57 protein-coding genes (1 of these 57 running past the window's edge) are annotated in these 52,531 nt (G+C 70.1%); 24 read left to right on the top strand and 33 right to left on the bottom strand.

What is annotated here, in order from left to right; genetic code table 11:
* The 8 genes from ACWDNU_RS07705 to ACWDNU_RS07670 form a co-directional block, all read left to right on the top strand.
* Positions 1–231, top strand: a 231-nt coding sequence (locus tag ACWDNU_RS07705) for a hypothetical protein (RefSeq protein ID WP_449668196.1), incomplete at its 5' end; no start/stop codon positions are given.
* Positions 232–251: 20 nt separating this feature from the next.
* Positions 252–1,298 (top strand): amidohydrolase family protein, encoded by a 1,047-nt coding sequence (locus ACWDNU_RS07700; RefSeq protein ID WP_449668195.1) that lies wholly within the window; start codon positions 252–254, stop codon positions 1,296–1,298.
* Complete coding sequence (locus ACWDNU_RS07695; protein WP_449668194.1) at positions 1,295–2,944, top strand: thiamine pyrophosphate-binding protein; 1,650 nt, start codon at positions 1,295–1,297, stop codon at positions 2,942–2,944. The genes ACWDNU_RS07700 and ACWDNU_RS07695 overlap by 4 nt, the downstream gene beginning before the upstream one ends.
* Positions 2,945–2,973: 29 nt before the next feature.
* Positions 2,974–3,828: a hypothetical protein gene (locus tag ACWDNU_RS07690; RefSeq protein ID WP_449668193.1), complete on the top strand. Its 855-nt coding sequence runs from the start codon at positions 2,974–2,976 to the stop codon at positions 3,826–3,828.
* A gap of 22 nt (positions 3,829–3,850) precedes the next feature.
* Positions 3,851–4,825, top strand: a complete 975-nt coding sequence (locus ACWDNU_RS07685) for a hypothetical protein (RefSeq protein ID WP_449668192.1) — start codon at positions 3,851–3,853, stop codon at positions 4,823–4,825.
* A 12-nt stretch (positions 4,826–4,837) separates the two neighbouring features.
* Entirely contained in the window at positions 4,838–5,686 is an 849-nt protein-coding gene (locus ACWDNU_RS07680) for an amidohydrolase family protein (RefSeq protein ID WP_449668191.1), read from the top strand.
* A gap of 7 nt (positions 5,687–5,693) precedes the next feature.
* On the top strand, positions 5,694–6,356 hold the full coding sequence (locus tag ACWDNU_RS07675) for a GntR family transcriptional regulator (protein WP_449668190.1): 663 nt from the start codon (positions 5,694–5,696) through the stop codon (positions 6,354–6,356).
* On the top strand, positions 6,353–7,021 hold the full coding sequence (locus ACWDNU_RS07670) for a universal stress protein (RefSeq protein WP_449668189.1): 669 nt from the start codon (positions 6,353–6,355) through the stop codon (positions 7,019–7,021). Before ACWDNU_RS07675 ends, ACWDNU_RS07670 begins: the two co-directional genes overlap by 4 nt.
* Before the next feature lie 172 nt (positions 7,022–7,193).
* On the opposite strand, the gene ACWDNU_RS07665 is transcribed toward ACWDNU_RS07670, so the two are convergent.
* The 8 genes from ACWDNU_RS07665 to ACWDNU_RS07630 all read right to left on the bottom strand — a co-directional run bounded on the left by ACWDNU_RS07665 (position 7,194) and on the right by ACWDNU_RS07630 (position 15,142).
* A complete protein-coding gene (locus ACWDNU_RS07665) occupies positions 7,194–9,200 on the bottom strand; it encodes a glycosyltransferase (RefSeq protein ID WP_449668188.1) in 2,007 nt (668 codons plus the stop codon).
* Positions 9,197–9,826 (bottom strand): DUF998 domain-containing protein, encoded by a 630-nt coding sequence (locus ACWDNU_RS07660; RefSeq protein ID WP_449668187.1) that lies wholly within the window; start codon positions 9,824–9,826, stop codon positions 9,197–9,199. The genes ACWDNU_RS07665 and ACWDNU_RS07660 overlap by 4 nt, the downstream gene beginning before the upstream one ends.
* A gap of 252 nt (positions 9,827–10,078) precedes the next feature.
* Positions 10,079–11,470 (bottom strand): ATP-binding protein, encoded by a 1,392-nt coding sequence (locus ACWDNU_RS07655; protein WP_449668186.1) that lies wholly within the window; start codon positions 11,468–11,470, stop codon positions 10,079–10,081.
* Positions 11,467–12,159 (bottom strand): response regulator transcription factor, encoded by a 693-nt coding sequence (locus tag ACWDNU_RS07650; protein WP_449668185.1) that lies wholly within the window; start codon positions 12,157–12,159, stop codon positions 11,467–11,469. Before ACWDNU_RS07650 ends, ACWDNU_RS07655 begins: the two co-directional genes overlap by 4 nt.
* A gap of 144 nt (positions 12,160–12,303) precedes the next feature.
* Complete coding sequence (locus tag ACWDNU_RS07645) at positions 12,304–12,894, bottom strand: hypothetical protein (RefSeq protein ID WP_449668184.1); 591 nt, start codon at positions 12,892–12,894, stop codon at positions 12,304–12,306.
* The gene (locus ACWDNU_RS07640) at positions 12,887–13,654 is read right to left on the bottom strand and encodes a hypothetical protein (RefSeq protein ID WP_344284209.1); all 768 of its coding nucleotides are present in this window, start codon (positions 13,652–13,654) and stop codon (positions 12,887–12,889) included. The genes ACWDNU_RS07645 and ACWDNU_RS07640 overlap by 8 nt, the downstream gene beginning before the upstream one ends.
* Positions 13,655–13,774: 120 nt before the next feature.
* Positions 13,775–14,389 carry a Crp/Fnr family transcriptional regulator gene (locus ACWDNU_RS07635; RefSeq protein ID WP_344284206.1) on the bottom strand — a complete coding sequence of 205 codons (615 nt, stop codon included), beginning with the start codon at positions 14,387–14,389 and terminating at the stop codon, positions 13,775–13,777.
* A 126-nt stretch (positions 14,390–14,515) separates the two neighbouring features.
* Entirely contained in the window at positions 14,516–15,142 is a 627-nt protein-coding gene (locus ACWDNU_RS07630; RefSeq protein ID WP_344284203.1) for a hypothetical protein, read from the bottom strand.
* A gap of 207 nt (positions 15,143–15,349) precedes the next feature.
* Here ACWDNU_RS07630 and ACWDNU_RS07625 point away from each other — a divergent pair, with 207 nt between their 5' ends.
* On the top strand, positions 15,350–15,769 hold the full coding sequence (locus tag ACWDNU_RS07625; protein ID WP_449668183.1) for a PadR family transcriptional regulator: 420 nt from the start codon (positions 15,350–15,352) through the stop codon (positions 15,767–15,769).
* Between the two features lie 27 nt (positions 15,770–15,796).
* Here the strand turns inward: ACWDNU_RS07625 and ACWDNU_RS07620 are convergent, their stop codons facing one another.
* A complete protein-coding gene (locus ACWDNU_RS07620) occupies positions 15,797–16,912 on the bottom strand; it encodes a hypothetical protein (protein WP_449668182.1) in 1,116 nt (371 codons plus the stop codon).
* 604 nt (positions 16,913–17,516) lie between these two features.
* Here ACWDNU_RS07620 and ACWDNU_RS07615 point away from each other — a divergent pair.
* The 3 genes from ACWDNU_RS07615 to ACWDNU_RS07605 all read left to right on the top strand — a co-directional run bounded on the left by ACWDNU_RS07615 (position 17,517) and on the right by ACWDNU_RS07605 (position 20,367).
* A complete protein-coding gene (locus ACWDNU_RS07615) occupies positions 17,517–18,539 on the top strand; it encodes an isopenicillin N synthase family dioxygenase (RefSeq protein ID WP_449668181.1) in 1,023 nt (340 codons plus the stop codon).
* Positions 18,536–19,057 (top strand): AAA family ATPase, encoded by a 522-nt coding sequence (locus tag ACWDNU_RS07610; protein WP_449668180.1) that lies wholly within the window; start codon positions 18,536–18,538, stop codon positions 19,055–19,057. The genes ACWDNU_RS07615 and ACWDNU_RS07610 overlap by 4 nt, the downstream gene beginning before the upstream one ends.
* A 140-nt stretch (positions 19,058–19,197) precedes the next feature.
* On the top strand, positions 19,198–20,367 hold the full coding sequence (locus ACWDNU_RS07605) for a S8 family peptidase (RefSeq protein WP_449668179.1): 1,170 nt from the start codon (positions 19,198–19,200) through the stop codon (positions 20,365–20,367).
* Between the two features lie 33 nt (positions 20,368–20,400).
* Here ACWDNU_RS07605 and ACWDNU_RS07600 read toward each other — a convergent pair whose 3' ends face one another.
* Positions 20,401–21,243 (bottom strand): hypothetical protein, encoded by an 843-nt coding sequence (locus ACWDNU_RS07600; RefSeq protein ID WP_449668178.1) that lies wholly within the window; start codon positions 21,241–21,243, stop codon positions 20,401–20,403.
* Between the two features lie 288 nt (positions 21,244–21,531).
* Here ACWDNU_RS07600 and ACWDNU_RS07595 point away from each other — a divergent pair, with 288 nt between their 5' ends.
* Both ACWDNU_RS07595 and ACWDNU_RS07590 read left to right on the top strand, forming a co-directional pair.
* Positions 21,532–22,032 carry a winged helix-turn-helix domain-containing protein gene (locus tag ACWDNU_RS07595; RefSeq protein WP_449668177.1) on the top strand — a complete coding sequence of 167 codons (501 nt, stop codon included), beginning with the start codon at positions 21,532–21,534 and terminating at the stop codon, positions 22,030–22,032.
* Positions 22,033–22,229: 197 nt separating this feature from the next.
* Positions 22,230–22,697, top strand: coding sequence for a hypothetical protein (locus ACWDNU_RS07590; RefSeq protein ID WP_449668176.1), 468 nt, complete (start codon positions 22,230–22,232; stop codon positions 22,695–22,697).
* Positions 22,698–22,939: 242 nt separating this feature from the next.
* Here ACWDNU_RS07590 and ACWDNU_RS07585 read toward each other — a convergent pair whose 3' ends face one another.
* On the bottom strand, positions 22,940–23,629 hold the full coding sequence (locus ACWDNU_RS07585) for a response regulator transcription factor (RefSeq protein ID WP_449668175.1): 690 nt from the start codon (positions 23,627–23,629) through the stop codon (positions 22,940–22,942).
* Positions 23,626–24,774 (bottom strand): sensor histidine kinase, encoded by a 1,149-nt coding sequence (locus ACWDNU_RS07580; RefSeq protein ID WP_449668174.1) that lies wholly within the window; start codon positions 24,772–24,774, stop codon positions 23,626–23,628. Before ACWDNU_RS07580 ends, ACWDNU_RS07585 begins: the two co-directional genes overlap by 4 nt.
* 86 nt (positions 24,775–24,860) lie before the next feature.
* Between ACWDNU_RS07580 and ACWDNU_RS07575 the strand changes: the two genes are divergently transcribed.
* Positions 24,861–26,348, top strand: coding sequence for a hypothetical protein (locus tag ACWDNU_RS07575; protein WP_449668173.1), 1,488 nt, complete (start codon positions 24,861–24,863; stop codon positions 26,346–26,348).
* A gap of 496 nt (positions 26,349–26,844) precedes the next feature.
* Here the strand turns inward: ACWDNU_RS07575 and ACWDNU_RS07570 are convergent, their stop codons facing one another.
* On the bottom strand, positions 26,845–27,048 hold the full coding sequence (locus ACWDNU_RS07570) for a hypothetical protein (RefSeq protein WP_449668201.1): 204 nt from the start codon (positions 27,046–27,048) through the stop codon (positions 26,845–26,847).
* On the opposite strand from ACWDNU_RS07570, the gene ACWDNU_RS07565 reads away from it, so the two are divergent.
* Complete coding sequence (locus tag ACWDNU_RS07565) at positions 27,017–27,142, top strand: hypothetical protein (RefSeq protein WP_449668202.1); 126 nt, start codon at positions 27,017–27,019, stop codon at positions 27,140–27,142. The genes ACWDNU_RS07570 and ACWDNU_RS07565 overlap by 32 nt on opposite strands.
* 207 nt (positions 27,143–27,349) lie before the next feature.
* Here the strand turns inward: ACWDNU_RS07565 and ACWDNU_RS07560 are convergent, their stop codons facing one another.
* The gene (locus tag ACWDNU_RS07560) at positions 27,350–28,789 is read right to left on the bottom strand and encodes an aldehyde dehydrogenase (RefSeq protein WP_449668172.1); all 1,440 of its coding nucleotides are present in this window, start codon (positions 28,787–28,789) and stop codon (positions 27,350–27,352) included.
* 115 nt (positions 28,790–28,904) lie between these two features.
* Here ACWDNU_RS07560 and ACWDNU_RS07555 point away from each other — a divergent pair, with 115 nt between their 5' ends.
* On the top strand, positions 28,905–29,555 hold the full coding sequence (locus tag ACWDNU_RS07555) for a TetR family transcriptional regulator (protein ID WP_449668171.1): 651 nt from the start codon (positions 28,905–28,907) through the stop codon (positions 29,553–29,555).
* Here the strand turns inward: ACWDNU_RS07555 and ACWDNU_RS07550 are convergent.
* Positions 29,533–30,375: an SDR family NAD(P)-dependent oxidoreductase gene (locus tag ACWDNU_RS07550; protein WP_449668170.1), complete on the bottom strand. Its 843-nt coding sequence runs from the start codon at positions 30,373–30,375 to the stop codon at positions 29,533–29,535. The genes ACWDNU_RS07555 and ACWDNU_RS07550 overlap by 23 nt on opposite strands.
* Positions 30,372–31,301 (bottom strand): SDR family NAD(P)-dependent oxidoreductase, encoded by a 930-nt coding sequence (locus tag ACWDNU_RS07545; RefSeq protein WP_449668169.1) that lies wholly within the window; start codon positions 31,299–31,301, stop codon positions 30,372–30,374. The genes ACWDNU_RS07550 and ACWDNU_RS07545 overlap by 4 nt, the downstream gene beginning before the upstream one ends.
* 71 nt (positions 31,302–31,372) lie before the next feature.
* Between ACWDNU_RS07545 and ACWDNU_RS07540 the strand changes: the two genes are divergently transcribed.
* On the top strand, positions 31,373–32,287 hold the full coding sequence (locus tag ACWDNU_RS07540; protein WP_449668200.1) for a LysR family transcriptional regulator: 915 nt from the start codon (positions 31,373–31,375) through the stop codon (positions 32,285–32,287).
* A gap of 26 nt (positions 32,288–32,313) precedes the next feature.
* On the opposite strand, the gene ACWDNU_RS07535 is transcribed toward ACWDNU_RS07540, so the two are convergent.
* The 3 genes from ACWDNU_RS07535 to ACWDNU_RS07525 all read right to left on the bottom strand — a co-directional run bounded on the left by ACWDNU_RS07535 (position 32,314) and on the right by ACWDNU_RS07525 (position 34,809).
* Complete coding sequence (locus ACWDNU_RS07535; protein WP_449668168.1) at positions 32,314–32,868, bottom strand: isochorismatase family protein; 555 nt, start codon at positions 32,866–32,868, stop codon at positions 32,314–32,316.
* A 26-nt stretch (positions 32,869–32,894) separates the two neighbouring features.
* The gene (locus ACWDNU_RS07530) at positions 32,895–34,292 is read right to left on the bottom strand and encodes an MFS transporter (RefSeq protein ID WP_449668167.1); all 1,398 of its coding nucleotides are present in this window, start codon (positions 34,290–34,292) and stop codon (positions 32,895–32,897) included.
* 76 nt (positions 34,293–34,368) lie between these two features.
* Entirely contained in the window at positions 34,369–34,809 is a 441-nt protein-coding gene (locus ACWDNU_RS07525; protein ID WP_449668166.1) for a MarR family winged helix-turn-helix transcriptional regulator, read from the bottom strand.
* Positions 34,810–34,974: 165 nt separating this feature from the next.
* Here ACWDNU_RS07525 and ACWDNU_RS07520 point away from each other — a divergent pair, with 165 nt between their 5' ends.
* Together ACWDNU_RS07520 and ACWDNU_RS07515 are read left to right on the top strand one after the other, a co-directional pair.
* Positions 34,975–36,396 carry a sugar porter family MFS transporter gene (locus ACWDNU_RS07520; RefSeq protein WP_449668165.1) on the top strand — a complete coding sequence of 474 codons (1,422 nt, stop codon included), beginning with the start codon at positions 34,975–34,977 and terminating at the stop codon, positions 36,394–36,396.
* Positions 36,397–36,436: 40 nt separating this feature from the next.
* Positions 36,437–37,003, top strand: a complete 567-nt coding sequence (locus ACWDNU_RS07515; RefSeq protein ID WP_449668164.1) for an SIS domain-containing protein — start codon at positions 36,437–36,439, stop codon at positions 37,001–37,003.
* A 62-nt stretch (positions 37,004–37,065) separates the two neighbouring features.
* On the opposite strand, the gene ACWDNU_RS07510 is transcribed toward ACWDNU_RS07515, so the two are convergent.
* The 7 genes from ACWDNU_RS07510 to ACWDNU_RS07480 all read right to left on the bottom strand — a co-directional run bounded on the left by ACWDNU_RS07510 (position 37,066) and on the right by ACWDNU_RS07480 (position 43,745).
* Positions 37,066–37,614, bottom strand: a complete 549-nt coding sequence (locus tag ACWDNU_RS07510; RefSeq protein WP_449668163.1) for an SIS domain-containing protein — start codon at positions 37,612–37,614, stop codon at positions 37,066–37,068.
* Positions 37,615–37,683: 69 nt separating this feature from the next.
* Positions 37,684–38,700 carry an NAD(P)-dependent alcohol dehydrogenase gene (locus ACWDNU_RS07505; RefSeq protein ID WP_449668162.1) on the bottom strand — a complete coding sequence of 339 codons (1,017 nt, stop codon included), beginning with the start codon at positions 38,698–38,700 and terminating at the stop codon, positions 37,684–37,686.
* Positions 38,697–39,362, bottom strand: a complete 666-nt coding sequence (locus ACWDNU_RS07500; RefSeq protein WP_449668161.1) for a hypothetical protein — start codon at positions 39,360–39,362, stop codon at positions 38,697–38,699. The genes ACWDNU_RS07505 and ACWDNU_RS07500 overlap by 4 nt, the downstream gene beginning before the upstream one ends.
* Complete coding sequence (gene xylB, locus ACWDNU_RS07495; protein ID WP_449668160.1) at positions 39,359–40,846, bottom strand: xylulokinase; 1,488 nt, start codon at positions 40,844–40,846, stop codon at positions 39,359–39,361. The genes ACWDNU_RS07500 and xylB overlap by 4 nt, the downstream gene beginning before the upstream one ends.
* A 32-nt stretch (positions 40,847–40,878) precedes the next feature.
* A complete protein-coding gene (locus ACWDNU_RS07490) occupies positions 40,879–41,868 on the bottom strand; it encodes an ABC transporter substrate-binding protein (protein ID WP_449668159.1) in 990 nt (329 codons plus the stop codon).
* A gap of 51 nt (positions 41,869–41,919) precedes the next feature.
* The gene (locus ACWDNU_RS07485; RefSeq protein ID WP_449668158.1) at positions 41,920–42,972 is read right to left on the bottom strand and encodes an ABC transporter permease; all 1,053 of its coding nucleotides are present in this window, start codon (positions 42,970–42,972) and stop codon (positions 41,920–41,922) included.
* Entirely contained in the window at positions 42,969–43,745 is a 777-nt protein-coding gene (locus ACWDNU_RS07480) for an ATP-binding cassette domain-containing protein (RefSeq protein ID WP_449668157.1), read from the bottom strand. Before ACWDNU_RS07480 ends, ACWDNU_RS07485 begins: the two co-directional genes overlap by 4 nt.
* Positions 43,746–43,944: 199 nt before the next feature.
* Between ACWDNU_RS07480 and ACWDNU_RS07475 the strand changes: the two genes are divergently transcribed.
* Complete coding sequence (locus tag ACWDNU_RS07475) at positions 43,945–44,898, top strand: sugar-binding transcriptional regulator (RefSeq protein WP_449668156.1); 954 nt, start codon at positions 43,945–43,947, stop codon at positions 44,896–44,898.
* A gap of 159 nt (positions 44,899–45,057) precedes the next feature.
* Here ACWDNU_RS07475 and ACWDNU_RS07470 read toward each other — a convergent pair whose 3' ends face one another.
* Positions 45,058–45,966: a helix-turn-helix transcriptional regulator gene (locus tag ACWDNU_RS07470; RefSeq protein ID WP_449668155.1), complete on the bottom strand. Its 909-nt coding sequence runs from the start codon at positions 45,964–45,966 to the stop codon at positions 45,058–45,060.
* 162 nt (positions 45,967–46,128) lie between these two features.
* On the opposite strand from ACWDNU_RS07470, the gene ACWDNU_RS07465 reads away from it, so the two are divergent.
* Positions 46,129–47,358: an MFS transporter gene (locus tag ACWDNU_RS07465; protein WP_449668154.1), complete on the top strand. Its 1,230-nt coding sequence runs from the start codon at positions 46,129–46,131 to the stop codon at positions 47,356–47,358.
* A 289-nt stretch (positions 47,359–47,647) separates the two neighbouring features.
* Here the strand turns inward: ACWDNU_RS07465 and ACWDNU_RS07460 are convergent, their stop codons facing one another.
* The 5 genes from ACWDNU_RS07460 to ACWDNU_RS07440 are packed head-to-tail and all read right to left on the bottom strand — an operon-like array spanning position 47,648 to position 50,967.
* Positions 47,648–48,505 carry an aldo/keto reductase gene (locus tag ACWDNU_RS07460; RefSeq protein ID WP_449668153.1) on the bottom strand — a complete coding sequence of 286 codons (858 nt, stop codon included), beginning with the start codon at positions 48,503–48,505 and terminating at the stop codon, positions 47,648–47,650.
* Complete coding sequence (locus ACWDNU_RS07455) at positions 48,502–48,936, bottom strand: cupin domain-containing protein (RefSeq protein WP_449668152.1); 435 nt, start codon at positions 48,934–48,936, stop codon at positions 48,502–48,504. The genes ACWDNU_RS07460 and ACWDNU_RS07455 overlap by 4 nt, the downstream gene beginning before the upstream one ends.
* 9 nt (positions 48,937–48,945) lie before the next feature.
* Positions 48,946–49,281, bottom strand: coding sequence for a carboxymuconolactone decarboxylase family protein (locus ACWDNU_RS07450; RefSeq protein WP_449668151.1), 336 nt, complete (start codon positions 49,279–49,281; stop codon positions 48,946–48,948).
* Between the two features lie 25 nt (positions 49,282–49,306).
* Positions 49,307–49,573: a DUF2255 family protein gene (locus ACWDNU_RS07445; RefSeq protein ID WP_449668150.1), complete on the bottom strand. Its 267-nt coding sequence runs from the start codon at positions 49,571–49,573 to the stop codon at positions 49,307–49,309.
* Positions 49,570–50,967 (bottom strand): MFS transporter, encoded by a 1,398-nt coding sequence (locus ACWDNU_RS07440; RefSeq protein ID WP_449668149.1) that lies wholly within the window; start codon positions 50,965–50,967, stop codon positions 49,570–49,572. Before ACWDNU_RS07440 ends, ACWDNU_RS07445 begins: the two co-directional genes overlap by 4 nt.
* A gap of 102 nt (positions 50,968–51,069) precedes the next feature.
* Between ACWDNU_RS07440 and ACWDNU_RS07435 the strand changes: the two genes are divergently transcribed.
* Together ACWDNU_RS07435 and ACWDNU_RS07430 are read left to right on the top strand one after the other, a co-directional pair.
* A complete protein-coding gene (locus ACWDNU_RS07435; protein WP_449668148.1) occupies positions 51,070–51,996 on the top strand; it encodes a helix-turn-helix transcriptional regulator in 927 nt (308 codons plus the stop codon).
* A 90-nt stretch (positions 51,997–52,086) separates the two neighbouring features.
* Positions 52,087–52,266 (top strand): hypothetical protein, encoded by a 180-nt coding sequence (locus ACWDNU_RS07430; RefSeq protein ID WP_449668147.1) that lies wholly within the window; start codon positions 52,087–52,089, stop codon positions 52,264–52,266.
* 94 nt (positions 52,267–52,360) lie between these two features.
* On the opposite strand, the gene ACWDNU_RS07425 is transcribed toward ACWDNU_RS07430, so the two are convergent.
* Positions 52,361–52,531 carry the end of a hypothetical protein gene (locus tag ACWDNU_RS07425; RefSeq protein ID WP_449668146.1) on the bottom strand. 1,011 nt of this gene lie beyond the right edge of the window, so 171 of the gene's 1,182 nt are visible here — the last part of the coding sequence; the start codon falls outside the window, past its right edge; the stop codon is at positions 52,361–52,363.

Genomic DNA, 52,531 nt, shown 5'->3' with positions numbered 1-52,531 from the left:
GACCTCAGCCAGGAACTCGGCGTGCCGCGGCAGCTGGAGCACCCGCTGATGGTCGAGGCCCGGCAGCGGATCGTCGCGATCTGCCGGGAGCACGACGTCGTCGTCGGGCATCCGCACGTCACCGCCCGCAACGCCGAACAGGTCCTCGACGAGGGCTACCGCTTCCTCATGACCGCACCGGTCCGCAGCTATCCCGGCCTCGACCGGGCCCGCGAGCTGGCCGGTCGCTGACCCTACCCAGGAGGAATCCCGTGATCATCGACTGCCACGGTCATTTCACGACCGCTCCGGCCGCGCTCGGCCAGTGGCGCGAACGGCAGATCGCAAAGTTCGAAGCCACCGGTGCGCGCCACTCCCCCGACGAGTTGCGCATCGAAGACGACGAGATCCGCGCCGCGATCGAGAACGGCCAGCTCAAGCTGCAGCGCGAGCGCGGCACCGACGTCACGCTGTTCTCGCCCGGTGCCGGGAAAATGGCGCACCATTACGGCGACGCCGAGACCAGCCGGGTGTGGTCGCGGGTGAGCAACGACCTCATCGCCCGTGTCTGCGGCCTGTTCCCGGACCACTTCGTCGGCGTGTGCCAGCTGCCGCAGTCGCCCGGGGACGCGCTCGCCGAGTTCGTCCGCGCGTCGGCCGCCGAGCTGGAGCGCTGCGTGACGGAACTCGGATTCGTCGGCTGCCTGCTCAACCCCGATCCGTCCGACGGGTACTGGCAGGCGCCGCCGCTGACCGACCGCGTTTACTACCCGCTGTACGAGAAGATGGCGGAGTTGGACGTGCCCGCGATGGTGCACGTCGCGATGTCGCGCAACCCAGCTGTGCAAGGCACCTGCGCGCACTACCTCAACGGCGACACCGCGGCGTTCATGCAGCTGTGCGAATCCGATCTGTTCACCGATTTCCCGACGCTGCGGCTGATCCTGCCGCACGGCGGCGGCGCGGTCCCGTACCACTGGGGCCGCTACCGGGGCATGATGCTCGACCGCGGCCGCCCTCCGCTCGAAGATGCCTTGCTGGGCAACGTTTTCTTCGACACCTGCGTGTATCACCGGCGCGGGCTGGAACTGCTCACCGACATCGTGCCTTCCGCGAACATCCTGTTCGCCTCGGAGATGATCGGCGCCGTCCGTTCGGTCGATCCCGAAACCGGGCACCGGTTCGACGACACCCTCGCGCTGCTGAATTCCCTCGATTCCCTCGGCCCCGCCGAACGGGAAGCCATCTACGGCGGCAACGCGCTGCGGGTGTTCCCGCGCCTCGCCCGCCGCTTCGCGAAGCAGGAGGCCGCGCGGTGAAGGTCTACGAAGCACTGGCCGCGGCGTTCGCCGCCGAAGGCGTCACGGACGTGTTCGGCATGATGGGCGACGCCAACATGCATTGGATGAACGCGTTGGCCGGGCACGGAACCCGGCTCTACGAGGTGCGTCACGAGGGCGCGGGGCTCGGCATGGCGCACGGGTTCGCCCGCGCGTCGGGCCGTCCCGGCGTCGTCACCACGACGAGCGGGCCGGGGACCGCGCAGCTGGCCACCTCGATGCTGGTGGCCAGCCGCGCCCGTATCCCTCTCGTCGCGTTCTGCGGCGAAACCCCGCTGGGCGACGAAAGCGCCGTCCAGTACCTGGACCAGCGCCGGTTCGCCGCCGCGATCGAGTGCGAGTTCCTGCAGGTCGCGAAGGCGGACTCGGCCGAAGAGATCGTGCGGCGCGCGTTCTATCTCGCGCGCACCGAGCCCCGGCCGGTCATGATCAGCGCGCCGATCGACGTGCAACTGCAGGAATTCGAGGACGTCCTGCCGTATTCGCCGTCCACCGACCTGCTGCGGACCCCGGCGCTGCTGCCGAATCCGGCCAGCATCGAGCAGGCCGCGGACCTGCTCGCGGCGAGCAAACGGCCGGTGCTCATCGCCGGCCGCGGCGCCCGGAGCGCAGACGCAGCGGCGCAGGTCCTCGCGCTGCAACGGCAAACCGGTGCGCTCTTGGCGACTACGTTGCAGGCGAAGAACTGGCTGTACGGGCAGACCGAGTACCACGTCGGAATCGCCGGGCTGTTCGGCAGCAAGGTCGCGATGGAACTGCTGCAGGAAGCCGATTGCGTTGTCGCGGTCGGCGCGAGCCTGAACCACTACACGATCGAAAGCGGCTATCTCTTCCCGGACGCGAAATTCGTGCAGATCGACACCGCGCCGCACGTCGTGATGGGCAACGGCCGCGTCGCGGACAGCTACGTCCAGGCCGACGCGGTGACCGGGCTGGACGCACTGACCACCGCGCTGGAACGACGCGGCGTCGAACTCGAAGGCTTCCACACCGCCGAGGTGCACGCCCGGCTCACCGCCCCGCTCGTGGACCCGGCCGAATACCGCCGCGAACCCGGCCTCCTCGACCCGCGCGAAGCGATCGCGGTCATCGACGCCGAACTGCCCGGCGAGATCGGCCTCGTGCTCGGCAGCGGGCACCAGACGGACTTCGGAACCATGCTGTTCCAGCGTTCGCGCGAGGTCACGTCCAACTACGGGATGTTCGGCGCGATCGGACAGGCCCCGCTGCTGACCATCGGCGCCGCGGTCGCCAAGCGCGAACCGGTGTTCGTCGTCGAGGGCGACGCGAGTTTCCTCATGCACCTGCCCGAATTCGAGACCGCCTGCCGCTACGACCTGCCGGTGCTCGTCGTCGTGATGAACGACGAGGGCCTCGGCGCCGAGTACCACAAGGCGAGCGCCAAGGGACTCGATCCCGCACTCGCCGTCATCCCGACGCCCGAACTGGGCGCGGTAGCCCGGGCACTGGGCGGTGGCGGCGCGACCGTCCGCAGCGTCGAGGAACTTCGCGCCGCGCTGGGCGAATACGTCCGCAAACCGCGGCCGACCGTGATCGACGTCCGGATCACCCGTGACGTGCTGAGCGTGCCCTACCGCCGGATCCAGTACGGCGAGGACGTGTGAGCGTGCCCGACCAGGAGAGGAACCCCGACATGAAGATCGTGCTCGGCCGCGACGACCTCGCGGCCGCCGCACTGGAAGCCGCCGAGACCGCCGGGGCGTCCCCCGAACGCCTCGGCATCCGTCCCGTGCACAAAGCCTCGCGCGGATTCGTCAACGACGGAACCGTCGACGTGTGCGAACTGGCCATCGTGACGCTTCTGCAGGCGGTCGCGTACGGCAAGCCGGTAGCGCTGCTGCCGATCACCGCGCTCGGCCGCCACCAGCACCAGACCCTGGTGACGCTCGGCGAGCCCGGATTGGCCGACGTGCGCGGAAAAACCGTCGGCGTGCGGTCGTGGAGCCAGACCACCGGCGTGTGGCTGCGCGGGTTCCTCGCCGACGACTACGGCCTCGATCTGTCCGAAGTGGACTGGATCACCTACGAGGACGGCCATGTGCCCGAGTACACCGATCCGTCGTGGACGAAGCGGGCTCCCGAAGGCTCGAAGCTGCCCGCCGACTTCCTCGACGGCAAGCTCGACTACGGGATCATGGGCAACGAACTGCCCTCGGACGGCCGCATCCGCACCGCGATCCCGGATGCGCTGGCGGTGGCCGAGAAGTGGGCCGAGTGCAAGGGGTTCGCCCCGATCAACCACGTCGTCGCGTTCGATCCGGCGGCCGACGCCAAGGCGGTCCTCGCGGTCTACGACGCACTGGCGGCGCAAGTGCGCACCGGCCCGGCCGAGCTCAATCCCGTCGGGTTCGAGGGACTGCGCGGACCGGTCACCGAGGTCGCCCGCTACGCCTTCGAACAACAGGTGCTCCCCCGCGCCGTCTCGTTCGACGAACTCGTGGACCGGACGTGCGAAGCGCTGGGCGTGTCCGCATCGCGGCTCGGCTGAACCCAGAAAAGAAAGGCACGACATGGAAAAGCTTTCGATGGTCCTCGGGGACTACGCACACGGACGCGCGCTGCTGAACGGCGACGTCGAGATTCCCGGCCGCGCGGTGGAACCGGTCGAGGTGACGCCGGTGATCGGCGCGTACCGCCGGATGATCCGCGACCTCGAGTTCGACGTATGCGAACTCGCGCCCACCTCCTACCTGATGGCCCGGCAGGCAGGCGTCGCGCTGACCGCGATCCCGGTCTTCCTAAACCGCCGCTTCCACCACGCCGACGTGCAGTGCGGCGCGGCGTCCGGAATCCGTTTCCCCGCCGATCTGGCGGGGACCCGGATCGGCGTGCGCGCCTACACCGTCACCACCGGCGTCTGGGTGCGCGGGATCCTCCACGACGAATACGGCGTCGACCTCGGCTCGGTGACCTGGGTCGTCGACGACGAGGACCACATCGAGGGCCGCGCACCGTCGAACGTCGAGCACGTCACCGACGGCCGGTCGCTCAGCGAACTGCTGCGCGCCGGGGAGATCGACGCCGCGCTGAGCGGCAACGCGGGCACGGGCCGGGCCGGTGCGCCGCGAGCCGGGTGGTCGGCACCGGCAGAGTCCACAGAGGACGGTCCTTATCCGCTGTTCCCCAACCACGAGGTTCTCGCCCTCGATTGGCATCTGCGCACCGGGATCTACCCCCTGCACTCGGTGATCGCGGTACGCAGCGAACTGGTCGAACGCGACCCGGACCTGCCGACCGCGCTGTACGCCGCCTTCGCCGAGAGCAAGCGCCGCCAGGTCGAAGCGGATCCGGAATGGTCGGCACTGCCCCGGCTGGGCAAACAAACCCGGCAGCTCGGCGCCGATCCGATCCCGTACGGCTTGGGTGCCAACGACGCGAGCCTGCGGGCGCTCGTGGAGTTCTCGCGGGCACAGGGCCTGCTCGACGCCGATTTCCCCGCCGAACCGCGGCATCTGTTCGCCGACGGTGACTACCCGGACGCCTGAAAGGTGCTGTTCATGGACATCATCGACACCCACTGCCACGTCGTCTCCGCCGACCTCGCCCGCTATCCGCGCGCTCCGCTGGGCGGCAAGCAGTCGGGCTGGGCCACCACCCGGCCGGTCACCGCCGACGGGATGGCGCAGCGAATGGACGAGGCAGGCATCGCGCACGCGGTGCTGGTCCAAGCCACGACCGCGTACGGCTACGACAACTCCTACGTCCTCGACAGCCGCGCCCAGCGCCCGGACCGGTTCCTCGCAGTCGGCACCGTGGACCCGCTGCGACCGGACGCGGCCGAACATCTTGAGAAGGTCACCAACGGCGGTCTGTCCGGCGTCCGGCTGTTCACCAGCGGCAGCACCGTTCCCACTCAGGGCGAGTGGTTCGCCGTCCCGGAAAGCTTCCCGTTCTGGGAAAAAGCCGCCGAACTCGGTGTGACCGTGTGCCTGCAGATGCGGCTCGGCCCGGCGACCGCGCAACTGGACGCACTGCTGGACCGATTCCCTTCGGTCCAGATCTTGATGGACCACCTCGGCTACCCCGATATCGCGGCCTCGCCGGGAGACGCCGGTTCGGCGGTCGCGAAGCTGGCCGTGCACCCGGGCCTGCACCTCAAGCTGACCCACCGCAACCTCGAACCCCTGCACGCGGCAGGAAAGGAAGCGGCGGCGTTCCTCGACCCCGTCCTGACGTCGTTCGGCGCGCAACGGATCGCGTGGGGCTCGAATCTCCCCGCCGCGGAACAATCCCTGCCCGAACTCGTCGCGCTCGCCCGCGAGGTTCTCGGGGAAGTCCCGGAGGCCGAACAGCGGGAGATCTTCGGCGGCACGGCGCGGCGGCTGTATCCAGGACTGCCGGGCTAGGCGCCGCATGGTCGACAGCGACAGCCGCGCCACGCGCTACAGCCAGGTCTACGAGGAGCTGCGGACCGTGCTGCTCTCCGGTGCCTACGAGCCGAACACCCGGCTGACGGAAGCGGATCTGACCACCAGGTTCGAGGTCTCCCGCGGCACGATCCGTTCGGTGCTGGTGCGGCTGGCGCAGGAAGGGTACGTCACCAGCGAGGCCAACCGCGGGGTCCGCACGCGCAGCTTCACCCTGTCGGAGGCCGCGGACATCCTCGAAGCCCGCGAAACCCTGGAGGCGGCGCTGGCGGGCAAAGCCGCGGAACGGGCGACCGACCGGGAAATCGCCGAACTGCGCGCGACTCTGGAGGGAATGGAAGCGGCGCAGGGAAAGGGCGACCAGTCCGCCTATTCGAGGGGCAACCGGGCGTTCCACCAGCAGGTCAAAGCGGCCGCGCACCAGGCGACGCTGGCACGGACGTACGACACGCTGCTCTATCCCTTGGTGATGCGCCAGTATCGCAACATCTCGGCGCAGCACCCGCGAGCAGGTTCCCTCGCCGAGCACCGCGCGATCCTGCTGGCCATCATCACCCGCAACCCGGAAGCGGCGGCCGCGGCGATGCGCCACCACGTCGGTTCCGCCCGGCGCGCGCTGCTGCTCGACCGGGGCCCGGCCCGGGAATGAACGGACCGGTCCTCGTCGCGTTCGACGGCACCCCGGCAGCGGAGCACGCGCTGTCGTGGGCAGCCGCGGCGGCCGTACGCCGTGGCTGCGAACTCGTCGTCGCCAGAACGACCTGGTGGCCCATCACTCTCGATCCTGCTCTCCCAGCAGTGTGTTTGGTGCCGGAAGCCCGCGTCGACCACGCGGTCGAGCAGGCGGTCGCAGCCTGGCCCGCGCTGCGGGTGTCCGGCGTCGAGTCCGGCGGGACCGCAGAACTGCTCGCCATTGGTGCCAGGCTGGACTCCTCGCTGATCGTGGCACCCGCGTGCGCCCAGGTTCCGTGGCGAGCGCTCCTCCGCGGCGTGGGCAGACCGCTCGCATTCGCGGGCTCCCGCTGCGGGCCAGTGGTGTCCGAGATGCGCTCCCGGCACGCGCACCTCGGCACGCTGGCGCTCGCTTTCGACCTCGCCCGCTCCGGCGGAGCAGACCTGCATGTCCTGCACACCGCCGCTATCCGGCATCGCGCCTGTTCAGCGGACTTAGCCGGCTTCGCGGTGAGCGCGCTGGCGGACTGGCTGGTGTCGAGCCCGGACGTCGCCATCACCTACCGGCTCGCCACCTCTTCGCGGATACAAGCCCTCAAGCACAGCGTGCGCTCGGGAGGAGTGCTGCTGCCGGCTCCGTAGACCGCCGAGGAGACCGTTGGTGTGCCGCTGCTCAAGGCGGTCTCGGGCATCTGGCTGTGATGGCGACCAGATGCTCGGTGCGCGACTGAACGACCGGACAGCGGTTGCCGAGACTTCGATCGGATGCGCGGTGGTTCGGCCGACTTCCGCGGCCCTACACAGGCTTGCCGGGTTACGCTGCCTGGCCGGTCACCGGGGTGTGCGGAAGCGCCCCAGTCGCGGCTCGGTAGAGATCCTCGTAGGCATCCAGGGTCCGGGCTATTCCGTGCCTGGCCACGGCTTCTTGGCCTGCTCGACCCATTCTCGTGCGGAGGGCGGGGTCGGAGGTCAGTTCCAGCAGGCGCTCCCCCAGCACCTCCGTCTCGCCGGGTGGGTAGAGCCATCCGGTCCGGCCCGGGGTCACCAGGTGGGGCAGGGCCATCGCGTCGGCGGCGAGCACCGGGAGGCCGGCGGCCATCGCTTCCATCGTTGCCAGGCTTTGCAGTTCGGCGGTGCCCGGCATGCAGAAGAGGTGGCTGGTCCGGTACGCGCGCACCAGTTCGGCGTCCGGCACGAACCCGCGGAACGTCACCCGGTCCGCGACGTCCAGGCGGGCGGCGAGGTGTTCCAGTTCCGTCCGGCACGAACCGTCGCCGATGAGGGTGGCGTGCAGGGTCGGGACTTTCGGCAGGGCCCGGAGGAGGTCGTCCACGTTCTTCTCCGCGTCCAGGCGGCCGACGAACAGGACGCGGACGGGATCGGCGGGCGCGGGGTCGACCGGGGCGTAGTGGCCCAGGTCGATTCCGCACGAGACCACTGCGACCGGGCCGGGGAAACCTTTTTCCTCCAGCAGTTGCGCGGCGCGCGGGGTCGGCGTGGTGACGACGCCGGCGCGGCGGAAGACCCGGACGAAGTCGCGCCAGGCCCAGCGGGTCAGCGCCGACGTCACCGGTTCGGGCAGCGATACGAAGCCGAGCAGGTTTTCCGGCATGAAGTGGTTTGTCGCGACGGCGGGGACGCCACGTTCTTCGGCGGCGGCCAGCAGACCGCGGCCGACCGAGAAGTGCGACTGGACGTGGACGACGTCGGGGCGGAGGTCGTCCAGCAGTTCGGCGGCGGTGCGACGGGCGCGGCGCGGTGTGCTGAAGCGGAACGTCGGGTGGAAGGGCGTGCGGTGGGACGGCACGTAATGGAGCGTGTAGCCGGCGTCCGGATCGGGGACCTCGGCGCGCTGTGGGGTGAGGATGTGGACCTCGCGGCCGCGGGCGCTCAATCCGCGGGCCAGGCGTTCGGCGAAGTGGGCGGCGCCGTTCACATCGGGAGGGAAGGTGTCGGCGCCGATGACGATACGCAACCGGGAATGCGGCATGGGACGCTCCTGAACAGGTCGAGGTGACGGTTTCGCGTAGGCCAGCACGACGACGCCGGCAATGGCGACGGCGGCCAGTCCGATTTGGACAGTGGCGGCGACGGGCGAGGCGACTGGTCGCTCGCCGAACAGCAGTGCGCTGGCGAGGATTGCGGTGAACGGGTCCACGACAGTTGTCGCCGCGACAGCGACCGCGGCGGGACCGCTGGCGTAAGCGCGGTGCATCAGCCAGCCGCCGGTCAGCAGGAGCAGTCCGGCTTCGGCGGCCACTACCGCGCCTGTCCCGGGAGTCCCGTGGACAAGATGCAGGGCAGCGACGCGCATCGTGGCGGAGCCGAGTCCGAAAAGGACTGCCGCGGCGGCGGCTTGGGTCAGGCATTTCGCACGGCCGCGGACAAACCATGCTCCGGCGGCCGCGCACGCTCCGGCCAGCAGCGCCGGCTGGACGCTGGCGAGGCTGGGGATAGCGGTGACTCCGACGGACGCGGCGGAGAGCAGGACGAATCCGCCGACTCCCGCACATACCGCGACAGTCGCGCCGACTGCCCGGCTGGAACGGTCCGGGTTTCGGAACCCGACAGTCAACACCAGGCTGAGCACGCCGATCGGCTGGACAACCGCCAGCGGCGCCAGCGAAAGCGCGATCAGGTGCAGCGCGCTGCCCAGAACGGCGAGGCTGGTGCCGCCGAGCCAGATCGGATTGCGCAGGACTGCGCTGACGGCGCGCAAACCGGTCCCGTCGGCGGTTTCGACCGATCGGTGCTGAAAGCGGACGGCGGCGGCGAAGAAACACGCGGCAAGCACCGCCAGTGCGATCGCGACGAGAGTCATCGGCCCGCCCTTCCGATCGCGCGGGCACCGGTGATCAGGATGACCAGTTCCGCGGTGAGCGCGACGCGTTCGAGCAATCCGGCCGGCAATGCCGTGACGAACTGGGCGGCGCCGAAACCAGCGGCGGTGACCAGGCCCGCGATCGCGCAACCGGTGAGGCGGCGCGCGGTCTTCGCCCAGTGCGGCTGGGCGCTCAGTCGTCGCCCCAGCGACGCGCAGGCCAGCGGCAACGCTCCGAAAAGGACAGCGCCGCCGATCCGGTGAACAGTGCCGTGAAAGGTCGATTCGCCCACTGCCGCGTTTCCCTGGAACACCAGCTCGATCACCAGCGCGACGCCCCACAGTCCGAAAAGGACGATGGTGGTGCGCCCGGCGGGCAACGCCGTGGCCCGGGCGGCCGCGACGAGCAGGACTCCGGCGGCCAGCACGAGGAGCACGGCCAGGGCGAACCAGATCCGGGCGACCCGGTGCAGGGCGTAGTCGCTGACCGGGTCGCGGAACGGGTCGACGGTCGGGTCGAAGGCGAACGACAACGTGCCGATCAGCGAAAGCGCGGCCGTGGTGAGGCCGATCGCCCACCAGGCGAGCCGCTTCGCGGGAGTGGCGCTGACAAGGCTTCCGGTCACCTGCCCCACGGTGGGCGGGCCGGATGAGAAGCTGATGAGAATTTCCCGGGGTTCGGTTAAGAAGCGCTCGGCGGGGTTCGGACTCGGGGCGGAATCGGCCGATTCCGGTGTCGGACAGGAGAATTCGCGGCGGATTCGCCCGGCGCGGCGAGCCTTCGGCGACGTCTGGCCGAGCGGATCCGGCCGGTTCGGACAGGATGCCGCATTCCGCTCAACCGTCGCCCTGCGACCGGATCCGCCCGACTGACCCGGTCACGCGCCCGTGGCCGGGAACGCCAGCTCGAACCGCGCGCCCCCGCCGTCGGCGGATCCGGCGCGGACCGTCCCGCCGTGCTGGCCGACCACCTGCTCCACGATCGCCAACCCCAGCCCGGAGCCCGGCTTCGACCGCGCCGCTTCGGCCCGGTAGAACCGCTCGAACACGTGCGGCAGGTCGACCTCGGCGATGCCCGGTCCCTGGTCCGAGACGACGATCGCCGGGATCTCCGGCAGCACCGCCGCCCGGACCGTCCCGCCCGGCGGGCTCCACTTCGCGGCGTTGTCGAGCACGTTCAGCACCGCCCGCTCCAGCGCCCCGGCCCGGCCCTTCACCTCGGCGCTCGCCAGCGTCACGGCGAACTCCACCTGCGGTGACCGGGCCCGGACCCGGTCCGCGGCGGCGGCGAGCACGTCCGCGAGGTCGACCCGGTCCACCGGTTCCGGCTCCCGCTCGCCAGTGGACAGGTCCACCAGCTCGCCGACCAAAGTGGTGAGTTCGACCGACTGGACATCGAGGTCCGCGAGCAGCCGGGTCCGGTCCTCCGGCGGCAACGCCCGGTCCTGGCCCTCGGCGTGGATCAGCAGCTCGATGTTGTTGCGCAGGCTGGTCAACGGAGTCCGCAGCTCGTGCCCGGCGTCCTGCACGAGCCGCCGCTGCTCGTCGCGCGAAAGGCGGAGCGCGCCGAGCATTTCGTTGAACGCGTCGGCCAGCCGCGCCAGTTCGTCCTTGCCCGCGACGGTGATGCCGGCGGCGAGTTCCTGAGTCCTGGCGACGTCTTCGGCGGCGACCGTCAGCGCGGCGACCGGACGCAGCGCGGTCTTGGCGATCGCGCGCCCGGCCAGCGCCGCACCGGCGACGCCGACCAGCCCGGCCAGCGTCAGCCACCCGCCCAATTCGGCGAGAGTTCCCTCCAGGCCTTCGGAATTGCGCGCGACCAGCACCGCTCCCCCACCGGGCCGCGGCACGCTGCGCACCCGGTAGCGATCCCCGCCGATGCGTTCGACGTCGAAGCCGAGCGCCGCGTCCCCCGCCGCGACGAACCGGGCCTGCGGGCCAGTCGGAAACGGCGGCGCGCCCGCCACGCCGACGCTCGCCCCGTCCGCGTCCACGAACTCCACCGCCATCGCCTCGGCCCGCCCGGAACCTGGACCCGACTTGTCCTGCTGCACCGCACGCAGCGTGGCCAGCGCCTCCGCCGGGTCCGCGGCCTTCGCGGCGACCTGCGCGTAAGTCTGCAACTGGGCGTCGAACTGCTGATACAGATTGGCCCGGGTCAGGAACCACGCGGCCGAGAACGTCGCGACCACCGCGACGGCCATGGCGAGCGCGACCATCGCGGTGAGCCGGGTGCGCAGCGAGCGCTCCCGCCACCGCAGCCGTTTCACAGCGGGTCGTCCCGCAGCACGTAGCCGACCCCGCGCACGGTGTGCAGCAGCCGGGATTCGCCGCCCTCTTCGAGTTTCCGGCGCAGATAGCTGACGTAGACGTCCAAGCCGTTGGACGAACTGCCGAAGTCGTAGCCCCACACCTGGTCGAACATCGCCGTCCGGGTCAGCACGATCCGCGGATGCCGCAGGAACGCCTCCAGCATCGCGAACTCGGTGCGGGTCAGCCGGATCGGCCGGTCGCCCCGGCGAACCTCCCGGGTCTCCGGGTCCAGGACCAGGTCGGCGAAGGAGAGCGCGGCCCCGGCCGGACGCGCCGGGGCGTCGTACTCGACCCGGCGCAGCAGCGCCCGCACCCGGGCCAGCAGTTCCCGCAGCGCGAACGGTTTCACCAGGTAGTCGTCGGCACCCGCGTCGAGACCCGCGACCCGGTCCGTGACGCCCGTGCGCGCGGTCAGCATCAGGATCGGCACGAAGTTGCCCTCGGCACGCAGCACTCGACAGCTGTCCAGACCGTCGAGCACCGGCATCATCACGTCGAGCACGACGCCGTCCGGCTTCTCCGCCCGGATCACGTCGAGTCCTTCCGCCCCGTCCCGCGCGAGCGAAACGGTATAGCCCTCGAAGCGCAGCGTCCGCGACAGCGAATCCCGGACCGCTTCCTCGTCGTCGACCACGACCAGATGCACCGCAGCCTCCTTCCGCCTGGCCCCACTCTCCCGCACGAAAATGAGAACTCAGTGAGAAGTCGCCCGTTCCGGGAGTTCAGTACCAGCCGCGCGCCAGCCGCCAAACCTGTTCCCTCAGATCGGGCCGAAGACAGTGCGCCGCGTTCAGAACGGGTTGGTTGTTTCCGTTTGACCTCCGTCTGGCGGATCGTCGACAGGCGGGTCGCGGAGACAGCGGTGCAGCCAGGCGTCGAGGCCGGCTCGCCAAGGCTTTCCGACATGCCGGGCGTCGGCGCGGATCGCGGTGAGTTCCCAGGTGCATCCGGCCGTGGTGCGAGTGGTTGTGCCGCGAAGGCGTTCTTCGACGTGCCGACGGACAGCGAGCAGTTCCGGACTTGGACTGATCCGCGCGAACGCGCTGACCGTCCGCGTGATGTCGTGGTGCAACTGCTTGCGCGCGTCGCTGGGCGCGGTGGACAGGAGCAGGTAGGGGTCATGGATCCACCAGTCGGCTTCCACCGTCAGCCAGCGGCGTTCTGTTTCCCCGGCGGGCAAAGCAACCCGGAAGCTGTCGGTCTGCAGTCTCCGGTCGATGAGGTAGAAGCGTTCGCCGGAGTTGACGCTCAGCCCGGCAGTGGCCGCGCGGTGGGCGACGACGGCGACGTGCTGGCCCCGCAGCCTGGCGAGAGTGCGCGCGATCGCACTGCTGATGCTGTAGCCGAGGACAGGGCGAGCGTCAGGGCGGAACCTAGGCACCGTGGGCCAGTCCGTTGTCGGCGTGGCCGTTGCTGCTCGGACTGCCGAAGTCGGCGTCGTCGACGGAGTTCAAATGAGTGAGCCGGAGTCCCTGCGGCGGCAGCGGCGGAAGCGCCGCGACGGGAGGATCCTGCAAGCTGATGACGGTGCCGGCGGTGTCGAGGCCAGGCAGGTGGATCCACGCGTCGCCGGTGAAGTCGCCGGTGCTCACGTGGATCGGCGCGCAGCGGGCCGGCGGGACCAGGCCGACGGTGAACGGTTCGACCACCGCCCGCCAGATCGCCTCGGACATCACCAGCGCTGCCCCGAACCGCTCGCCGGTCGGGTCGGCGTGGCACCAGTGCCGCACGACCTCGCCGAACGCGGCGGAATTGAGCAGCCGGGTCAGGGTGATGTACGTGCGGTGATACCGCCGGTCGTCCGCCATCGGCCCCAGGTGCACCGCGACCCGCGCCCGCATCGGGAACCGGTGGTACCGGTTGCGCGACCGCAGCAGGTGGTCGAGGTGGAACACGACCTCCACCAGCCGTCCGGCCTCGTGATCGGGAAAGGCGAGCATCGAGCCGTCGCCGGTCTCGCGCGGGTGCCCGGCCTCGTCCCAGGACAGGCCAGTCGTGGCCAGCGCCTGTGCGAGCAGGGATTCCATCTCGGTTTTCATCGGGTCGAGCAGGTCGTCGCTGGCCCGCGACGAACCCACGATGTCGACCACGATGACCGCCCGCGTGCGCGCGGCGTAGTGACTCGACGTGAACGCGCTCATCGGTGTTCTCCCCCTGCACTGTCATCATTTGGTAACAGGCAGGAGTGTCACGACTACCCGGCATCGAGTTCTGTTCACCGGTGCACAGAACCGCCCATCAGTTGTCGCCGGATGGGTGATCTAGGTCATCTCGGCGAGGGACTGCAACCGGGGGACGTCGATCACGGTCAGCGACCGCCGTCCGGTCGCGATCACGTTCTGGCTCCGCAACTGCTTCAGCGCTTTCGCGAGGGTGCCGCGGGAGACGGGGATGAATGCCGCCTGCTCCTCCTGGGTCAGCGGCGCGTCCACCGACCATCCCCCGTCCCGCTCGCTCGCGCAGACGTCGACCAGGTACAGCAACCGCCGCGCGATCTGGACAGTCATGTCCGGCGTACGGGTGTTGGTGCGTTCCCGCTGCGCGTTCCACAACCGCTCGCTCTGCAGGACACTGATCTGATAGGTGGTTTCCGGATTCTCGTGGAGGAACCGGCGGAACGTCTCCGCGTCGATCCGCCGCAGCGCCACGTCGTCCAGCGCGACCACGTCGGCCATCCGCGGCAGCCGGGTCATCACCGCGGCCTCGCCGTAGATGTCGCCTGGGCCGCCGACGTCCAGAATGACCTGCCGGGCCTCGTGATCGGTCGAGGTCACCTTCACGTGCCCCTGCTCCAGCACGACCACGTCGACGCCTGCCTTGCCCACCGCCAGCACCGGTTCCCGCGGCCGCAGCCGCTGCCGGCTGCCCAAGGACATCAGCCGCGTCTTGTCCCGTTCCGGCAACCGGTTCAGAAAAGACGGCTTCCGCCCGCCCCCTGCTCCCCGCCCCACGCACCCTCCGCTCCACGCGCTCGTCCGAGCACGGAGCCTAAGCGCGGACGATCACCCACGCTCGGCAGCCGGACCGGTGAACACCCGCAGCCGCACGAGTTCGCCGCGCACCCAGCCGGCCAGCCGGTTCAACGGCCCGTCCGCCGGCTCGGCGCGCCACTGCTCCATCAGCACGCCATCGGGACCGTGCCCGGCAGACCACCACAACGCGCTGCGGACCTCCCCCGCGGTCAACGGCACGATCCGCCGTCCCGGCACCGGCCGCACCATGGACTTCACCCCCATCACCGCCGCCACCGCCTCGGCGAACGTGAACTGATGCTCCACCACGACCTCCTGGGCCGCGCCCTCGCCCCGACCGCCCGCAGCCGCGGCAGGGAACATCCCCAGCCGAACCAATTGACCCCGCACCCGCGCCGTCTGGAAACGCCGAACGACGGACTCCGCATCGACCGGCAGCGCCCGCATTCCGCCGGACTGCCGCCCGCGCCCGGCGCGCCTCAGATCCGCGCGCACGCCCCGCACCGACAACTCCCCCACGGCCACGCTGAGCGAGCCGCCATAGGCGGCCGCGTGCGAAGCCAGCACCGCCTCGACCGCCTCGTTCACCGTGAACTGATGACGCACCCACACCGCCACCCGCTCCTGCCCGCCGACCGCCCGTTTCGCAAAACCCACCCGGCCACCACAGCAGATCCGGCATGAGAGTTCCGTCCACCGCCGGACAAAGCCGGGCCTCGGTCCGGTGAATTCGGCAGAAGCGAACTCCGCACCGCCGATTCGCGGGGCGACGGGCTCAGGAGCGCTCACGGGAATACCTGCGCAGTCATGTTGCCGAGGTGGACGTGCGCCCGTCCGGACGGCCACGACGGGGAGGAGAGCGTCATGCGGCTCGAGGAAGCCGGGCTGCTGGAACTCGACGAGGAAGACTCGGGGCGCCGGCGCAAGACGTTCTCGATCACCGAGGCCGGCCGGAAGGCGCTGCGCGGCCGGATGGCCGAGCCGGTCGACGAGCACTTCGAGCTGCGCGACGTGGCGGAGATCAAGCTCTTCTTCAGCGAACTGGCCGGACCGGACGACGTGGCACAGCTCGCGAAGGGGCAGGTCGAGCAGCACGAGCGCCGGATCGCCGAATACGAGGAGATGCGCCGCCGCTTCGGCCGCATCGAGGAGGTCGCCGACCGGATGATCACCCTGGAACTCGGGCTGGGCATGGAATACGCCGCCCTCGAATTCTGGCGCGGCGTGTGCGAGCGCGCCGACCGCGGCGAGTTCGAGACCGGAAAGCAGCCGCTTCGGGACTAGCGTGGCCTGCGTGGGGGACATTCCCCGTCACCGGACGTCCGGTCCTTCCCGCCGAAGCCGGTTTCGCTCCTGGCGTTCCCGTTCGCGACGGCCGTACGTCGCGTTCCGGACGGTCTCTTCGTCTTCCAGGCTCGATCCGAGCGCGCCGGCGACGATGCCGACCGAACTGCACAGCCACACCAGGCTCAAGTACGACCCCGCGCCGACCGGGCGCCCCAGTGCCTGCGCGAAATAGCCGCTGTCGATCAGGACCGCCGCGGCGAGCAGCGCGAGCACGTACAGGATCGCGTACATGCACACCACCCCGATCGCCAGCGTGGTTGCCGTGGAAACGTTGTACAGCAGCGCTTTGCGTTGCTGGGCGGCTTCGGAAGGCCGGTCCCAGAGATGGTTGTGCACCGTCAGCCACACCGTCATGACCAGGACGGCGACCACCGTGATCGCCGCCAGCCGCAGCGGGGACAACGCATCCGCGAGCTTCCAGAACGAGCTGGTGATGATGCCGTAGGCGGCGGTCCCGGCCGCCGCCGCGGTGGCGCCCGCGAGGTGCGGAACGAGCCGCCAGGGGCGGTTGTCCCGCACCATCCCGGCCAGCAGCCGCAGCCGGCCGCGCAGGCCGACCAGCGCCAGGTGCGTCGCGGAGGGGTGGCGTTCACCGGGCAGCCGCCGCGTCGGGGCGAGCGTTTCCCGCAGCCGTGCCAGAGTCGCGCGCCGGCCTCGATCGCCGTCGGTCCCGAGCTGTGGTGACACCAGTTGCCGAACCACGCGGACCAGCAGCGCCCGTGCCCGGCGTCGCACGAGGAGGGCTCCCAGCGCGGGCAGCGAGATCATCGCGACGCCGTGCTCGACGTCGACACCGGCGACGACGGGGTCGGTTCCCGCGCGCCGGGGCAGGTCGGTGACCAGGACCAGCAGATCCCAGCCCCGATCCTGCCGGTGCCGCCGCGACAGCGTGCGCATCGGGATGTCGCCGTCTTCGTCCAGCGGGAGCCGGTCGGCCTCGTGCTCCACCCGCCACCGCGTCCGCCCGTCCACCCGGGCGGCGAAGACTTCGGGGAGCTCGTCGGCGATCGTGGCGATCACCTGCTCCGGCAGCCCTCCGTCGGCCAGCACCCCGACGGCCACCTGGCGCGGCGCGTTCATGTGGTCCCCTCCTTCGTCCGCTCCCCGCCGGTTTCCCCTGCCGGTCCCGGCCAAACCAGGCCGGACCGGACAGCGGATCAGAGCCCGGGGACCGGACGCCGGGACGTCACCACCCCGCGCCGGTGGCGTGCTGTGGTGTTCCCGGCGCGCCCGCGCGAACCCACCCGATCTCCGCGATCACGCCCTGCCCCGTCCAGGTCGGCGTTTCGTCCTCGGCGCAGCGCGGCGACCACCGGGCAAGTCGACGACGATCTCTTGGCAACCCGGAGCTCCGATTCGGCCGGTCCTGAACGATGTCGAGACGCGGCGGGAACCGTGCCCCGGATACGACGCGGAGACAAGAAGAGTATTTGCCCAGCCGTGACGAGGGCTCGCGCTAGGCGAACGAGATCGAACGCAAGGGGCTGGCGCTCTACGGATCCCTCCCGCTGTTCAGCGGTCCCTCGATCTACGGCGTCTCCCAAGGCCTGGCCAACATCGGCGCGACTATTTTCGGCACTCCGCTGCCGGAGACGGTGGGGTGGCAGAAATAGCGCCCGCAGGCGGCGCTGCCCGCGATGTGAGACTCCGGTACGAACCAGAGAGCGGTCCTTAGGCTGCTGACGTGACGACGTTTGACAAGCAAGCTTTGCCGCTGATCGACATCTCGCGCTTCCGCGGCCCCGCCGCCGACCGGGCCGCGTTCTTGGCGGAACTGCGCACCGCCGCGCACGACGTAGGGTTCTTCTACGTGGTGGGGCACGGGGTTTCCGGCGAGCTGACCCGCGGAATCTTCGCGGCGGCCAAGGAGTTCTTCGCATTGCCAGTCGAAGAGCGGCTGGCAATCGAGAACGTCCGGTCACCGCAATTCCGCGGGTACACGCGGACCGGTCACGAGCGCACCGGCGGCGCTCCCGACTGGCGCGAGCAGATCGACATCGGCCCGGAACGCGAGCCGGTAGCCGGTGTGGGTCCCGCCTGGCAGCGGCTGATCGGTCCGAACCAGTGGCCGGAAACCCTTCCCGTGCTGCGGAAAACGGCCCTCGCGTGGCAGGCGGAGGCATTGCGCGTCAGCCGGGAAGTGCTCCGCGCGCTCGCCGCCGCGCTGGGCCAGGACGAAGAGTACTTCGACGCCTGGTTCGACGAAGAAGCGAACACGCACCTGAAGATCGTGCGGTACCCGGGGCGGCAGGCGGCGGAACAGGACCAAGGCGTCGGCGCGCACAAGGACTACGGCTATCTCGCGCTGCTGCACCAGGACGAGATCGGCGGCCTGCAGGTTCAGGCGTCCGACGGCAGCTGGATCGACGCCACCCCGGTCCCGGGCAGCTTCGTCGTCAACATCGGCGAGATGCTGGAGATCGCGACCCAGGGCTACCTGACCGCGACACGGCACCGCGTGGTCAGCCCGCCCGCCGGGACCGAGCGGCTCTCCGTGCCGTTCTTTCTCGGGCCGCGGCTCGACGCAGTCGTGGAACCGCTCGCGCTGCCGCCGGACCTGGCGGCGGAAGCCAAGGGGGTCAGCCAGGATCCGGACAACCCGCTGCACGCGGCGTTCGGCGAGAACGCGCTGATCGGCTGGCTGCGCTCGCACCCGAAGGTCGCGCAACGCTGGTGGAGCGACGTGCTCGCGGATCGCGAAGGATGAGCAAGCCCGGCCTGATCCTGCTCGGCGGGCTTCCCGGCACCGGCAAGTCGACCGTCGCCGCCCCGGTGGCCCGCGCGCTTCGCGCGGCGTATCTGCGCATCGACCGGATCGAACAGGCCCTGGCGGACTCGGGGGAACTTCCGGAACGCCCCCGCGCGGCCGGATATCTGATCGGATACGCGTTGGCCCGCGACCAGCTCGACCTCGGCGTCACCGTGGTCGCCGAATGCGTGAATCCCCTGAAAATCACCCGCGACGCCTGGAAAAACGCGGGCGACCGGCACGGAGCGTGGACCCTCGAAGTCGAACTCGTCTGCTCCCGGCCCGCCGAACACCGCGACCGCGTGGAAAACCGGACTGTCGACATCCCCGGGCTCGAGCTTCCCACCTGGCAGCAGGTCGTCGACCGCGAGTACGAGACCTGGGATCGCGATCGCTTGGTCATCGACACTGCCGTGACGAGCGCGACGGAAGCTGCCGAACTCGTTCTGCGGCACGCACGCGCGCTGTCCAGCTGACGGGAACATGCTTTCGCCGGAGTGAAAACCACCCTGGGCGGCAACGCAAACTCGGCGCAAACGCGCAAAAAGCCGCCCCTTCTGACGAAACACGACAAGCCATAGCTTCGGAGTGTCCCCCTCACCCCGAAGGAGCAGAAATGCGCGCAGCCAGATCCGCCGGAGTCGCCGTCGCCGCGGTGGCCGCCGTCGTCGTCACCGGTGTCACTTCCGCTCAGGCCGCGGAAGGCGTGGTACTCGGCACGACCTACGCCAACCGGATCGACGACAGCTACATCGTCGTCTTCAAAGACGGTGCGGCCACCACGAACAGCGCCGAACTCGCCAGTCGCTACCGCGGCACGGTAAGCCGGATTTATCACCAGAACCTCGCCGGTTTCTCGGTTCGCCTGGACGAAAAACACGCCAAACGACTCGCCGCCGACAAGGCGGTCGCGTTCGTCGAGCAGGACAAGCGGGTGCACACCGAAGAAGTGCAGCAAAACCCGCCTTCCTGGGGACTCGACCGGATCGACCAGAAAAACCTTCCGCTGGACCACAAGTACACCTACTCCACGACCGCGTCGAACGTGAACGTCTACGTGCTCGACACCGGAATTCGCGCCACCCACGAGGATTTCGGCGATCGGGTGCACCAAGGCTACGACTTCGTCGACGACGACACCGACGCCGACGACGAATACGGGCACGGCACGCACGTGGCCGCGACCATCGCCGGCTCGCAGTACGGCGTCGCGAAGGGCGCGCAGCTGTACCCGGTGCGCGTCCTCGGATCCGACGGCGGCGGAACGACGTCCGGGGTGATCGCCGGGGTCGACTGGATCACCGCCAACGCCAGGAAACCCGCTGTCGCCAACGCCAGTCTCGGCGGCGGAGTCTCGACCGCGCTCGACACCGCGGTCCGCAAATCGATCAGCTCCGGCGTCACCTGGACCGTCGCCGCGGGCAACTCCCACGCCGACGTCTCGACCACGTCGCCGGCCCGGGTGGCCGAAGCGATCACCGTCGCGGCCGCGGACAAGACCGACACCCGCGCGTCCTTCTCCAACTACGGAGCCGGAGTCGACCTGTTCGCGCCCGGAGTCGGCATCACCTCGGCGTGGAACACCGACGACACCGCCGCCTACACCGGCAACGGCACGTCGTTCGCCGCTCCGCACGCCGCCGGCGCCGCCGCGCTCTATCTCGCCGGGCACCCCGCGGCGACCGCGGCCCAGGTCTCCCAGGCGCTGATCGCCGACTCGACCCCGGGCCTGGTCGCGAACCCGGGCAAGGACACCCCGAACCGGACTCTGCGCGTCAAGCCCTGACGCCGCCCCCGGAAAACGGCGGGGTCCCGGCATTCACGCCGGGACCCCGCCATTACTGTGCTGCCAGCGGATCCCGACTCGGCCCGCCGCGTCCGCCTCGGCCACGTGCACGATCCCGGCCGAATCGGGCACGAGGTCCCGGCTCGTCCCGCTTTCGCGGAGTCGGACGCACCGGGCGGGCAGCACCGAAAATCTGGCTTCCAGAAGGTAATCCCGGACTTTGCGATCGAAGATCCGGACGAAACTCCGCACCGGCGGCCGAGCCGGGAACACCGCGCGGTACTCGACGACCACCGACTCCCCCGCCGCCGGCACGGAGTCCAAAACGAGTTCCGCGGTCAACTGGCTCCGCTCAAGATCGTGTTCGACAGTGCCCACCCGGCAATTCCGGTCCGCGACGACCTTCGGAAGCACACCCGGCACGAGTTCCCAGCACACCGGAAACCGTTCCGCCCCAGCAGTCCTGGCACGCAGCACGAGCCGCGCACGCACCTCCGACAGCCCGCCGTGCTCGTCGATGTCGGCCTGATCGTGCAGGCTCACCGCTGCCAGCCGCACCGGGCGCCCGTGGACCGGCTGACGACTCCGGGGCCGTGCCGGGCCGAGCAGCGTCCGGAGCGAACCGGGCGGCAGTTCGAGCACCTGCTCCAGCCCGGACAGCACGCGCAGCGATTCGACTCGCACCGGCCTCCTCCGTCCCGACTGCCACAGGCTCAGCGTCGGCACGCTCACCGCCAAGCCTTGCCGCGCAAGGCGGTGCCGGACCCGGTCCAAGGACAGCCCGCTGTCTTCGATTGCAGCGCGCAGAGCCAGCGGGAACGGCCCGTGCGCGAGCAAGCGCTCGAGATCGGCCGAACGTTCGGCGGCGCCGCGCATGAGCCCCCCTCGGGTCGGATGGTCACGGAAAACGTCTCAGTGACAGCACATCCGGCCGTCCGCCGCCGTCCCTCGCGTGAGCTTCCAACTCGGTGCCATACGCCGAAATTACGAAGAGAACTCGTGAAGTGTCAACGGTGCCCGGATCGTGAGCCGGCCCCGGGCACCGGCGAAATTCCGGCCGCGGTCCGATCCACGCGGCCCGGCTCGCGGCGGGCGTTCGGGGCACACCGTTCCATCTGCCGGACGTGTTTCGCCGAGTCGCCGCCCTGTCCGAAAATGCACGGTATGACGACGCACGCGCAACGGCGCCCGGATCCGGAGTTTCTCGACGTGCACATCCGGATCGCTCTGCCCGGCGGGTCCGGTCAAGCCCACTTCGTCGCGAAAAAGCTGGAAGCCACGCTAGGAGAGGTCGTGCGCACCGAAGCCGCCGCTGCCTCCCGGCGATTCACCGCCCCGAGCGCGAAATCCCGCCTCGTCTTGGTCCCGGACCCGGTCCTGCACATCGAAACCGGCGCCCGCCGCGCGACCCTGCTCGGCACCGCCCTCCCGCTGACGCGGCTCGAATTCGACCTGCTGCACTTTCTGTGCACCCATCCCGACCACGTCTACACCCGGAACGCGCTGAAAGAAGCCCTGTGGCCGAGCCAAGCGGGAAACGACCGCACCGTGGACGTCCACGTCCGCAGACTGCGAGCCAGGCTGAACCCGCATCTGCAGCCGATCACCACGGTCCGGGGAATCGGTTACCGGTTCGAAGGGTCGGCTCCCGTCGCCGTGGCTTGAGCCGGACGCCGCCCGGTCTCTCGCGGTCCGGCAATCGTCCGTCCACAAGAGACTCGGGCGGCGCTGGGCGCACAGCCAAGCTTCCGGCTCCGCGGTTCCGGTCAGGAACCGTTGCCGGGCGAGAGATTTCCTGTTTCGAGAACGCCGCGCACACCGACCGCCTGCCGTCACGTCCGCGTTGACGGTGCCACCGCATCGTGCAAGATCGTGCGGCGGCGGAGCGCTTCCGCGATCTCTGTGCGGCCGGTACGCACGGCCTGCGCGTTTTGCGCGAACCCGCCAACCCGTATTCCCCCTACTGCACCGCGCTCGTTCCCGTCTGCCGCGCGATCGACGGCAGTCCCCGCCTGCGACGGCTGACCACGGACCCCGCCACCACCTTCCCCTCAGCGGCAACCCGCTCCAGGACGGTGGCGGCCGAACGTCTCGAGAGAGGTCGCCGAGCCGCCCCACACCGCCGGGACGACCGATCATCCTCCGACGACGAACTCCGTCGCCTCACCCACAAGCCGATGACGCACCCGCGCCGCGGCATCCTCGACGGCCATGCCCACGACCTCGCGAGCGCCAGCGACGGTTACCACTGCCACATCGCGATGAACCTCGACGCAACGAGACCGGCCGGCCGCACAACAAACCCGGTGACAACTAGCGCGCACAAGTGACAGATAGAGCGTTGTCACCGCAGTGCGCGCGACCTGGGAGCTGTGGCGTGGTTGTGCGGCATAGTTGTCGCCTTTTGTGCGCCGTATCTGTCACCACGTTGACGTAGTGCGGCGAACGGGGAAGTCAGCGTCATGGCAAGACGGCTAGTCGTCGCCGGCGCTGACGAGGCCGTGTGCGGCCGCCGGGAAGGTCGGGCGAGAGTCGACGTCTGGCAACGCCGCGGTGCGGTGTCCGGGTCGCGTCATTCGGCCGCGTGCGGTCGCGGGGTGGCGGGTGAGTCGATGCGGTAGCCGATTCCTGGGGTCGTCGTGATGATGGGCGGGTTGCCGAGTTTGCGCCGAAGCCTGCCGATCGTGACCGTGACGGTGTTGGTGAAGGGGTCGGCGTTCTCGTCCCAAACCTGTTCGAGCAGGGTCTCGGCGCTCAGGAAGCCGGGGCTCGCGCGCAGCAGCGTTTCGAGGACTGCGAACTCCTTCACCGAGAGGCTGAGTTGTCGTCCGTCGCGTATAGCGGTGCGGCGTACCGGGTCCAGCTCGATCCCGGCTGTGCGCAGGGTTCTGGGGCGTGCGTGCGGCTTGCGCCGGGCGAGTGCCTGGATGCGCAGGATCAACTCGGGGAAGTGGAAGGGCTTGGCGAGGTAGTCGTCGGCGCCCAGGGTCAGCCCGCTGACCCGGTCGCCGGGGGCGCTCGCCGCGGTCAGCATCAGCACCATCGGCCGGTCCGCCCGTTCGGTGATCATCTGGCACAGCGTGTCGCCGTGGAGGCCGGGCAGGTCTCGGTCCAGGACGACGACGTCGTGCGCGGCGAGGTCGAGTTTGGCGGCGGCGGTCAGTCCGTCGTGGGCGAGGTCGACGGCCATTCCTTGGTCGCGGAGTCCCTCGGCGACGACCTCGGCGAGGGCGTGGTCGTCTTCGACGACGAGGATCCTCATGCCGGGACCGGCGTCTTCGCGACGGGCAGGGTGATCGTCACGCGCAGGCCGCCTTCGGGGCGGGCGAGCAGATCGAGGCTGCCGCCGTGGGCGGCGGCGACGGCGGCCACAATGGACAGTCCGAGTCCGGAGGAGCCGGTGCGTTCCTCGCCCAGCCGTTCAAAGGGCTGTGCCAGCCTGCTGACCTCTTGCTGGTCGAGGACCCGCCCGCCGGTCTCGACGGCCAGCACGGTCCCCTCCTCGGTCGCGGAGCCGGTGATCTCGATCCAGCCACCGTGCTCGTTGTGCGTGACGGCGTTGTCGACCACGTTGTCCACCAGCCGCGCGAGCAGGGCCGGGCTGCCCTGGGCCGTCGCTGCCGCGGGCAGGTCCACCGCCACGGTCAAGCCTTTCTCGTGAGCGTCGGCGGACCGTTCGCACAGCGCGGCGCCGACGAGTTCGCCGAGATCGACCTGGGCGGCGTCGGCCAGCGCGCCGTGTTGCGCTCTGGCCAGCACGAGGAACCCGTCGAGCAGGTGATCGACCCGATCCAGCTGGGGACGCAGCCGGTCCGTGAGCGCGATCGTCGAGCCGGCCGTGCGGGGCTTGGCGACCGCGACGTCCAGCGACGCCCTCATCGTCGCCAGGGGCGTGCGCAGTTCGTGGGAGGCGTTGGCGACGAAGCGGCGTTGCGCGGCGAACGATGCTTCAAGACGTTCAAGCAGCCCGTCGATGGTGTCGGCGAGGTCCTTCACCTCGTCGGCCGGACCGGTGACGGCCAGTCGCCGGTCCAGGCTGTCGGCGGAGATGCGTCGCGTGGCGCTGGTGATCAGCCGCAACGGCCGCAGCACGCGCCGCGCCAGGAGACTGCCGAGCAGCAGCGAGACGACCGCCATCACGATCAGCGCCACCAGCGAACCGGCCGCGAGTTGACGAGCCTGGTGGGAGTGCACCGCGTCCAGCTGGCCGGTCAGCTCCCGGATGAGCTCTCGCGACTCGGCGAGGCTGCCCTGCACGGGAAGAGCCCCGCCGGGGGCGACGCTGCTCACGCTGCCGCCGGACAGGAAAAAGGTCAGGACCAGCAGCACGACGCCGGAGAGGAGGAAACCGGTGGCGTACAAGACGGTGAACCGCGCGCCGACGGTTCCGCTGCGTATCCTGATCACGCCTCCAGCATGCCCTGGCCGGCCTAACAACGGCATGACAACGCCGGTTCCAGCCGTGTTACGCCCCCGTCCGTAGAACCGACGGCATGTCGACCACCGAACTCCTCCGGCGGGAATGGACCGCCTTCCGCCGCCCGGCCCGCCTGATCGCCCTGATCGCCGCGGCCCTCGCCGTCATCGCGCTCGGCCTGCTGGGCGCGGCCCGCAACAGCTCGTCCTGCGACGGCCCGTGCCCAGCCGTTCCCGTCGCCGAGGACGGCTCTGTCGTCAGCGACAGCTTCTGGTTTCTCCACCGGAACCTGGGCCGCGAGGGAAGGATCACGGTCCGGCTGACCGCGATGACCGGGACCATCACCTATCCTCCGCCGAACCACGACCGGATCGTGTCCGGGCTGGTGCCGTGGGCGAAGACCGGGATCATCGTCAAAGACGGCCTGCGGCAAGGCTCGCAGTACGCCGCGCTCATGATGACCGGCAGCCACGGCATGCGCTTCCAGCACGACTACAAGCACGATGTCGCCGGTCGCGCGGGCGGTGTCCCGGAACTGTTTCCGCGCTGGCTGCGCCTGACCCGCTCAGGCGACACCATCACCGGCTCCGAGTCCGCCGACGGCGCAGAGTGGGACACCGTCGCGACGGCAACCCTCGACGGACTGCCGGACACCGTGCAGGTCGGCCTCTTCGCCACCTCGCCCGGTGACCTCACCCTCCGCAAGACCGCGCTCGGCGGAGCGACCGAGGAAGTCCGGTTCACCCAAGCTGCCGGTACTTTCGACCACGTTTCTGTCGAAGGCGGCGGCACCAGCGGCTGGGCCAGCGAGCCGGTGGGCGAGATGAACCGCACCGACTGGGAGAAGAAGCACAACGCGTCGGGCGCGGTCGAGAAGGACGGTGTCATCACCGTCAGCGGCACCGGCGACATCGGACCGCTCGGCGAGGCGGGCGCACTGAGCGCCGAGAAGACCCTGACCGGTCTGCTGGTCGCGCTGATCATCGTGCTTGTCGCCGCAGCCCGCTACGGCGCCCGCACGGCTCGCGAGGAAGCTTCCCGACGGGTTGTCGCCGCCCGCGCGGCCGTTGTCGGGACGGCCGCCGCCACCACCGGGCTGGTCGCCGTCGGCGTGGTCGTCCCGGTGGGCATGGCGATCCTGAAAAGCAACGGCATCCCGGTGCAGCCGGCGTCGGCCCTGGCCGTCGTCGGATTGACTACCGGCCTCGCGGCAGTGCTCGCGCTGAGCGCGGTCCTTTCCTACGGCCTCGGCGTGTGGTTGCGCCGCGGCTGGGCCGCGATCCTCATCGGACTGTCGTTGGTCGCCCTGCCCTACGCCATCGCAACACTCCCCCTGCTGCCGGACACGGTCTCCGAATGGCTGCTGCGGCTCACCCCCGCCGCCGCCTTCGCCGTCCAGCAGACGCTCGTGGAGTACCCGCAGGCGACCGCGCACTACGCACCCTCGGCCGGATACTTCCCGCTCGCCGGATGGGCAGGTCTCGCCTTGCTCTGCGGGTACACGATCGCCGCGATGCGCATGGCCGCAGGCCGCAAACCAGCCCCGGGCACCGGCTGGCGGTAACGGAGGGAGCCACGGCGAAACGCCCCGCGCTGTCTGGACCACAGAAGAATCGTGCCGTCCGGGGCATCGCGGGCGACCCGCCGCAGAAGAACGAGACACCAGCACCGAGACGCTCCGCCGTCGCCGCAGCACCGCCTCGCGGATCGACCGGCCCCCGCAAACGACACTGCGCATTCCCGACCTTCGCCACAACACTCACCCGCAACGACCGCCTGCCCCTTCCGACTCACGACCCGCCTCGACAGAGCGAAACCGGCGAGCCCTGCACGCTCGCGGTGACAACTACCTCCTCACAAGCGACAGATAAAGCTCACAGTCACACTGGCTGTGACCGTGCGCTTTAGTTGTCACTGGCGCGGCGCGCAGCGTGGGAACCACTGCTCGGTTGTGCGGGGTGGTTGTCACCTGTTGTGCGCCGTGTCTGTCACCACCATGAAGGACTGCTGCGCAAGGAAATCCGATGCCGTTGTCAAGCCCGTCGGCTCCAGGGCGACAGTCAGGCGGCCCCGTCGGCCGTACGGGATGCAGTGGCGGGGAAAAGTCGCTCGACGGCGGCGACGATGGCCGCTCGCCGGGCGGCCAGGAAGGCGTCGCGGTCGGTTCCGGCTCCGGCGGGGATGTCGGGCTGATCGGCCCAGGCCATGGCGATCTGGCTGACGATGACCAGAATGTCCATCGGGTCCCAGCTGGGGTCGAGCACGCCGGTCTCCTGCGCGGTGCGCAGCTGCTCGATCTTGCGGGCGGACTTCGTCCTCGACGTGATCCGCGACGCCGCGAATTCCCTGCAGCAGTAACAGCTCAGCGACGGCCGGGAAGAATTACCCGGCAGAATCGGCTTTTCGGCCGCCAACTGCCGTCTGCGGCTGGCCGGGGGCGAGGGCTCGGCGTGAGCAGCACCGACAAAAACGCCCTCGTCGCCCCGGCGATCGAAAAGCCGACCCCGTTCTGCCGCGCACACCTCAACACCTGACGTGCGGGAACGCCCCCGAGCAGGCCGGTTGTCACACTCCGATGGACTGGTATTCGGCGTACGCGCCCAGCCCGGCCGCACCGTATTCCCGGCCGATCCCGCTCGCCTTGAACCCGCCGAACGGCGCCGCCATGTCCCGCGGCGCCCCGTTCACCGTGAAATTGCCGGTCCGGACACGGCGCGCCACCGCGAGCCCGTGTTCCGGGTCGGTCGTCCACACGCCGCCGTCCAGGCCGTACACCGAGTCGTTCGCCAGGGCGACCGCGTCGTCCTCGGTGTCGAACGGGATGACGGCCAGCACCGGTCCGAAGATCTCCTCCCGGGCGATCTTCATCGAGTTGGCGACGTCGGCGAACAGCGTCGGCCGCACGTAGAAACCCTTCTCCAGCCCCGGCGAATCCGGCGCGCCCGGGCCGCCCAGCACCACTCGCGCGCCTTCGGCGATCCCGGCTTCGATGTAGGACTGGACGCGCTGCTGCTGCAGCTCCTTGACCATCGGGCCGATCCACGTCCCGGCATCGGCGGGATCGCCCACCGGCAGCTCCGCCATCATCGCGGCAATCGCGTCGACCACCTCGCCGTAGCGGCTGCGCGGCGCGAGAATCCTGCTGTGCGCGACGCACGCCTCGCCATTGTTCCCCAAGGACAGCAGCTTCAGCCCCGCCGCCACTTCCGCCGGATCGGCGTCCGGCAGCACGATCGAGGCGGATTTGCCGCCCAGTTCCAAGCTGACCCGTTTCAGCTGCTCCCCCGCGATCGCCGCGATCCGGCGACCGGCGGCGGTCGAGCCGGTGAACGCGATCTTGTCCACCCCGGGATGCGAGACCAGGTATTCGCTGACCTCCCGGTCCGCGGGCAGCACGCTCACCACTCCCTCGGGAAAGCCCGCCGCGGCAAGGATTTCCGCCAGCACCAGGCTGTCGACCGCGGTCTCCGGAGACGGCTTCAGCACGACCGTGCAGCCGGCCAGCAGCGCCGGGACGATCTTGACCAGCGCCGACTGCTGCGGCGCGTTCCAGGGCACGACCGCCGCAACCACGCCCACCGGCGCGCGGCGCACCACGGTGCGGTGCCCGCCCTGCCCCGGCAGCGAGGTCTCCCAGTCGTACTCGGCGGCGATATCGGCGAACTCGTCGATCCTGTCCTTCAAAGTGCGCTGCAGCCAGGTGGTGAACCAGCTCGCCGAGCCGTTCTCCGAGGTGATCAGCGCGGCCAGGTCGTCCGCGCGGGCGGCGTGCAGTTCGTTGAACCGGCGCACCACGCGAATGCGGTCCTCGACCGCCATCCGCGGCCAGGGCCCGCGGTCGAACGCCTCGCGCGCGGCGGCCACCGCGCGGTCGACGTCCGTGACGCCCGCCTCGGGAACAACACCCACCGGCGACTGATCGTGCGGCGAACGGACCGGCAAAACCCGATCGGTCGCCGGGTTCGTCCAGACGCCGCCGACCAGCAGCTTGTCGTAGGTGATCACAACACCCTCCAAGTTAACAGAACTGAGTTCTCTTAACTTCCAAGATAACAGAATCAGATTCTCTTATCTAGGCCGGCGCTATCCTGGCCGCTGCACGCCGAGGCGAGAGGACGGCATGAGCGAAACGCACGGGTTCATCCGAGCCCGCAGCCCGGAAAACCGGGAGCTGCGGAAACAGTCCATCCTGGACGCCGCCGGAGAACTGCTCGGCCGCGTCCAGGTCGCCGATCTCACCCTGCGCGACATCGGCAAGCAGGCCGGCATCGCGACCTCGAACGTGTTGCGGTACTTCGAGAACCGCGAGGCCGTCCTGCTCGAGCTGTTCAACCGCGAGTACACGTCCTGGCTCGACGCGCTGCCCGGCGAGCTGGGCTCCGGCTCGGACATACGCGCGTTCGCCGACGCCTACGCCGCCTCGCTCGCGTCTCGGCCGGTGCTCTGCGAACTCGCCAGCGTGCTGGCGAGCGTGCTCGAACGGACAGTCAGCGTCGAAACTGTGCGCGCCTACAAACGCGGTGCCCTGGCGAACAACGATCGGCTCGCCGGGACGATCCGCGACCGCCTGCCCGCGCTCACGCCCGCCGCCGCGCACGAATTGGCGTCCGCCACCATCGTGTCCATCGCCGGGATCTGGCCGCTGGCCCATCCCGGCCCGGCCGTCATCGCCGCGACCGAGGATCCTGATCTGCTCGCCGCGCACGTCGATTTCCCCGCCCGGTTCAGCCGGATGTTCGAACTGCTCGCTACCGCGCTGACCTGTCCGTAGTCCACGGCAGCACCTTGCCGAACCGGACCAGCTCCCCGTAGTGCGCCGGATCGACCGGACCCAGTGCCAGGTCCGCCAGCGGAACCGCCGCCTGCGCTGGGCTCGGCGCGGTGCTCACGTCCCACCACAGTCCCGACGTCGGCGTGTTGATCATCCCCGGGCAGACCGCGGCCAGGAGGATGCCGCGCCGGCGGTCCTCGGCCCGGCGCGCGGACGCCAGCGCGCGGACCGCGGCGACCTGGGCGATCTTCGACGGGATGTTGACGAACCCGGGCCACGCACCGGCGCGGGCGCTGCCGTCCCGGACCGCGTCTCGCCACGCTGCCACCTGCTCGTCCACAGCGTCCAAAGAGGACAGCTCAGCGAACCGGTCGTGCAGGACCGGGGCCAGGTGATGCAAGGTGCCGAGACTGCTGGCCACCACGATGAGCCGTCCGTCGTCGCGCAGCAGCGGGGCGAACGCGCGCAGGACCCTGGTCGTGCCGAAGTTGTTCACCTGAGTGTAGGCGTCGACGATCGCGCGCGGGTCGTCGTCAGGGCCGACTCGCATCACGGCGTTGTTGAATACGATGTCGACGCCGCCGTGCCGCTCCCGGAGCAGTTCGGCGAACCGTGCCGCCGCGTCGGGGACCGCGACGTCGAAGACTTCGCCGCGCACTCGCGCGCCGCCGGCGGGCAGTGTTTCGACGGCCTGCTGGACGCGGGTGGAGTCGCGGCCGGTGAGGTAGACGGTGTCTTCGGGGTTCATCCGCTGCGCGAGGCTTTCGACCAGCGCCAGGCCGAGTCCTTGGGTCGCACCGGTAATCACTGCGATCTTCATGCTCCCGCCACCAGTTTCTCGGAGTACGTCCACAGCCGTTCCGCACTGTCGGGGTCCAGGGCGTAGCGCGCCACGCCGTGCAGCTGCGGGGCCTCGCCGCGCCGGTCGATCGTCGGGGTTTCGTTGCAGTCCACGAAATACCGGCCGCCGACGCCGTCGAGCAACGGCGACGTCGCGAGCAGCACCGACGTGGCAGCGCCCTGCTGAGGCGTCTTCATCAGCTCCGGCCCGACCGTCCCGCTGCCGCGTCCGCCGGTGTGTCGCTGGAGATTCGTGAGGATCGCCCCGGGCATCAGCGCGTTCGCGGTGATGCCGTCGCCCGCCCATCGCCGGGTCGCCTCGACGGCGAACAGCACATTCGCGGTCTTCGACTGCCCATAGGCCAGCCACGGATCGTAGGCGCGGAACGCGAAGTGCACATCGTCGATGACGACCGGCGAGAGCTGATGCCCGCTGGAGCTGACCACCACGACGCGCGCGCCCTCGGCCGCGAGCGAGCGATGCAGACCGGTGGCCAACGCGAAGTGGCCCAAGTGGTTCGTGGCGAATTGCCACTCCCAGCCCTCCGCAGTGCGCCGCTCGGGGCAAGCCATCACGCCCGCGTTCGCGACGAGCAAGTGCAGCGGTCCTTCCCAAGCCGCGACGAACGCCGCCACCGAGGCCTGGTCCGTCAGATCCAGCGGCGCGACACGCACCGCGGCGCGGCCCGTCGTCTCGATGACGTCCTTCGCGGCCCGCTCGCCCGCAGCGGTGTCACGGACGGCCAGAACAACCTCCGCACCGGCCGAAACCAAGGCGCGCGCCGTCTCGACGCCCAGCCCGGAAGAACCGCCGGTCACGATCGCGCGGCGGCCGGAAAGATCAATGCCCGCAACGACTTCGGCAGCAGTGCTGGCGAAGCCGAACGGTGTGTGAATCAACGTCATGCCCACCACGCTAAGCCGCTTTTGGTTATGCAGGCAGCGAAATATCCTCAACCATGGTATGCGTGACTGTCATGGCCTTCACCGATGCTTCGCTGGTCGCTCTCCGAGTATTCCGCGAGGTCGCCGAACGGGGCACGCTCACCGCGGCGGCGTCCGCTCTCGGCTACACCCAGTCCGCGGTCTCCCGGCAGATCGCCGCGCTCGAACGGGCCGCGGGCGCGCCGCTGCTCGAACGGCGGCACGACGGCGTCCGGCTGACCCCGGCGGGCCGGATCGTGCTGCGCCGCGCCGCCGACGTCGTCGACCAGATCGACGCCACCGCGCGGGAACTCGCCGGCCTGCCCGAGGAATCCGGCCACGTCCGGCTGGGCTGGTTCGCCACCGCCGGAGCCGTCATCGTCCCCCGCGCGCTGGCGCTGCTGCGCGAAACGCACCCGGCGATCACCGTGACCTCCCGCGAAGGCAGCAGCCCGGCGCTGGTGCGCGCCTTGCGAGCGGGCACGATCGACCTCGCCGTGCTCGCGTCCGCTCCCCCGTACCGTTCGCTGGACACCGAAACCCCGCCGCTGCGAGTGCAAGTGCTCACCGAACGCAGTCTGTGCGTCGCGGTGCCGGAGAACCATCCGCTCGCGCACGGCGACTACATCGACGTCGCGGAACTGCACGGCCAGCGCTGGATCGCCGGCGCCGCGCAAGAACTCCAGATGGGAGCCTGGCCGGGACTCGCCGAACGACCGGTGATCGCGCACACTGCCCGCGACTGGCTGGCGAAACTCCACCTCGTCGCGGCCGGCTGCGGCATCACCACAGTGCCGCGCATGCTCGCCCCGACCGTCCCGCCCGGCGTCCGCGTCCTCCCCGTCCGAGGCGGACCGTCGGAGAACCGGCGGGTCGTGCTCGCCCGGCTCCCCCAGCCGATGCCAGAACCCGTCGCCCGCGTGGCCGAAGCGATCCGCGAAGCGACTCTGGCAACCGACGCTCGCTGAACCGCCGCGTGCGCACGGCGGAGCCCTCAGGCAGCGAGGAGGGAGAGAATCTCCGCAGTGGTCCCGGTTTCGCCGAGCCGGGGGAAGATCTTCGCGACCGAGTTGTCGTGCATCGAGACGTCCAGGTCGGTCATGGCGTCGACCGGCAGGGTCACGTGGAATCCGTGCTCGTGGGCCTGCCGCGCGGTCGACTCGACGCCGATCGCGGTGGAGATCCCGCACACGACGACCTGGGTGACGCCGAGTTCGCGGAGGTGCTCGGCCAGGCCGGTGCCGTGGAACGCGCCCCAGGTGTGTTTGGTGACGGTCTTGTCGCCGGGCTGCTGGCCGAGGTCCGGCAGCAGTTCCTGCCAGCCGTCGGGAAGGTCTGCGACCCCGAAACCGTGTTCGGTGCGGCCCGGGGCGCCTCCGGCGACGTTGACGAGCACGACGGGGAGCTGTTTGGCGCGGAACGCGTCGGCCAGCTTGACGGCATTGGCCAGGACGCCGTCGAACGGGTGCACGGTCGGCATGGCGGTGGCCGCGGACTGGAGATCGACGACCACGAGCGCGGTGACGGGGTCGATAGTGGTGACGGGCATGGTTTTCTCCTTGGTTGACAGGAAAGTCAGCGCCGCAGGGTGCGGTCGCCGAGAGTGAGGGCGGCGAGGACGAGGCTGGCGGCCGTCATGATCCAGGCGATCAAATGGACGCCGCCGTCGGTGACGTCGTGCTGGAAGACCAGGCCGGTGACTGCGCTGGCGCCGATGGAACCGACGTAGCCGAAGGTGCGCAGCAAGCCGGACGCGGTGCCGAGCTGCTCCGCGGGCGCGTGCTCGGCGAGCGCGATCTGGTTGCCCGCGGTGGAAAAGCCGATGGCGAGCCCGAAGACCAGGGTCAGGGCGACCACCAGGCCGATCCACGCGGTGGCGGTGAGCAGCAGGACGCCGGCCGAGCCGAGCAGGCAGGCGGCCGCGGCGGCGAGCACCGGTCCGCGGACGAGGCCGCGCCGGGAAAGCGGCGCGATGAGCAGACCCGAGACCAGGGTCATCGGCAGCAGGAGCAGCCCGGCCGCGGATTCGCTGAAGCCGCGGACGCTTTCGACCCACTCGGTGATGCCGTACAGCACGACGTACACGCACAACTGGGTCAAGCCGAAGCGCAGATAAGTGTTGGCGAGCCCGGGCTTGGCGGCAAGGAGCCGCACGTCCACGAACGGGGCCCGCGCCCGCAGTTCCCACCACACCAGCACCGCCCACAGCACGGCCGACAACACGAGCAGCCACCAGCGCGCGGAAGGCAGGCCGAACAGGAACACCAGCAGGGACAGCATCGCCCCGACGAACAGGACGATGCCGCACAGGTCCAGCTTCGAGGCGATTTCCCGCGCGGTCAGCCGATGCTCGCGCCGGGGATCAGGTGCGATCCACCCGGCCGCGGCGACGAGCGCGAGGACGGCGACCGGCACGTTGACGAAGAAGACGGCCCGCCAGGTCAGCGCGTTCACCAGGACGCCTCCGAGCGGAAGCCCCAGCGACGCGGTCGCGATCCCCGCGATCATCAGCCCGCCGAGGACGCCCCCCGGAGGCTTGTCCATCCCGGCGTCCCGCGCGCGGCGCTGGATCAGCAGCATCGCGGTCGGGTAGGCGCAGGAGGTGCCCAGTCCCAGCACCACCCGGCTCAGGACCAGCATCCACAGGTTCTGCGCGAACCCGCCGAACAAGCCGCCGGCGAGCACCAGCACGATGCCGGACACGAACACCCGCCGGGGCCCGAACACCTCGGCGGCCTTGCCCGCGGCGGGCTGGCCGATCGCGCTCGCCAGGTAGAGGGCCGCGACCAGCGCCGCGGTCTGCCCGATCGGGATCCCCACGTCGCGGGCGATCGGCAGAAGCGCAGTCGCGATCAGGGAACTGTTGACCGGATTGAGAGCCGAACCGAGGAACAGCGGCGCGGTGAACCGCCAGGAGAACGGATTGCCGCCCCTGCCCGGCCGGGCAGGGGAACACACTTCGGTCGAGGACACGGCAACCTTCTTCACGTGCGACTGGGCGCGACGAGCAGCCCCGCGTGCCGGGCACGGGAGCGACTGCGGGGTCAGGTCAGAAGCGCTGGGAAAGTCTTTCCAGCAACGGAGCAGCGGCCGCCAGGACAGCGACCTCGGCATCGGTGAACGACTCGCCGAGCGCGGCCGCCATGCGATCGGATATCGCATCGCGACTGGAATGCAGGACGTCGCTGCCCTTCGCGGTGACGGTCAGCAGCGACCGTCGCCGGTCTTCGGGATCCGGGGCCCGTGCCACCAGCCCGTGGTTCTCCAGCGACGCGACGGTCGCCCCCATCGACTGCGGGGTGATCTGCTGCGCCCGGGCGAGATCGGCGATCGCGATCGGAGCGGCCCGATCGATCTGTGCCAGCACGGACAGCTCCGGTGTCGTCAACTCCCCCTGCGCGGCGGCCTCGCGCGTGCGCCGCTTGAACGACCCCAGGGCCAGCCGCAGCGCGACAGCGGTCGAGCGGTTCACGGCGTCACGAGCTTCCATAATAAGAAGCCTAACCTTCGCAGTTTAAGTTGACAAGCTTAGCCTTCCTATTTCTCAGCCGCCCATATGGGCGTTCTCGTTGACAGATGAGCGACGTCGTTCTTTCATGCTCCGCACGAGGCGCATCGCCTCGCACCCTTGGACCGACGCCCTCAAGGAGGAGGAGTGGACATCTCAGTCCGTTCGGCGGCACTGCCCGCAGGGAATCCCGGCCCCTCTCGGCAGCACGGGAGCGGCGGCCGGTTCGTGTGGTTCGTCGTCGGCATCGCGGCGCTGGGCGGGCTGCTTTTCGGGTACGACACCGGGATCATCTCGGCCGCGCTGCTCTACATCGGCGACGAGTTCCGGCTCGGTTCCTTCGGCAAGGAGATCGTCACCAGCGCGATCCTGATCGGCGGCATCGCCGGGGCGCTCGGCAGCGGGCCGGTGTCCGACCGGATCGGGCGCAGGCCCACCGTGCTCGGGGTGGCGGTCGTGTTCGTCGCGGGCGCGGTGGGTTCCGCCCTGGCCCCGGATCCGGCGGCGCTCGTCGCCACGCGGTTCGTGCTCGGGCTCGCGGTCGGCGCGGTCACCCAGATCCTTCCGGTGTACATCGCCGAGGTCGCGCCCGCGGCCCGGCGCGGGTCGCTGGTGGTGCTGTTCCAGCTGATGATCGCGGGCGGCGAACTGGTGTCCTATCTGATCGGCTACACCCTGCAAGGGCAGTGGCGATGGATGTTCGCCCTCGCCGTCGTCCCGGCGGCCGTGCTGTTCGCCGGAATGCTCCGGCTGCCGGAAAGCCCGCGCTGGCTCGTGCTGCGGGGCCGTGCGGAACAAGCGCGCGGCGTGCTGGCCCGCATCCGCGGCGACCGCGGTCTCGCGGCGGCGGAGGTCGCCGCGATCGCCGGGGTGAACAACGAAGAACGGGGCAGCTGGGCCGATCTGCGGCAGCGCTGGGTCCGGCCCGCGCTCGTCGCCGCGATCGGTGTTTCCGTGCTCTGCCAGCTGACCGGGATCAACGCGGTGATCTACTACGCGCCGACCATTCTGTCCCAGTCCGGCTTCGGCACGTCCGCGTCGATCCTCGCGACCATCGGCGTCGGCGTGGTGCTGACCGGGATGACAGTCGCCGGCACGTTCATGGTCGACCGGGTCGGCAGGCGCAAACTGCTGCTGTTGTTCATCCCCGCCTCGATCGTCGCGCTGGCGGTGCTGGGCGCGGCGTTCCTCGGCGGCACTCCGACCGGCGCGGCTCGCTGGGTGGTGGTGATCTCCATGCTGGCTTACATCGCCTTCAACGGCGGCAGCCTTTCCGTGGTGATCTGGCTGCTGAATTCCGAAGTCATCCCGCTTTCGGTGCGCGGCAAGGGAACCGGGATCGCGTCGGTGTCCATGTGGGTCTCCGACCTGCTGGTCAGCCTGACCACGCTGACGCTCATCGGAGCCATCGGGGCGTCCGGCACATTCTGGCTCTACGGCGGAATTTCGGTGTTCGCCTTCGTTTTCGTCCTGCGCCGCGTACCGGAAACCAAGGGGCGCACGCTGGAGGAGATCGAAACGTCCCTCCACAAGGGAACGTTCCTCCCGACGGCCAGCCGCACCGCATGAGCGACGACACCGCCGGAAACCTCGCCTGACTGGAGAACCTGTGCCCCTTCAGCCCGACGCTCCTCCCGACGCCGACCTGGCTTTGCGGGAAATCGGCGACGCGGTGCGCAGCGTCGCCCCCGCCGATCTCGAGGCCGTTGTCGCCGAACTCCTGCACGCACGCCGCGTCGTCTGCTACGGCGTCGGACGTGAAGGCCTGGTCACCCGCGGCCTGGCGATGCGGTTGTTCCACGCCGGGCTCGACGCGCACCACGTCGGGGAAATGACCTGCCCCGCGGTCGGTCCCGGAGATCTGGCCGTGCTTTCCTGCGGGCCGGGGCGGTTGTCCACGGTCGCAGCCCTCGCCGCCGTGGCCCGCGACGCAGGGGCGCGTGTCCTCTGCGTCACCGCGCAGCCCGAGCTGCCTCCGGCCGACCAGGCCGACCGCGTGTTGTGCGTCAAGGCTCAGACGATGGCCGACGACCACGCGTCGGCCGCAGTGCTGCCGATGGGCAGTGCTTACGAGATCGCGCTGTTCGTGCTAGTCGACCTGATCACCAATGACGTCCGCCGCCGTCGTGCGGAATCGCTCGGGCAGCTCCGCTCCCGCCACACGAACCTGGAGTGACATCCGCCGTTGCGGACCGGCAGGAGGCCCCCGGTCCGCAACGGCGCGCGATCACCGCTTCGTTATTGGAGATTGGCGTGCCGGGCGCTCATCACGGCGTACGCCTGCGGATCGTCGGCGGTCAGCCCGAGAATCACCGCGTCCAGCAGCAACAACGCGCTCTGCTCGAAGAGGGAACCGCCGAATTGCCCGGTGCCCGCGGCCGGGACCTCGATCACCGCGTCGGCCAGGCCGGACAACGTGCTGCCGCCGTTGGCGGTGACGACCAGCAGCCGGGCTCCGAGTCCGGCGGCGAGCCTGGCGAAATGCAGGGTCACCGGAGTTTCGCCGGAACCGGAGAGCACCACCATGCCGTCGCCGGGGGCGATCGAAGGCGCGGTGGCCTCCCCGACCGCGTGCGCGTCGAAACCGACGTGCATCAACCGCATCGCGGCCATCTGCGCCACCAGACCCGATCGGCCCTGCCCGGCGCAGAACCACCGGCGTTCCCGGTCGGCGAACATCGTTGCCGCAACGGTCATCTGCTCGGCGGAAACCGCCGAGAGCACCGAAGCGACCTCGTCCCGGACGGCGATCCAGGCACCTGTCTCGCCGGTCGCCGATTCAGCCACTGCTGTTCCCTCCTTGCTCGCAAACTGTGTCTTCACCGCCGCACCAGCACTGTGCGCTGGCAAAACCGGTCACAGCCGCACCACCGCTTTGAGCGAGCCGGGAGTCAGGTCGGCGTTCAGGGCGTCCTCCGCGCGGTCGAGGTCGAACACGCCGGTCACCAGCGAAGCCAGGTCCGCCTGCCCGCTCGCGACGAGCTGCGCGGCGACCGGCCAGGTGCCGGTGTAGCGGAACACGCCGGTGACGTTCAGCTCGCGGTTCTGGATGACCGGGATCGGCAGCGGGATTTCGTCCGCGCCCATGCCGACGAGCACCACGCTGCCCGCCCCGCGGACCGCGGTGATCCCCGATTTCACCGCCGGGGTCGCTCCCGAACAGTCGATGAACGCGTCCACGCCCAGGTCCGCGACGGAATCCGCCAGCGGGTCGAGGGTCGTCGTGGCGCCGAACCGCTCCGCCATCGCGCGCCGCTCCGCGACCGGGTCGGTCACGATCACCTCGGCCGCGCCGTACGCTTTCGCCGCCTGCGCGGCGATCACGCCGATCGGGCCGGCACCGGCGATCAGCACCCGCGAACCGGGTACCACACCCGCTTTGCGGCTCGCCCAGATGCCGACCGACAGCGGTTCCAGCAGAGCTGCCACGTCGTCGGACACCGCGTCCGGCACCCGATGCGCGAACGGATCCTGGATCGTCACGTACTCCTGAAAGGCTCCGTCGACCGGCGGGGTCGCGTAGAACTCCATGTGCGGGCACAGGTTGTAGCGCCCGGCGGTGCACTGGGCGCACACCCGGCAGGGCCGCTGCGGCTCGATCGCGACCCGCTGCCCGATCCGCGCCTCCGGCACGTCCGCCCCGACGGCGACGACCCGGCCGGACACCTCGTGCCCGAGCACCAGCGGTTCGTCGACGACGAAATCGCCGATCCTGCCTTCCCGGTAGTAGTGCACGTCCGAACCGCACACGCCCACCGACGCGACCTGGACCAGCACCTCGTCCGCGGCCGGGACCGGCACCGGGCGCTCGTCGATCCGCAGTTGTTCCTTCCCGACCAGTACGGCCGCCCGCATGGTGCGCGGAATGCTCATCGTTCCTCCTCGGTGAATGGCGCCGGCGCGGCGAACAGCCGCCTGCCGACCACGACGTAAGCGACGCCCGCGGCCAGCACGGCGTCGAGGTTGTGCTCGCCCACTCCGCCGTCCACCCCGACCGGCAGCGCGGTCGCGGCACGGCGGGCCTTGCCGAGCAGGGCCGGGTCCGATTCGCCCCGGGTGCCCGGCGCGATCAGCATCACCAGCAGTCCGTCCACTTCGGACAGGGCGTCGGCGCACGCGGACAACGACGTCTCCGGAGCGACCGCGAGCCACGGCACGGCACCGGCGGCGCGGACGCGCGCGGCCACGGCCGCCGGGTCGGACACGCCTTCGAACGGGAAGGTCACCCGTGCCACCCCTGGGCGGCAGACCGCGTCGAGCCGGTCCATGGCGCCGCCGTTGAGCAGGTGGACATCGAGCGGGCCGGCGCCGTGCTCGGCGAGATCGCGGACGAGGTCCGCCCCGGCCGGATCGTCGTCGAAAACGTCGACGTGGACCCAGATCCCGCGCGCTGAAAGGAAACGCGCCGCCGCCCGGCGCTCCCCGGGCGGCACCGCGTACAGGCTGCCGCTCAACGCGGAACCAGCGGTGCGGGACACCCGATCGGCCAGTGCCGTGTTGAACGGCACCCGGACCAAGCGAGGTTCGGCCGTCATCGGCGGGCCTGCCCGTCGAAGCCGTCCCACTCCGCCACGATCCGGTACCGCGCCAGCAGTTCTTCGCGCAGTTCGGCGGTACCAGCGCGCGGGGCGGCGACGATTTCGGTCTCCGGAGCCCACTTTTGCCTGACCTCGCGCACGCTGCCGCCCGTGAGCACAGCAGCGGCCTGGACCGCCGCGCCCCGGGCAGTGGCTTCGTCCGCGTCCTCGGGATCCGCAACCGCGACCTCGCGCCCGGTCAGGTCCGCGAGCAGCTGCCGGTACGCCGCCGACCGCGCCCCGCCGCCGGTCAGCAGCACCCGGCCGGAAGTCCCGACACCGGCGTCGTTCATCCGCGTCTCGCCCCGGACGAGGCCCAGCAGGACCCCGTCGTACGCGGCGCGGGCCAGTTCCTCGCGCGTCGTACCCGAAGTGAGCCCGGCCAGCATCCCGCTCGCTCCCGGCCGGTCCGGTTTTCGCTCCCCGTCGAGGAACGCCGCCAGCACCGGCGAGCGCAGCGGATCCGCGGACTGCGCGAGCCGGGCCAGCTCCGCGTGGTCCACGCCGAGGATCCCGGCGGCCCAATCGGTCACCCGGGCGGCGTTCAACGTGGACACCAGCGGCAGGTATCCGCCCGCGCAGTCGGCGACCCCGTCGACCGTCCCCGAGGGGTCGAACACCGGATCCGGCGCCGTCGTGAACACCACACCGGACGTCGCGACGGTGTACACGGCGTCGCCGGGTTCGACCGCGAGGCCGAGCGCGGCGGCATGCTGGTCGCCGCCGCCGGGGCCGACCACGACGCCTGGCGGCAAGCCGAGCGCCGCCGCGGCCGACGCAGTGAGTTCGCCTGCCGCGTCGTCCGGGCCCAGCACCCGCGGCAGCATCGGCGCCCAGTCCCGGCCCGGGTCCACCAGCTCGAGGTACTCGTCCAGATAGCGGTCCTGCGCAGCGCTCCAGTACCCCGTGCCGGACGCTTCCGAACGGTCGGTCTCGTGCCGTCCGCACAGCCGCAAGGTCAGCCAGTCGTGCGGCAGGCAGATCCGGTCCAGCCGGGCGAATCCGTCCGGTTCGTGCTCGGCGAACCACGCGAGCTTGCCGAGCGTGAACGCGGCGGTCGGCAACGATCCGACCGCCTGAATCCATTCCCGCGCCCCGATTTCGGCGCGCAACCGCCTCAGCTGCGGCGCGCTGGTGGTGTCGTTCCACAGCTTCGCCGGGCGGATCGCTTCCCCGGCGTCGTCCACCGCGACGAGACCGTGGCATTGCGCCGCGACCGAGATCGCCGCGATGTCGGCCGTGCTGATTCCGGCGGTCTCGACCGCGGCGTGCAGAGCGGAGCCGAGGGCCTGCCACCATTCCTCCGGCCGCTGCTCGCTGCACGGCGCGAACGCCGGCGAGTGCGGAGCCGAACCCCTCCCGAGCAACCGTCCGCTCTCCAGTTCGCGCAGCTCGACCTTGCACGACTGCGTCGAACTGTCCGCTCCGGCGACGACTCGCACGGTCAGCTCCTTTCCTCCGGCGACGGAAACGATTAACAGGATTTGTAGACGTAAGGGGCGACGTCCGGCGAATCGACGTTCTCCTTGGTGATCGCCTTCAGCCCGGTGACCGTCTTCGGAGCCGCCTGCTCGTGCTTGCCCAGCGCGACCGCCGCGTCGACCCCGCGCACGCCCATGTCGAACGGGTTCTGCGAAATGATCGCGTCGATGTCGCCGGATTTGAGGGCTTGGACCTGGCTCGGCTGCGCGTCGAAAGCGACGATCTTCACCCCGGCCCGCGCGTTCGCGTTCCGCACGCCGATCGGCGCGCCGTCACCGGTGAAGTTGTCGACCGCGAACACGCCCTTGAGGTCCGGATTGGCGGCCAGCAGCGACGACACCTTGGACGCGGTCTCCTGCGCGGAGTGGTCCGCATACTGTGTTTGCAGCACCTGGATCTGCGGGTGTTTCTGTTTCATCCGCTCGACGAATCCCTGCACCCGCTGGTCGTCCGTGCTGCTGCCCGGCGGCTCGCTCAGCGCGACGACCTTGCCCTTGCCGCCGATCTGCTGCGCCATCGTGTCCGCGCCAAGCGCCCCGCCCGCGACATTGTCGCTGCTGATCTGGCTCGAGAGGTCCGCGGTGTTGTCGAGCTGAGTGTCGACGGTGATCAGGTTTATCCCCGCCGCTTTCGCCTCGTGCAGCGGCGAATACATCGCGACCCGGTCGGTCGGCGCGATCAGGATCGCCTGCGGCTGATGCGCGATCACCGAGGACAGCACCGGTTGCTGCGCCGCGGCGTCGAAAGTGGACGGTGCCGCGTAGCTGTAGCCGACGCCCTGCTTTTTCGCCTCGGTCTTCGCTCCGCAGTCGATGGCGGAGTAGAAGGGACTGTTGTTGACGCCGCCGACCAGCGCGACGTTCTTCACCGGCTGGGAGTTCGGGCCGCTGGCCACCGAGTCAGCGCTGTTGCTGCAGCCGGCCAGGCTGAGCAGCGCGACGGCCGCGACGGGCAGGAACGGGCTGCGGAGAATGCGGTTCATGATGGCTGTCTTCCTTGACAGGCCCGGGAATCGGGCGGGGAGGGGGATTCGCTAACGCCGGTTCTGGGCGCCGCGGCGCACCTGGTCGACGTAGACCGCGGCCACGAGCACCGCGCCGACCGCGAAGGTCTGCCAGAACGGCTGGACGCCGACGATGACGAACCCGGCCGACAGCGTGACCGGGACGAGAATGCCGATCACGGTGCCGAACATGGTCGCGATGCCGCCGAAGAGGCTCGTCCCGCCGAGCACCGCACCCGCGATCGTGGTGAGGTTGTCCGCGGTGTGCCCGCCGATCGTGGTGGTGGAGAACTGGGCGAGACTCATCATCCCGGCGACGCCGGCCAGCGCCCCGGTGAGCGTGTAGACCGCCACCAGGTGCTTCCGGACAGCCAGGCCGGACCGCACCGCGCCTTCGGGGTTGGACCCGATCGCCTTGGTGTGCACGCCGAATCCGGTCTGCCACATCACCAGGCCCGCCACCGCGGCCACCACCAAGCCGATCACCACCAGCAGCGGGATCCCGGCGACGTTCTCGTAGCCGACGTCGTGGCTGAGGACCTGCGGCACCGAACGGATGTCCAGCCCGTTGCTGACGATCTGGGCCGCGCCCAAGGCCATGCCCAGCGTGCCCAGCGTCGCGATCAGCGGCGGCACCCGCAGCACCGCGACGATCAGCCCGTTGACCAACCCCCAGAACGCCGTCGCGAGGACGCACACCGCGGTGCCCGCCAGCACCGCGCCCCAGCCCGCGCTCGCCCCGCCCAGCGCGTCCATCGTCTTCGCCGAGACGACCGTGCCGAATACCAGCACCGAGCCGACCGACAGGTCGATGCCGCCGGTGGCGAGCACGAACGTCTGCCCGATCGCCATCACCCCGACCACCGACGCGGCGAGCGCGATGCTGCGGAAGTTGTACGCGCCGAGGAACGCCTCAGGCCGCATCAGCGAGAAGACCGCCACCAGCACGAACAGGATCGCGACCATGCCCATGCTCGGCCGGCCCAGCAGCCGGCGGGCCAGCGACGGGACCCGCGCACCGCCTGCGTCCCCGGTGACCCGGGCGATCGTGGCCTCCACCGAGCTGTCGTTCTTGACCGTCATGATGCCTTCGCCTCCGCCGGAGTTCCGCTGGTCATGGCCTGCACGAGGTCGGGCACCTCCGCCTCGCCGCGCGCGAACGACGCGACCCGCTGCCCCAGGCGCAGCACCTGGATCGAGTCCGCCACCGACAGCACGTCGGGCATGTTGTGGCTGATCAGGATCACCGCGATGCCCTGGTCGGCGACCCGCCGGATCAGCTCCAGGACGCTGCGCGTCTGCGCGACGCCGAGCGCCGCGGTCGGCTCGTCCATCATCACCAGGTGCCGGGCCCACATCGCGGCCCGCGCGATCGCGACGCTCTGCTGCTGCCCGCCGGACAACGCCGCCACCGGCGCGCCCTGGTCCTTGATCCGCACGTCGAGGCCGCGGAACGTCTCCTCGGCCCGGGCCCGCATCGCCCGCCGGTCGACCAGCCGCAGCGGCGCCAGCGGCCCGCCGCGGAAGATCTCCCGGCCCATGAACACGTTCTCGTACGGAGTCAGGTCGGTCGCCAGGGCGAGGTCCTGGTAGACCGTCTCGATCCCGTGCTCTCGCAGATCCGCCGGAGAACTGAGCCGGACCGGCTTGCCGTCGATCCGCAACTCGCCCTCGTCCGGGACATACACCCCGGACAGGACCTTCACCAGCGAACTCTTCCCGGCTCCGTTGTCCCCGATCAACGCGGTGACCTCGCCGGCCTTGGCCTCGAAGTCCACCCCGCGCAGCGCTTCGACGTGGCCGAACGCCTTCCGGATTCCTCGCGCCTGCACGACGTACTGGGCAGCGGTGTCCACTCCTCCTCCTTCGTTGGGGGCTGGATGTGACGGACAGCAGACCCCGAGTTCGCCCATCTGGCCATTGAGCCGCCCATCTGAGCACTCGAACTCTGTGTCAGGTATGACAGCTCTCTCGCGCCCGTCTGTCAAAGGGTGCGCCCATATGGGCACGCGCGCGCTACAGTGGGCGGCACCGCAGCAGCAGGAGGAGGAACCCATGGGCCCGGCCGAACTCGTCCAGGCGACCGCGATCGCGCGGCAGTACTACCTCGAAGGCATGGCGAAGACCGACATCGCCGCCCAGCACGGGATCTCCCGCTACAAGGTCGCGCGCATCCTCGACGCGTGCGTCGCCGAGGGCATCGTCCGCATCGAAATCACCGGCAGCGCCGCGGTCGACACCGAACTCTCCGAACGGCTGCGCCGCCACTACCGGCTCAAGCACGCCCTCGTCGTCTCCGGGCCGTTCCCGGACGGCGAGGGACTGCGCGACGCGCTCGGCCGCGCGGCCGCCGACCTGCTCGCCGAGACCCTCACCGAAGACGACGTGCTCGGGGTCGCCTGGGGACGGACGCTGGACGCGATGGCCCGCCAGGTCAAGGATCTGCCCCCGTGCCGTCTCGTGCAGATGACCGGCATCGCCGGAGCCGTCCAGGCCAGTTCGGTGGACCTGATCCGCCAGCTGACGTCGGTCACCCGCGGCCCGCACCACCCCATCTACGCGCCGCTCATGGTGTCCGACCGGCACACCGGCGAAGCACTGCGCCGGCAAGCGGGCATCCACGCGGCAGTCTCCCGGTGGCCCGACATCACCGTCGCCGTCGTCGCGGCCGGCGGCTGGTCATCGCACGGCTCGCAGGTCTACGACGTGCTCACCGACGACGACCGCGAAGAACTCGCGAACCTCGACGTCGCCAGCGAAATGTGCTCGATCTTCTTCGACCGCGACGGACGTCCGGTGCCGACCACACTCGCCGAACGCACCATGGCCATCCCCCACTCACAGCTCGGACGCATCCCGGAGGTCATCGCGGTCGCCGGCGGAACCGAGAAAACCGAAGCGCTCCAATCAGTTCTGCGAGGCAGCACTGTCACGTCCGTGGTCACCGACGCCGCGGTGGCGACGGAACTGCTTGCCCGCGAGCCGGAAACCGAGCACGAACGCCGGTAGGTCCCGACACCGACGACGTGTTCCAGACGCCAGCCGTTCCCGGCCATGTGCTCCGTTCGTCTGTTCAGGACGCGAGTTCGATGGCGACCTGTCTCCTCAGGTGCGCGGGGCGAAACCGGCCGGACGGTCCAGGACAACGCGTTGCCCGAAGGTCGTTGCTCAGGCCCCGGATTTCCGATCGCCGACCCGAGCGGAATCCGGCACCTCTGTCGCGGCCCAAGAGGCGAGCAGCGTCATCGCGTCCGCGGACGGGCTGCCGGGTTCCGGGCTGTAGACCGTGAGCACCAGGCCCGGGTCGGCGGGAATCGGCATCGTCTCGTAGCCGACCGTGATGTCGCCGACGACCGGGTGGTGGAAGGTTTTCGTCCCGGTGTAGTGCAGGCGGACGTTGTGTTTCGCCCAGCGCACCCGGAATTCCTCGCTGCGAGTGGACAACTCCCCCACCAGGTCGGAGATCGACCGGTCGTAAGGGTCGCGGCCGGCGTCGGTGCGCAGCAGGTTGACCGCGCTGTCGGCCATGACGTCCCACTCCGGATAGAACTCGCGGGCACGCGGGTCGAGGAAGCAAAACCGCACGAAATTGACCGGCTGCGCGGGATCGGGGTGCAGCGGATCTGGGTACAGCGGAGAGTAGAACGCGTAGGACAGCTTGTTGCCACAGACGAAGTCGTGGCGCGCGTTGCGCACGAAGGCAGGCACGGTCATGGCGTCGAGCATCCGCTGCAGCATCGGACGCGTGCTCTTCGTGCGGCGCGGGCACGCGCGTTGCGGGCTCATGGTCGCGTGCCGGTGCAAGTCGAACAGGTGCGAGCGTTCCGCCTCGTCGAGCTGCAGCGCGCGGGCGATGGCGTCGAGCACGTTCTCCGAGACCGTGTTGACCTTCCCGCGCTCGATCTGGGTGTAGTAGTCGACCGACAGTCCGGCCAGCGTGGCGACCTCCTGCCTGCGCAGCCCGGGAACACGGCGTTTCGAGGCGTCGTAAACCGGCAGCCCGACCTGGTCAGGCTTCACCTTCGCGCGCCGCGAGACCAGGAACTCGCCGATCTCCGCGTGGTTCTCCTTGCCCATTCCGGCGACGCTACGACACGCGTCCCGCTCCTGCCAGGTGCCGCTCTGAGGGGTGCCGGCAGCACCCCTCAGACCTTCGCCTCCCACCCGGGTCTCCCGGGCGATTTCCTGGGAACCGGACATCGAGAACCTGGGCACACGCCACTCGGAAGGACGACGACGGTGAGCACGACTCGGCGGGCCGGCACCCGGACGCCAGCACTGGTCTACGTGATCGCGGCGGGCATTTTCCTGATGGGGACCACCGAGTTCATGATCGCGGGCCTGCTGCCGCAAGCAGCCGCGGACCTGGGGGTGGACGTCGCCCGGGCCGGGCTGCTGGTGTCCGCCTTCGCGGCGGGAATGATCGTCGGACCGCCGGTGATGGCCCTGGCCACGCTGCGGCTGCCCCAGCGAGCCACCTTGGCGGCGGCGCTGGTGGTGTTCTCGGCCGGGCACGTCGTCGCGGCGGTGAGCGACTCTTTCGCGGTCGTGACCGTCTCCCGCGTCGTCACCGCACTGGCGACCGGAACGTTCTGGGCAGTCGGCGCGGTCGTGGCCACGACCGTCGCCGGGCCGGGAGCGCGCACCCGCGCGCTGTCGGTGATGTCAGGCGGGCTGAGCCTCGCGGTGATCGCCGGGGTGCCGCTCGGCACGTTCGTCGGCCAGTTCACCGGCTGGCGCGGCCCGTTCTGGCTGCTGGCCGGACTCGCCCTGCTGGCTATGATGCCGCTGCTCCGCTTCATGCCCGCCACACTCGGCACGCACGCCGCCAGCGGGTCGGTTCGCCAGGAGCTGTCGACGCTGCGGCCGTGGCGGCTCTGGATCGTGCTCGGTGCGATCATGCTCGCCCAAGCCGGTTTTCTCGGCGCGTACAGCTACCTCAGCCCGCTGCTGACCGTCCGGGCGGGCATCCCGTCCGCGTGGGTTCCCTTGGTGCTGGTCGGATTCGGGATCGGCGCGCTCGGCGGCACCGCTCTCGGCGGCCGGCTCGGCGAACACCGTCCGCTCACGACAATCGCCGGTGCATTCGCCCTCACCTCGATCGCGTTGATCACCCTCGCGTTGACCGCCAGCCACTCCACGGTCGTGGTCGCGCTGGTCGTCCTGCTCGGTGCGTCCGGGATCGGCGCGAACCCGGTGCTGATCGCGCAGACGCTGCGTCGCGCGGGCAACGGTTCGACGCTGGCCTCGTCGCTGGCCACCGCCGCGTTCAACCTCGGCACTGCCATCGGCACCGCGCTGGCCGGAGAAACGCTGTCGACCTCGTGGGGCCTGATCGGGCCGGCCGCGCTCGGCGCAGTGCTCACCGGATCCGCGCTGCTGCCGACCGCCCTGCTCGCCGCGACCTCACGGCGGCGCACGACCACCGCGCCGGACGGCAACGCAGCCCCTGAACACGCCCAGGTCTGAGCTAGCTCCGGCGGTACAGGTGCACCGCGCAAAGACACCTCTCCGCCCGGCAACTGCACGTCGTGCGACACCCCGACACAGCCGACCTGCCCGCCCGGCCACGTCGATCGGACCGCCCGCATCGTCGACTCCTGCGTCCCACCGCCTCGACCACGCTGGGCACCCCGAGCCTGCCGGTCAGGTCTTTGACCCGCGAACCGCCTTCGTCGCCGCGTTCTGCGCCGACCTCCCGCACCTGCCGATCCGCGTGCCAGCCCGGCCAACTGCTCACCGGGCGCGCTGGTTGTTGTTATTTGTCACGGTAAACGGGGAACACGCTGGAGTCGCCGTAGTCTCGTTCGTCCAGGTTCCGCAGGGTGTCCATGTCCGCGTCGGAGATGACGAAGTCGACCTGCGCGTTCGAGCGCATGTGGTCGGGGTTCGCGGTTTTCGGCAGTGACACGGTGCCGAGCTGGAGCGTGTAGCGGATGCACAGCTGCGGGACCGAGACTCCGTACCGCTCGGCGACCGCCGCGACGGCGGGGTTGTTCAGGATCTCGCCGTGCGCGATGGGCGAATACGCCTCGACGAGGATGTCCTTGCTTTGGCAGTAGTCGATCAGCTCGGCGGGTGTGTTTCCGGCGTGCACCAGGATCTGGTTGACGTGCGGGGCGACGGTGCCGTTCCGGAGGATGTTGTCCAGGTCGGCTTGCTGGAAGTTGGAGACGCCGATCGTGCGGATCTTCCCTGCCTGATGCGCCTTTTCGAGTGCCCGCCACGCGGCGAGGTTGCCCTCGGCGTAGTCGCCGCCGCGGAAGTCGTTCCACGGTTGCGGAGAATGGATGAGCATGAGGTCGAGGCTGCCGATGTCCATTGTGGACAGCGACTCGTCGATCGCGGCCGCGGCCTGGTCGTAGTCCTTGATCTCCGCGGCGAGCTTGGTCGAGACGAACAGTTCCTCGCGGGGAAGACCGCTGGTGCGGATTCCTTCGCCGACGCCGTGTTCGTTGCCGTAGGCCTGCGCGGTGTCGATGTTGCGGTACCCGATCCCGACCGCGGCGCGCACCGCTTCGGCCGCCTCGTCGTCGTCGATGAACCAGGTGCCCAGGCCGAGTTTGGGGATCTCGACGCCGCCGGCCAGTGTGAAGGTCTCGTTCAGGATGCTCATGCGTTGTCTCCGTTCTTGGGCAGCGTGCGGTATTCCTCGTCGGTGACCGGCTCGAGCCATTCGTTGCTGACGTCCTCGCCCGGGGTGATGAAGGCGACGTGGGAGAACCAGGAGTCGGCCTTCGCGCCGTGCCAGTGCTTGGTTCCGGCCGGGACGCGGATCACGCTGCCCGGCTCCATGCTGATGGGAGCGTCGCCCTCGGCCTGGTACCAGCCGCTGCCTGCCGTGCACAGCAGGACCTGCTCGCCTCCGCCTCCGGTGCCGTGGTGGATGTGCCAGTTGTTGCGGCAGCCGGGTTCGAAGGAGATGTTGTTGACCGGGACGCTCCCCGAGGTGAGCGGGGCGTTGTAGCTCTGGCCGGTGAAGTACAGCGCGTAGGCGTCGTTCTTCTCGCCGAGCGGGAAAATCTGGTCGAAGTCGTTCGCGGGCATTGCTGGTCCTCAGTCCTCGTTCTCGATGATGTTCTTCAGCACTGTGGTCGCTCCCATGCCGTTCGGCCACCCGGAGTAGAAGGCGAGGTGAAGCAGGGCTTCCTTCAGCTCGTCGTCGGCGACGCCGTTGCGCCGGGCGTACGCGAGGTGGAACTGCAGCTGGTCCGTTTTCCCGAGTGCGGTCAGCGCGGAGATCGTGATCAGGCTGCGGTCGCGTTTGGACAGTCCGTCGCGCTCCCACACTTCGTCGAAGAGGACTTTGTCGGTGTAGTGCACCATTCCGGGCGCGAAGTCGCCGAAGGCGTTCTGTCCGCCAGTCCAGCCGGTGCTCTGGTTGTCAATCATGAGCGGGTTCCTTTCGATCGTAGGGTCAGTGCGCGGGGTCGAGGCGCAGGGTGGCGGCCACGGCCTGGTGGCCTGAGACGCGGACGGCCTCGGCGGCGAGCAAGGTGGCGCGGCGGTACCAGGCTCCGGCCGTTCCGCGGTAGGAGCGGACGGAGAGCGGCCCGCCGACGGCGACGACCCAGATCGGCACGAACGGCCGCAGGGTGCCGTCCGGGCGACGAGTGCTGATCCCGATTTCCTCGGCGTCGCCGAGCCGGGGCAGTCTGTCACCGGGCCAGTCCGGTTTGTTCATGAGGTTTCCTTCACAGTAGGGAGAAACAGGGCGAGGACCGCGGCCGCGGCCAGGACGGCGGCGGCGATCCACAGGCTCGTGTGCGCGCCGTGGACAAACGCTTCCGGCCGGGCCAGGAGCCCGCCGAACACGGCGACCGCCAGCGCACCCCCGACCTGCCGGCTGGTGTTGAACACCCCGGACGCGATTCCGGCTCGCTCGTGCGGCACGGCGTCCAGCAGCACCGCGGTCGCGGGCGGGGACACGGTCGGTCCGCCGAGGCCGACCAGAACCATCAGCACGGCGAACGCCCACAGCGGCGCGGAGGCGGGCAGCACAGCGACGGCGGCCAGCCCGGCGGCCATCAGCACCAGCCCGGCCACGATCAGGGTCTTGCGACCGAACCGCTCGGCCAGCCGCGCGGAGAACGGGGTCAGGACCAGCCCGATCAGCATCATCGGCAGGAACACCGTCCCCGCGCCCAGCGCGGTCAGGCCCCGCACCTGCTGCAGGAACAGACTCACCACGAACGGCAGCCCGTAGTAGCCGACCATGAACGCGAACCCGCTGACCACGGTGATCACCACGGTCCGGGAACGAAACAGGCCCGGCGGCACCATCGGGTGCGCCACCCGCCGCTGCGCGAGCACGAACCCGGCCCCGCCCAGGACGGCCGCCGCCAGCGCCGCTACCACGACCGGGTCGCCGAAGCCGCGGGCTCCCGCCTCGATCACCCCGAACGTGAGGGCCACCATCGCGACCGCGGCAGCGGCCTGGCCCGGCACGTCGAACGGCACCGCCCGCGGCGCCGAACGCCGGGCCCGGGCCAGCAGCACCAGCGCGACCGCGCCCACCGGGACGTTGAGGAAGAAGATCAGCCGCCAGTCCACCTGGGTCAGCGCCCCGCCCAGCACCGGCCCGCAGGACGAGGCGACCGCGCCGCCCATCGCCCACACCGCCACGGCCCGGCCGCGAGCCCGAGCCTCGGGGTAGGCCTCGCGCAGCAGCGCCATCGACGCCGGCATGACCGCCGCAGCGGCCGCGCCCTGCACGAACCGGGCGGCGACCAGCGTCCCCAGGCCCGGCGCGAACCCGCACGCGACCGACGCCAGCACGAACGCCCCCAGACCCAAACCGAAGGCCCGCCGGGCTCCCAGACGGTCCGACCACGACCCGGCGGTCAGCAGCAGCGCGGCGAACATCAGCGTGTACCCGTCGACCACCCACTGCAGCCCCGCAACGCCGCCGCCCAGCTCGGCCCGGATCGTCGGCAGCGTCACGTTCACCACCACCGCGTCCAGGGTCACCACGAAGAACCCCAGCACCGCCGCCGCCAGCGCCGCCCCGGCCTGCCCGTCGCGGCCCGCCGGACGATCCGGGAGGACGGCGGCCGACGAAATGGATGAGTCGTTCACGCTCACCAGCACACCGCGGTTCGCGCAGGCCAGACAGGTCGCGTTACGGGGGTACAACCTCAACCCCCCTCGCCGCGACCCCCGCGACGTACCGTGGTTGGCGTGGACAACCGCGAAGAGATCCGGGACTTCCTGCTGACCCGGCGCGCGAAGCTGACCCCCGAGCAGGTCGGGCTGCCCGGAGGCGGACGGCGCCGCGTGCCCGGGCTGCGCCGCGAGGAAGTCGCCGTCCTGGCCGGGGTCAGTCCGGAGTGGTACACGCGACTGGAGAAAGGCCACATCGCCGGCGTGTCCGAAGACGTGCTCGACGCCGTCGCCCGCGCCCTGCACCTCAGCGACATCGAACGCCAGCACCTGTTCAACCTCGCCCGAGCCGCCAAACCAGTACGCACACCGCCACGGCGAACCGCACCGAAGATCCCCGCCAGCGTGCAGCGGATCCTGGACTCGATGGTCGGCGCCGCCGCGTTCGTGCGCACCGGCCGGCTCGACATCGTCGCCGCCAACGCCCTGGGCCGAGCCCTCTACTCCCCCGTCCTGGACGAGCCCGCGCACCGCGGCAACATCGCCCGGTTCGACTTCCTCGACCGCCGTGCCGCCGACTACTACCCCGACCACGACGGCGCACTGTCCGTCGCCGTCGCACTGCTGCGCACCGAAGCCGGCCGCGCCCCGCACGACCCCGCCCTCACCGAACTCATCGGCGAACTCGCCACCCGCAGCGAAGCCTTCCGCACCCGCTGGGGAGCCCACGACGTCCGCTCCCACAAAGGCGGCGTCAAAACCTTCAACCACCCCGTCGTCGGCCACCTCGAACTCGCCTACGACTCCATGGAACTCGTCGCCGCACCAGGACTCGTCCTCACCGCCTACACCGCCGAACCCGCCAGTCCCTCGGCCGAGAGCCTCAACCTGCTCGGCAACTGGGCCGCCACCGAAACAGCACAGACATTCCGGCTCGCACAACCCTCAACAGAACACCGCGGCACGGACACGCTGTCGGACAAGGGCACCAACGAATCCGCCTGAACCCGGCCGACCAACCTCCCGTGCACCAGCACCCTGTCAGCGAGGTACTTCCGTCCTGTCAGAACGCCAAGGTATTTGAGGTGCTTCGCCATGACATGGTTGCTGGCGAGTTTTCCGCCGGAGGCAGTCAGCATTCCCGTCGAGCCGACGGTCATGGCCTGCTCGCGGGAGGCATCGCATGTGGACGTTCCGGGGTTTCGGCGCGACCAGTGGGTGCAGGCCAATCCAGGTGTCTACGACGTGTTAAAGCAACGTCGGCCACGCGGCTGAACCAACCCGCCCAGCACGTCATAGCTGGCCGGGCCGACCTCTCCGGCCTGGCCAGCGACCTAGACTGAGTTCTTATGGGTTGCCGTGGCCTAGCTCAAATCTGCTCCATGAGGGATCTAAGGCTCCGGTGCACATTGCCGGGGCGGTCGAGGCGGCGAAGTGCGTTGCCGAGATGAGAGGAGTGGGATCGCTCCCCCACGAGGTGATCGCAATAGGCTGCGCCCGCGGTCAGGTACATCATGTCGAAGAGGTCATTGCCTTCCCA

Source organism: Amycolatopsis sp. NPDC003676, from assembly GCF_053587275.1.
The sequence above is the reverse complement of the archived record's forward strand: the minus strand, read 5'-3'. Positions and strand labels throughout refer to the sequence as shown.

Bases quoted from the DNA above. Each gene is read 5' to 3' on its own strand.
- ACWDNU_RS07555 (WP_449668171.1), top strand. From the start codon at position 28,905: ATGAGCGAAACGCACGGGTTCATCCGAGCCCGCAGCCCGGAAAACCGG.
- ACWDNU_RS07585 (WP_449668175.1), bottom strand. From the start codon at position 23,629: ATGAGGATCCTCGTCGTCGAAGACGACCACGCCCTCGCCGAGGTCGTC.
- ACWDNU_RS07680 (WP_449668191.1), top strand. From the start codon at position 4,838: ATGGACATCATCGACACCCACTGCCACGTCGTCTCCGCCGACCTCGCC.
- ACWDNU_RS07445 (WP_449668150.1), bottom strand. From the start codon at position 49,573: ATGAACAAACCGGACTGGCCCGGTGACAGACTGCCCCGGCTCGGCGAC.
- ACWDNU_RS07640 (WP_344284209.1), bottom strand. From the start codon at position 13,654: ATGAGCGCGTTCACGTCGAGTCACTACGCCGCGCGCACGCGGGCGGTC.
- ACWDNU_RS07455 (WP_449668152.1), bottom strand. From the start codon at position 48,936: ATGCCCGCGAACGACTTCGACCAGATTTTCCCGCTCGGCGAGAAGAAC.
- ACWDNU_RS07670 (WP_449668189.1), top strand. From the start codon at position 6,353: ATGAACGGACCGGTCCTCGTCGCGTTCGACGGCACCCCGGCAGCGGAG.
- ACWDNU_RS07665 (WP_449668188.1), bottom strand. From the start codon at position 9,200: ATGACTCTCGTCGCGATCGCACTGGCGGTGCTTGCCGCGTGTTTCTTC.
- ACWDNU_RS07595 (WP_449668177.1), top strand. From the start codon at position 21,532: ATGACGACGCACGCGCAACGGCGCCCGGATCCGGAGTTTCTCGACGTG.
- ACWDNU_RS07605 (WP_449668179.1), top strand. From the start codon at position 19,198: ATGCGCGCAGCCAGATCCGCCGGAGTCGCCGTCGCCGCGGTGGCCGCC.
- ACWDNU_RS07610 (WP_449668180.1), top strand. From the start codon at position 18,536: ATGAGCAAGCCCGGCCTGATCCTGCTCGGCGGGCTTCCCGGCACCGGC.
- ACWDNU_RS07490 (WP_449668159.1), bottom strand. From the start codon at position 41,868: ATGAACCGCATTCTCCGCAGCCCGTTCCTGCCCGTCGCGGCCGTCGCG.
- ACWDNU_RS07685 (WP_449668192.1), top strand. From the start codon at position 3,851: ATGGAAAAGCTTTCGATGGTCCTCGGGGACTACGCACACGGACGCGCG.
- ACWDNU_RS07430 (WP_449668147.1), top strand. From the start codon at position 52,087: ATGACATGGTTGCTGGCGAGTTTTCCGCCGGAGGCAGTCAGCATTCCC.
- ACWDNU_RS07450 (WP_449668151.1), bottom strand. From the start codon at position 49,281: ATGATTGACAACCAGAGCACCGGCTGGACTGGCGGACAGAACGCCTTC.
- ACWDNU_RS07620 (WP_449668182.1), bottom strand. From the start codon at position 16,912: ATGAACGCGCCGCGCCAGGTGGCCGTCGGGGTGCTGGCCGACGGAGGG.
- ACWDNU_RS07505 (WP_449668162.1), bottom strand. From the start codon at position 38,700: ATGAGCATTCCGCGCACCATGCGGGCGGCCGTACTGGTCGGGAAGGAA.
- ACWDNU_RS07540 (WP_449668200.1), top strand. From the start codon at position 31,373: ATGGCCTTCACCGATGCTTCGCTGGTCGCTCTCCGAGTATTCCGCGAG.
- ACWDNU_RS07470 (WP_449668155.1), bottom strand. From the start codon at position 45,966: ATGGGCAAGGAGAACCACGCGGAGATCGGCGAGTTCCTGGTCTCGCGG.
- ACWDNU_RS07575 (WP_449668173.1), top strand. From the start codon at position 24,861: ATGTCGACCACCGAACTCCTCCGGCGGGAATGGACCGCCTTCCGCCGC.
- ACWDNU_RS07535 (WP_449668168.1), bottom strand. From the start codon at position 32,868: ATGCCCGTCACCACTATCGACCCCGTCACCGCGCTCGTGGTCGTCGAT.
- ACWDNU_RS07475 (WP_449668156.1), top strand. From the start codon at position 43,945: ATGGGCCCGGCCGAACTCGTCCAGGCGACCGCGATCGCGCGGCAGTAC.
- ACWDNU_RS07625 (WP_449668183.1), top strand. From the start codon at position 15,350: ATGCGGCTCGAGGAAGCCGGGCTGCTGGAACTCGACGAGGAAGACTCG.
- ACWDNU_RS07675 (WP_449668190.1), top strand. From the start codon at position 5,694: ATGGTCGACAGCGACAGCCGCGCCACGCGCTACAGCCAGGTCTACGAG.
- ACWDNU_RS07460 (WP_449668153.1), bottom strand. From the start codon at position 48,505: ATGAGCATCCTGAACGAGACCTTCACACTGGCCGGCGGCGTCGAGATC.
- ACWDNU_RS07565 (WP_449668202.1), top strand. From the start codon at position 27,017: ATGTCCATCGGGTCCCAGCTGGGGTCGAGCACGCCGGTCTCCTGCGCG.
- ACWDNU_RS07635 (WP_344284206.1), bottom strand. From the start codon at position 14,389: ATGTCCTTGGGCAGCCGGCAGCGGCTGCGGCCGCGGGAACCGGTGCTG.
- ACWDNU_RS07485 (WP_449668158.1), bottom strand. From the start codon at position 42,972: ATGACGGTCAAGAACGACAGCTCGGTGGAGGCCACGATCGCCCGGGTC.
- ACWDNU_RS07690 (WP_449668193.1), top strand. From the start codon at position 2,974: ATGAAGATCGTGCTCGGCCGCGACGACCTCGCGGCCGCCGCACTGGAA.
- ACWDNU_RS07550 (WP_449668170.1), bottom strand. From the start codon at position 30,375: ATGAAGATCGCAGTGATTACCGGTGCGACCCAAGGACTCGGCCTGGCG.
- ACWDNU_RS07600 (WP_449668178.1), bottom strand. From the start codon at position 21,243: ATGCGCGGCGCCGCCGAACGTTCGGCCGATCTCGAGCGCTTGCTCGCG.
- ACWDNU_RS07545 (WP_449668169.1), bottom strand. From the start codon at position 31,301: ATGACGTTGATTCACACACCGTTCGGCTTCGCCAGCACTGCTGCCGAA.
- ACWDNU_RS07500 (WP_449668161.1), bottom strand. From the start codon at position 39,362: ATGACGGCCGAACCTCGCTTGGTCCGGGTGCCGTTCAACACGGCACTG.
- ACWDNU_RS07525 (WP_449668166.1), bottom strand. From the start codon at position 34,809: ATGGAAGCTCGTGACGCCGTGAACCGCTCGACCGCTGTCGCGCTGCGG.